General features: G+C 60.1%; 43 protein-coding genes and 8 pseudogenes (2 of these 51 only partly in view). 17 read left to right on the top strand and 34 right to left on the bottom strand.

All coding sequences use genetic code 11. The features are described from left to right. The 5 genes from OMP40_RS15940 to OMP40_RS15920 form a co-directional block, all read right to left on the bottom strand. Nucleotides 1-643: the beginning of an S-layer homology domain-containing protein gene (locus tag OMP40_RS15940; protein WP_277532676.1), read on the bottom strand. It extends 3368 nt beyond the left edge of the window; 643 of the gene's 4011 nt are visible here — the first part of the coding sequence; it begins with the start codon at nucleotides 641-643; its stop codon lies beyond the left edge, outside the window. After that, on the bottom strand, nucleotides 582-1001 hold the full coding sequence (locus tag OMP40_RS15935; RefSeq protein ID WP_277532675.1) for an S-layer homology domain-containing protein: 420 nt from the start codon (nucleotides 999-1001) through the stop codon (nucleotides 582-584). The genes OMP40_RS15940 and OMP40_RS15935 overlap by 62 nt, the downstream gene beginning before the upstream one ends. Before the next feature lie 191 nt (nucleotides 1002-1192). Further along, on the bottom strand, nucleotides 1193-1774 hold the full coding sequence (locus OMP40_RS15930; protein WP_277532673.1) for an AfsR/SARP family transcriptional regulator: 582 nt from the start codon (nucleotides 1772-1774) through the stop codon (nucleotides 1193-1195). A gap of 20 nt (nucleotides 1775-1794) precedes the next feature. Then, nucleotides 1795-2343 carry a LytR/AlgR family response regulator transcription factor gene (locus OMP40_RS15925; RefSeq protein ID WP_277532672.1) on the bottom strand — a complete coding sequence of 183 codons (549 nt, stop codon included), beginning with the start codon at nucleotides 2341-2343 and terminating at the stop codon, nucleotides 1795-1797. After that, entirely contained in the window at nucleotides 2324-4156 is a 1833-nt protein-coding gene (locus OMP40_RS15920; protein ID WP_277532671.1) for a sensor histidine kinase, read from the bottom strand. The genes OMP40_RS15925 and OMP40_RS15920 overlap by 20 nt, the downstream gene beginning before the upstream one ends. Nucleotides 4157-4538: 382 nt before the next feature. Here OMP40_RS15920 and OMP40_RS15915 point away from each other — a divergent pair, with 382 nt between their 5' ends. The 3 genes from OMP40_RS15915 (at nucleotide 4539) to OMP40_RS15905 (ending at nucleotide 10204) form a co-directional block, all read left to right on the top strand. Then, nucleotides 4539-6290: a methyl-accepting chemotaxis protein gene (locus OMP40_RS15915; protein ID WP_277532669.1), complete on the top strand. Its 1752-nt coding sequence runs from the start codon at nucleotides 4539-4541 to the stop codon at nucleotides 6288-6290. A gap of 340 nt (nucleotides 6291-6630) precedes the next feature. Next, a complete protein-coding gene (locus tag OMP40_RS15910; protein WP_277532668.1) occupies nucleotides 6631-8682 on the top strand; it encodes a non-ribosomal peptide synthetase in 2052 nt (683 codons plus the stop codon). After that, nucleotides 8615-10204 carry a thioester reductase domain-containing protein gene (locus OMP40_RS15905; RefSeq protein WP_277532667.1) on the top strand — a complete coding sequence of 530 codons (1590 nt, stop codon included), beginning with the start codon at nucleotides 8615-8617 and terminating at the stop codon, nucleotides 10202-10204. Before OMP40_RS15910 ends, OMP40_RS15905 begins: the two co-directional genes overlap by 68 nt. Before the next feature lie 246 nt (nucleotides 10205-10450). Here the strand turns inward: OMP40_RS15905 and OMP40_RS41820 are convergent. The 13 genes and pseudogenes from OMP40_RS41820 to OMP40_RS15845 form a co-directional block, all read right to left on the bottom strand. Beyond that, nucleotides 10451-10630, bottom strand: a pseudogene (locus OMP40_RS41820) (ABC transporter permease subunit); the annotation flags it as partial. Nucleotides 10631-11222: 592 nt separating this feature from the next. Then, a pseudogene (locus OMP40_RS41815) lies at nucleotides 11223-11753 on the bottom strand (carbohydrate ABC transporter permease); the annotation flags it as partial. Nucleotides 11754-12072: 319 nt separating this feature from the next. Continuing rightward, nucleotides 12073-13392 (bottom strand): extracellular solute-binding protein, encoded by a 1320-nt coding sequence (locus OMP40_RS15895; RefSeq protein WP_277532665.1) that lies wholly within the window; start codon nucleotides 13390-13392, stop codon nucleotides 12073-12075. Nucleotides 13393-13587: 195 nt separating this feature from the next. Further along, complete coding sequence (locus OMP40_RS15890; protein ID WP_277532664.1) at nucleotides 13588-14124, bottom strand: alpha-amylase family glycosyl hydrolase; 537 nt, start codon at nucleotides 14122-14124, stop codon at nucleotides 13588-13590. Further along, entirely contained in the window at nucleotides 14117-14848 is a 732-nt protein-coding gene (locus OMP40_RS15885) for an alpha-amylase family glycosyl hydrolase (protein ID WP_277532662.1), read from the bottom strand. Before OMP40_RS15885 ends, OMP40_RS15890 begins: the two co-directional genes overlap by 8 nt. A gap of 342 nt (nucleotides 14849-15190) precedes the next feature. Next, a complete protein-coding gene (locus tag OMP40_RS15880; RefSeq protein WP_277532661.1) occupies nucleotides 15191-16183 on the bottom strand; it encodes a LacI family DNA-binding transcriptional regulator in 993 nt (330 codons plus the stop codon). Nucleotides 16184-16548: 365 nt separating this feature from the next. Beyond that, the gene (locus OMP40_RS15875; protein ID WP_277532660.1) at nucleotides 16549-17358 is read right to left on the bottom strand and encodes a C40 family peptidase; all 810 of its coding nucleotides are present in this window, start codon (nucleotides 17356-17358) and stop codon (nucleotides 16549-16551) included. A gap of 1528 nt (nucleotides 17359-18886) precedes the next feature. Beyond that, a pseudogene (locus OMP40_RS15870) lies at nucleotides 18887-20906 on the bottom strand (alpha-glucuronidase). Then, a complete protein-coding gene (locus tag OMP40_RS15865) occupies nucleotides 20809-21030 on the bottom strand; it encodes an alpha-glucuronidase family glycosyl hydrolase (RefSeq protein WP_277532659.1) in 222 nt (73 codons plus the stop codon). The pseudogene OMP40_RS15870 and the gene OMP40_RS15865 overlap by 98 nt, the downstream one beginning before the upstream one ends. 127 nt (nucleotides 21031-21157) lie before the next feature. Continuing rightward, nucleotides 21158-22318 (bottom strand): glycosyl hydrolase family 8, encoded by a 1161-nt coding sequence (locus OMP40_RS15860; RefSeq protein WP_277533225.1) that lies wholly within the window; start codon nucleotides 22316-22318, stop codon nucleotides 21158-21160. A gap of 151 nt (nucleotides 22319-22469) precedes the next feature. Further along, nucleotides 22470-23403 (bottom strand): annotated as a pseudogene (locus tag OMP40_RS15855) (carbohydrate ABC transporter permease). A 19-nt stretch (nucleotides 23404-23422) separates the two neighbouring features. Further along, nucleotides 23423-24403 carry an ABC transporter permease gene (locus OMP40_RS15850; protein ID WP_420871942.1) on the bottom strand — a complete coding sequence of 327 codons (981 nt, stop codon included), beginning with the start codon at nucleotides 24401-24403 and terminating at the stop codon, nucleotides 23423-23425. Nucleotides 24404-24512: 109 nt separating this feature from the next. Then, nucleotides 24513-26240: a type 2 periplasmic-binding domain-containing protein gene (locus OMP40_RS15845; protein ID WP_277532657.1), complete on the bottom strand. Its 1728-nt coding sequence runs from the start codon at nucleotides 26238-26240 to the stop codon at nucleotides 24513-24515. Between the two features lie 265 nt (nucleotides 26241-26505). On the opposite strand from OMP40_RS15845, the gene fni reads away from it, so the two are divergent. From fni to OMP40_RS15785, 12 genes and pseudogenes are all read left to right on the top strand, one after another. Then, the gene (fni, locus tag OMP40_RS15840; protein ID WP_277532655.1) at nucleotides 26506-27564 is read left to right on the top strand and encodes a type 2 isopentenyl-diphosphate Delta-isomerase; all 1059 of its coding nucleotides are present in this window, start codon (nucleotides 26506-26508) and stop codon (nucleotides 27562-27564) included. Between the two features lie 72 nt (nucleotides 27565-27636). Next, on the top strand, nucleotides 27637-28518 hold the full coding sequence (locus tag OMP40_RS15835; protein WP_277532653.1) for a phytoene/squalene synthase family protein: 882 nt from the start codon (nucleotides 27637-27639) through the stop codon (nucleotides 28516-28518). Between the two features lie 3 nt (nucleotides 28519-28521). Then, nucleotides 28522-29601, top strand: a complete 1080-nt coding sequence (locus tag OMP40_RS15830) for a phytoene desaturase family protein (protein WP_277532652.1) — start codon at nucleotides 28522-28524, stop codon at nucleotides 29599-29601. Next, nucleotides 29534-30016 (top strand): phytoene desaturase family protein, encoded by a 483-nt coding sequence (locus OMP40_RS15825; RefSeq protein ID WP_277532649.1) that lies wholly within the window; start codon nucleotides 29534-29536, stop codon nucleotides 30014-30016. The genes OMP40_RS15830 and OMP40_RS15825 overlap by 68 nt, the downstream gene beginning before the upstream one ends. Next, nucleotides 30009-30497, top strand: a pseudogene (locus OMP40_RS15820) (aldehyde dehydrogenase family protein); the annotation flags it as partial. The gene OMP40_RS15825 and the pseudogene OMP40_RS15820, both read left to right, overlap by 8 nt. 112 nt (nucleotides 30498-30609) lie before the next feature. Then, nucleotides 30610-31407, top strand: a complete 798-nt coding sequence (locus tag OMP40_RS15815; RefSeq protein WP_277532648.1) for an aldehyde dehydrogenase family protein — start codon at nucleotides 30610-30612, stop codon at nucleotides 31405-31407. 184 nt (nucleotides 31408-31591) lie between these two features. After that, nucleotides 31592-31762, top strand: a pseudogene (locus OMP40_RS15810) (hypothetical protein); the annotation flags it as partial. Nucleotides 31763-31823: 61 nt separating this feature from the next. After that, the gene (locus tag OMP40_RS15805) at nucleotides 31824-31955 is read left to right on the top strand and encodes a glycosyl-4,4'-diaponeurosporenoate acyltransferase CrtO family protein (protein WP_277532646.1); all 132 of its coding nucleotides are present in this window, start codon (nucleotides 31824-31826) and stop codon (nucleotides 31953-31955) included. Nucleotides 31956-31970: 15 nt separating this feature from the next. After that, the gene (locus OMP40_RS15800; protein WP_277532644.1) at nucleotides 31971-33101 is read left to right on the top strand and encodes a phytoene desaturase family protein; all 1131 of its coding nucleotides are present in this window, start codon (nucleotides 31971-31973) and stop codon (nucleotides 33099-33101) included. Continuing rightward, nucleotides 33088-33489, top strand: a complete 402-nt coding sequence (locus OMP40_RS15795) for an FAD-dependent oxidoreductase (RefSeq protein WP_277532642.1) — start codon at nucleotides 33088-33090, stop codon at nucleotides 33487-33489. Before OMP40_RS15800 ends, OMP40_RS15795 begins: the two co-directional genes overlap by 14 nt. Nucleotides 33490-33505: 16 nt before the next feature. Beyond that, the gene (locus OMP40_RS15790) at nucleotides 33506-34633 is read left to right on the top strand and encodes a glycosyltransferase family A protein (protein WP_277532640.1); all 1128 of its coding nucleotides are present in this window, start codon (nucleotides 33506-33508) and stop codon (nucleotides 34631-34633) included. Between the two features lie 65 nt (nucleotides 34634-34698). Further along, nucleotides 34699-35580: a MerR family transcriptional regulator gene (locus OMP40_RS15785; protein WP_277532639.1), complete on the top strand. Its 882-nt coding sequence runs from the start codon at nucleotides 34699-34701 to the stop codon at nucleotides 35578-35580. A 39-nt stretch (nucleotides 35581-35619) separates the two neighbouring features. Here the strand turns inward: OMP40_RS15785 and OMP40_RS15780 are convergent. The 5 genes and pseudogenes from OMP40_RS15780 to OMP40_RS15760 form a co-directional block, all read right to left on the bottom strand. Next, nucleotides 35620-36514, bottom strand: a pseudogene (locus OMP40_RS15780) (cation diffusion facilitator family transporter). Nucleotides 36515-36709: 195 nt separating this feature from the next. Next, a complete protein-coding gene (locus OMP40_RS15775) occupies nucleotides 36710-38509 on the bottom strand; it encodes a sensor histidine kinase (RefSeq protein ID WP_277532638.1) in 1800 nt (599 codons plus the stop codon). 37 nt (nucleotides 38510-38546) lie between these two features. Continuing rightward, complete coding sequence (locus tag OMP40_RS15770; RefSeq protein ID WP_277532636.1) at nucleotides 38547-40130, bottom strand: response regulator transcription factor; 1584 nt, start codon at nucleotides 40128-40130, stop codon at nucleotides 38547-38549. 871 nt (nucleotides 40131-41001) lie between these two features. Further along, complete coding sequence (locus OMP40_RS15765; protein WP_277532635.1) at nucleotides 41002-41532, bottom strand: VanZ family protein; 531 nt, start codon at nucleotides 41530-41532, stop codon at nucleotides 41002-41004. Between the two features lie 103 nt (nucleotides 41533-41635). Next, nucleotides 41636-41791: pseudogene (locus OMP40_RS15760) on the bottom strand (SRPBCC family protein); the annotation flags it as partial. A 313-nt stretch (nucleotides 41792-42104) separates the two neighbouring features. On the opposite strand from OMP40_RS15760, the gene OMP40_RS15755 reads away from it, so the two are divergent. After that, nucleotides 42105-42278: a hypothetical protein gene (locus OMP40_RS15755; protein ID WP_277532633.1), complete on the top strand. Its 174-nt coding sequence runs from the start codon at nucleotides 42105-42107 to the stop codon at nucleotides 42276-42278. A gap of 72 nt (nucleotides 42279-42350) precedes the next feature. Here OMP40_RS15755 and OMP40_RS15750 read toward each other — a convergent pair whose 3' ends face one another. From OMP40_RS15750 to OMP40_RS15730, 5 genes are all read right to left on the bottom strand, one after another. Then, nucleotides 42351-44054: a S41 family peptidase gene (locus OMP40_RS15750; RefSeq protein ID WP_277532631.1), complete on the bottom strand. Its 1704-nt coding sequence runs from the start codon at nucleotides 44052-44054 to the stop codon at nucleotides 42351-42353. 90 nt (nucleotides 44055-44144) lie between these two features. Further along, on the bottom strand, nucleotides 44145-45512 hold the full coding sequence (locus OMP40_RS15745; protein ID WP_277532629.1) for a sensor histidine kinase: 1368 nt from the start codon (nucleotides 45510-45512) through the stop codon (nucleotides 44145-44147). Further along, entirely contained in the window at nucleotides 45509-46186 is a 678-nt protein-coding gene (locus OMP40_RS15740) for a response regulator transcription factor (protein ID WP_277532627.1), read from the bottom strand. Before OMP40_RS15740 ends, OMP40_RS15745 begins: the two co-directional genes overlap by 4 nt. 253 nt (nucleotides 46187-46439) lie before the next feature. Beyond that, on the bottom strand, nucleotides 46440-47828 hold the full coding sequence (locus OMP40_RS15735) for an S-layer homology domain-containing protein (RefSeq protein WP_277532626.1): 1389 nt from the start codon (nucleotides 47826-47828) through the stop codon (nucleotides 46440-46442). A 43-nt stretch (nucleotides 47829-47871) separates the two neighbouring features. Beyond that, entirely contained in the window at nucleotides 47872-49896 is a 2025-nt protein-coding gene (locus OMP40_RS15730) for a purple acid phosphatase family protein (protein WP_277532625.1), read from the bottom strand. Between the two features lie 85 nt (nucleotides 49897-49981). Here OMP40_RS15730 and OMP40_RS15725 point away from each other — a divergent pair, with 85 nt between their 5' ends. Beyond that, nucleotides 49982-50365: a hypothetical protein gene (locus tag OMP40_RS15725; protein WP_277532624.1), complete on the top strand. Its 384-nt coding sequence runs from the start codon at nucleotides 49982-49984 to the stop codon at nucleotides 50363-50365. Between the two features lie 386 nt (nucleotides 50366-50751). Here the strand turns inward: OMP40_RS15725 and OMP40_RS15720 are convergent, their stop codons facing one another. The 6 genes from OMP40_RS15720 to OMP40_RS15695 form a co-directional block, all read right to left on the bottom strand. Next, nucleotides 50752-51822, bottom strand: coding sequence for a Gfo/Idh/MocA family protein (locus tag OMP40_RS15720; RefSeq protein ID WP_277532623.1), 1071 nt, complete (start codon nucleotides 51820-51822; stop codon nucleotides 50752-50754). Then, nucleotides 51819-53021 (bottom strand): M20 family metallopeptidase, encoded by a 1203-nt coding sequence (locus OMP40_RS15715; protein ID WP_277532620.1) that lies wholly within the window; start codon nucleotides 53019-53021, stop codon nucleotides 51819-51821. Before OMP40_RS15715 ends, OMP40_RS15720 begins: the two co-directional genes overlap by 4 nt. Before the next feature lie 17 nt (nucleotides 53022-53038). Continuing rightward, nucleotides 53039-54136 carry an alanine racemase gene (locus OMP40_RS15710; protein ID WP_277532619.1) on the bottom strand — a complete coding sequence of 366 codons (1098 nt, stop codon included), beginning with the start codon at nucleotides 54134-54136 and terminating at the stop codon, nucleotides 53039-53041. Then, nucleotides 54133-54600, bottom strand: coding sequence for a RidA family protein (locus OMP40_RS15705; protein WP_277532617.1), 468 nt, complete (start codon nucleotides 54598-54600; stop codon nucleotides 54133-54135). The genes OMP40_RS15710 and OMP40_RS15705 overlap by 4 nt, the downstream gene beginning before the upstream one ends. Nucleotides 54601-55662: 1062 nt before the next feature. Continuing rightward, nucleotides 55663-57042, bottom strand: a complete 1380-nt coding sequence (locus tag OMP40_RS15700) for an alpha-L-fucosidase (protein ID WP_277532615.1) — start codon at nucleotides 57040-57042, stop codon at nucleotides 55663-55665. Between the two features lie 197 nt (nucleotides 57043-57239). After that, nucleotides 57240-57671, bottom strand: the 3' portion of a protein-coding gene (locus tag OMP40_RS15695) for an ABC transporter substrate-binding protein (protein ID WP_277532613.1). The gene runs 1257 nt beyond the window's last position; 432 of the gene's 1689 nt are visible here — the last part of the coding sequence; the start codon falls outside the window, past its right edge; its stop codon occupies nucleotides 57240-57242.

Below are 57671 nucleotides of genomic sequence, written 5' to 3'. Positions count from 1 at the left end.
CGTCCTTCTTCTCGACGACGACCGTCCCGAGCCGCGAGTCGTCGATATGTACGCTGTGCGCCCCGCCGCCCTGCAGATTCGTGCTCCCGACTACGGCGACGCCCTTCAAGTAGACATCCCCTTCGCCGACCGCCGCGCCGATCGTCAGGTTCCCGCGCACCGTCACGTTGCGCAGCGTGATGCCCGGCGCATCGATGACGACGTCCCCGCCGACCGCGGCAGTGCCTGATGCCGGCCCATATACGCCCGCCTCCGTCAAGCGCAGCGCGGCGGGCACGATGCCCCCGTTCGCGGCGACGACGGACTGCGTGCGGATCTGGTCCAGCAGCACGACGGCCTCCGCGCGCGTCAGCTTGCCTCCGGGACGGACCGTCCCGTCCGCGAAGCCTTGGACGATGCCGCCTTCGACGAGCGCGCCCAGCGAAGCCCGGGCATAAGCCGGCACATCGTCCCGGTCCCCGAACGCGCCGAGCGCATTCGCGCCGTCGCGTTCGACTGCCGGCACGAGCTTCGCGAGCATGACGGCCGCCTCCGCGCGGGTGAGCTGCCGGCTCGGCTTGAACGTCCCGTCCGGGAAGCCGTTAATATAGCCCGCCGCCACGGCCGCCTGCACCTGGGACGCGAACCAGGCATTGCCCGGCACGTCGGCGAACTGCAGGCTCGCGGTTCCCCCCGTAGGCGAACAGCCGGTTCGCCAGCGCCACGAACTCGATCCGGCTGATGACCTGATCCGGACGCAGGCTGCCGTCCGGGAAGCCGTCGATCAGCCCCAAGCGCCGCCACTCCGCCATCGTCTCGCCGGCCCAGTGTCCCGACGTGTCGGCGGAAGCGGCAGCGGCAGACAACGCCCCGATGCCGGGCGTCCCGAAGCCCGCCGCCAACGGCGCTGCGGCAGCGGCCTTGCCTCCGCTAAAGTTCGGCAAAATCAAGCTGCCCAGCATGCTTGCGACGAGCAGCCAGGCGAGCGCGACGCCGCGCCAATTCCTTCCTCTATTCCCCACAGTACGTTAACCCCTTCCCTCGCTTGCCGCCGCGCCGGATCAGGATCGTCCTGACTGCGGACGGATGGCGAGCATGCTAGGGCTAAGTCTACGGGACCCGAATAAAAGAATAATGAAAGAGTTCGTCAAAATCAGACAAAAAAACCGCTTCGCATCAAGGCTCGGCGGCGTTTGTCCCTTTCATGAAAATATTAGTTGGCGCCCTCCGAAAGCCCGCTGACGAGCGAATCGTAGAGCAGCAGCAGCTCCTTGGACGGCTTGATGCCGAGCTCGCGGCTCAGCAGCTTCACGTAGTCGGTATACTGCGCGGTCAGTCCCTTCTTGTCCCGCACCATCGCATGCTTGCGCATGAGCAGGGCGACGGCGGCCTCGTCCCATGGGTTGCGAACGTGCAGCTTGTGCAGCAGCTTGCCGGCGGCCTCCGTGTCCCCCGTCTCGAGCAGCGCGGCAGCAGCCGCCCGCACGAAGGCCGCATAGCGGTCCGCGAGCCGCTCCGTATGCCGGACCGCCCAGACGTAAGCCTTGGCGCCGAACAAGTCGCCCGCGTACAGCCGCTCGACATCCAGCGCTTCCGCCGCGTTGCCGGCATGGAGCCTGCCGAGCCTGGCCGTCTCCCGTTCGAACGTCTCGAAGTCGACGACCGCTTCGTCCAGCTCCAGGACGTACCCGTCGTTTTCCGAGCGGACCGCCTCGCGCAGGCCAAGGGGCTCCAGCGACTTGCGCAGCTGGTAGACCGCCGTGTTCAGATATTTCTCCGCGTTCAACACCGTCATGCCCGCGAAAATCTCCGCGATCAGCCTGTGGCGGGAGATTCTCTTCCCCGGCTCAGCAGGAGGTAGGCGAACAATTCGGCGCTCTTGCCCGACATCCACTTCACCCTGCCCCGTTCGCTCTGCACGGCAAAATCCCCGAGCGCCGATACGGTCACCCTGTCCCGGATCTCCGCGGGCGCGTCCGCCGTCTTTGCGGGTCCCAGCGCCTTGCGGCTCTCCAGCGCGCGGTGGACCGTCCGCTCGAGCCGCTCCTGCGTCACCGGCTTGACCAGATAATCGAGCGCGGACAGCTCGAACGCGTCCACGGCATAGTCCTTGTGCGACGTGACGAACACGATCCGCGGCGCGCCGCTTTCGCGGTCCATCTGCGCGGCGAAGGACAGGCCGCTGCCGCCGGGCATGGAGATGTCGACGAACGCCAGATCGACGTCTTCCCGCTCCTTCAGGAAGGCGGTCGCGGACGGGGCGTCCGAGAACGTGCCGACGACCTCCAGCCCGTCGTATTTCTCCAGCATTTTCCTCATGATCAGATGCATGACCGGCTCGTCGTCAACCAGCATCACTTTCATACGCGCTCACCGCCCATTCCTCTTTTTCCGTCGCGGCATCCCCGTCCGCGTAGCCCGGCAGCGTGAACCAGAATGTCGTCCCCCGCCCCGCCTCGCTCTCGAACCGGAGACCGCCGCCGTGCATCCGGAGAAATTCGCGGGTGAGCACGAGCCCGAACCGCATCTCTCCGCCATCGCCCGCGCTTGCGAAGCCCGGCTCCTTGAAGTACATCTCGTCGCGCCGGAGCAGCTTGGCCGTCTCTTCGTCGATGCCTCTTCCGTCGTCGCTCACGGATACGCTCACCTCGCCTTCCCGAAGCGACGCGCCTACCGCGATTTGCCCGCCGACGTCCGTGTACTTGATCGCGTTCGCCAGCAGGTTGCGGAAGATGAGATCGAGCATCTCCTTGTCCGCGTTCACGGTCAGCCGGTCGTCGACCCGCTCCGCGATGCGAATGTGCTTGGCGGCGGCTCTCGCGCCGGCCAGCGACAGCGCCTGCCGGACGACCTGCTGCAGATTCCACGCTTGCGGGCGGAAGGCGATCGTGCCGTTCTGGCTGCGGTACCAGTCGAGCAGGTTGTCCACGAGCTGGTAGGTGCCGCGCACCTGGCGCTTGATCTCGGGCAGCACCTCGGCCTTCGCCTGACCTTGCTCCGCCGGCTCCGCTTCCAGAATCTCCGTCAGGCTGACGAGCAGCGCGATCGGATCGCGGATGTCGTGGGCCATCACCGTGAACAGCTTATCCTTGAAGGCGTTCAGCTGCGTCAACTGCTCGGACTTTTCCCTCAGCCGCTCCTCGTTCTCGCGGAGCGCCGTGACGTCGCTCAGCATGACCATTTTCCCGATCGGGGACGTGCCGGCATCGTAGATGTGCGTGATGCTGCAAATATAGTGCCGCGTCCGTTCCCCTAGCGCGCGCGCCAGCGGGAAGCGCTCGTCCAGATGCGCCGGCGACGTCAATCTGTCCAGCAGCTCGGGGCTCTCCGCGAGCAGCGCGCGGGCCGGCATCGGCCCTTCTTTCGCCGCATGCGGCAGGCCGGGATAAGCCTCCGTCGCCGCGTCGTTGTGGCTCACGATCTGGTTGTCGTAGTCCAGCAGGATGACGCCGTCCCGGATCGTATCGAACATCTTGGCATAGGCGAGCGGCGTCAGCCGCAGCAGCCGGAAGCGGAAGATGCCCCATGCGTACACCAGTCCGGACAAAGCGAAGCCGAGCGGCGTGAAGTCGATCTCCTTGTTGAACATGTAGGCGATATTGAACAGGATCGGACCGGCCGCGCCCACGATCAGCGCGACGATCTGCTTGCGGACGATCGGAACGGCTCTGAGATACATCGGGAGGAAGAGCAGGATGCCGAACAGGAGAATCGTATAGTTGTAGATCGCGTGGACCGCGTACCAGGGACCTTTTATCGTGTTGTAGACGGGGACGAGACCTTCCGCATTCGGGACGAAGGCGCGATAGAGGAGATGGTGCCAGTCGTTGGTCAGATGCAGCAGGAAGGTGACGGTCGGGATGAGGAAGATGCCGATCGCGACCTGCCTCCGGCGCTTAGCGGCGAACCCGGTGAATTGGAACACGAGCAGCAGCCAGAAGGCCGACACGAACGGGATGCCGACGTATTCCAGCTGATACGACAGCTTCACCTCGCGCAGGCTCTCGCTCACGATCTCGAGCGTGTACCCCATCGCGTAGCATGAAGCAGTCAGCATCATCCAGACCATCGTGCGCGCCATCGGCTGCTGGCGTTTCAGGTACGAGAGACAGGCGACGAACAGCATGAGCGCCGTCGCGAGACACAGCAGCACCGACATCCATTGCCTCGTATCCACCGCGCTCGCCTCCTTCGATATCTTTATGGACACTTGGATTCGACAAAAGGATTCGACAAAAACAGGCGAATTCCTTGTCGCTGCAAATGCGGCAGGCCTGCTCCGCCGGCTATTATTGGGCGGATAGGACTTATGTAACAATTTACATAGGCTAAAGGGAGGAATATGTTGAAAAATTAAACAATTCTTTAGAAAACCTATTACTTTCGTCTTCCTAATGTTCGATATAGGAATGGTGGAAATTTTGGATAGGGAGGGAGTTTTATAAACTAGAACCAATTTTTGAAGGGCTTTCATGACCAAAGTCGCAGGTCATTAGGGAAGGCCGGTCATGCTGCAATAACCGTCTAGACTGCAAATTATACAACAGGAGCGGAGTTTAGTGAAGAAGTTGCTTAGAATGTCCTTTTTCTCCAAAAATTTAATTTTATCGTTCATCAATATTATTCTCATCGGAGCGGCGCTCATCACCTCCGCATACATCGTCGAAAAAAACATTCTGATCGACCAACTGCGCGGTCAGATCAAGGTCGTCACCGAAAACTGGGCCAAGGGCATCGAGCCCCAAAAAATCCAAAAGGCGATGGCCGAGAAAAGCTACAAGGACCCCGTACAGACGGAGCTCACGGCTTATCTGGACCAAATCAACAAAAACAATCCCAATATCGCCCAAGCGTACGTCTTCGGCACGGAGCTGACGAACGGCAACCAAACGTCGATCGCGGCGATGCCGACCAGTCTCGTGGCGGCGTTCGAAGAAGCGAAGCTGAACGTCGGCGACATGTACGAGCAGCCGAAAATCGTCGCCGACGCGCTCGCCCATATGCTGCGTACCGGCAATCCCACCTTCACCAGCATTTACTCGGACGATTTCGGCACGTGGACGACGATCGCCTACCCGATCAAAGGCGCCGACGGGAGCACGTTCGCTTATTTCGCCGTCGACGTGGATGCCAGCTCGGTATCCAAGGGCCTCGGCAAGCTGCTGACCTACGGCATCTCCATCCTGCTCATCCTGCTGGCCGTCATTCTGCTGATCCAGTTCATCGTCTCCCGCCGCATGATGAAGCCGATCAAAGAGCTGATCCGGGGCATCGAGCAAGTGAGCCAGGGCAATCTGGACGTGAAGCTGCAGACCGGCCGCAGCGATCTCGGCATGCTGAACGACAAGTTCAACGGCATGGTCGCGCGGATCAACGACACGATCGCGAAGGTTCAGCAAACCTCGCACGCGTTGACTTCCTCCGCCAGGGCGCTTCATGAAGTGTCCGAGAAGAACGACGCCAGCATGGAAACGATGACGGCCGGCATGCGCGAAATCACCGTGAGCGTCGTGACCCAGGAGCAAGCGGCAGGCGACGGCGCGAAGGCGATGGCCGAGATGGCCAACGTCATCCAGAATATCGCCGCCAACGCGTCCAAAGTCGCGGACGAAGCGACGGAGATGGAAAAGCTGTCGCTCGAGGGCAACCAGGTCGTCAGGCAGGTGTCCGACCAGATGGCGCAAATCGAGGACTTCGTGAGCCGCACCTCGAATGCGGTCCAGCTCCTGGAAGGACGCTCGCAGGAAATCGAAAATATCGTCGCCATCATCACCGGCATCTCGACCCAGACTAACCTGCTCGCCCTGAACGCGGCCATCGAGGCGGCGCGGGTCGGCGAGTACGGCGCGGGCTTCGCCGTCGTGGCGCACGAAGTGCGCAAGCTCGCCGAGATGTCGGCGCAGTCGGCCAATCAGATCACCGAGCTCATCAAGGAGATTCAGAGCGAGATCGGCATCGCGGCCCTTGCCATGGAGCAGGGGACGAACGAGGTCCGTATCGGAAAAGAGGTCGCCTCCGACGCGGAGCGGATGTTCGGCGGCATCCTGAACGCCACGAACAACGTCGCGCTCCAAATCCAGGAGGTGTCCAGCTCGACCGAGCAGATGTCGGCCGGCACCGAAGAGCTCACCGCGACCTCGGCGGAGCTGTCGGCCTCGGCGGGCAAGACCGCGGCGAGCAGCGCCAGGATCAACGAATCGATCGCGGACCAGAAGGAATCGATGCGGGCCATCGTCGAATCGTCGACCGGATTGGCGGCCATGTCCGCGGAGCTGCAGCAGTTGGTCGAACGCTTCACGGTTCAACGTTAATTCAACGTTAGTTCAACGGCGATTCAACGATAAATAAGATTTGATTTTGATTGCGAATAAACCATATCAGCACTCTCCCGGATCACCGAGACGCACTCTATTCTCTGGGATGGGGTGCGTCTCCATTCTAGCAATGGAGGCAATAACAACATGTCTTTCAATCGTACCGCTGCCGAACTGAACCACGCGCGCGGATCGCAACAGCCGGTTCTTCTGCTGCCGACGGACTATCCCCGTCATCGCCGGACTTACGCCTACGATACGATCGAATATGCGTTAAGCGAATCATTAACCCGAAAGCTCGGGGAATCGAAAAAAGGAGGGAAATCGCGATATCGCCTTGCTGGCGGCCGTCTACTTCGCATGGATCTGCCGCTTGTCGGGCGAGCGGGAGATGGCGGCCGGCATCGCCGCCGCGGCCGGCGACGCGCCCGTGTTCGTCGACGCGTCCGCGGCCAGTACGTTCGCCGACCTGCGCGATGCCGTTCATCGCGGCCTGATCGCGCCGGAGCCGCCGTTCGAGGGCGTCTGCGAGACCCGCTTCTCCGTCGGCTTCTCCCTTCGCGCGGAGCGCGAGCAGTTGAACTGGCAGCTGCGCGAGCGCGACGGCGGCTGGGCCGTCGTCGTCGAATACGATACCTCTCTTTTCCGCGAAGCGACGATCGGCCGCTACGTCCGGTACTTCGTCGCCCTGCTGGAGGCTGCGTTGGCAGACCCGTACGCGAGCTTTGGGGGAGTCGATCTGCTGACGGAAGCGGATGCCGCGGTCTATGCGGCGCTGAACGCGACGGAAGCGTCGTACGACAAGAACGCGACGATTCACGGCATGTTCGAGCGGGCGGCCGCGCTTTATCCGGACAAGACCGCGGTCTCCTCCGCCGAAGGCAAATGGACGTACCGGCAGCTGAACGAGCTGGCGAACCGGACGGCGCGGATGCTGATGGATCGCGGCCTTCGAAAGGGCGAGTTCGTCACGATCCTGATGGAGCGCAGCGCGGAGCTGATCGCGAGCCTGCTCGGCATTCTGAAGGCGGGCGGCGTATACGTTCCCGTCGACCCGGAGCATCCCGACGAGCGCAACCGTTATATCGTGGAGGATACGGGATCGGCGTTCGTCCTGACGAAAGGCAGATACATGCCCGCCGCGGAGCGACTCTGCGCGGACATCGGGACGGTTAAGGCGATCTTCGACGTCGAAGCGGGATTCCCGGCTTGCGAGGGCTTGGAAAATCCGGATGCTGGCGTATGTCCGGACGATCTCGCTTATGTCATCTATACGTCCGGCTCGACCGGCCGGCCGAAGGGCGCGCTTATCGCGCACGAAGGCGTCGTCAACCTGGGCGAATCGGTCCGCAAGGATTGCCGCATCGGGCCGGACGACGTGCTGACCCAATTCGCCACGTACAGCTTCGACGCCTCCGTGTGGGATACGATCGGCGCGTTGTTCTACGGCGCCGAGCTGTACCTGCTGTCCCCGGCCGAGCGAATGTCGGTCGAGGAATTCGCCTCGGCGGTCGAACGGACGGGAACGACGATCGTCGCTATCCTGCCGACCGTGTTTTTTAATCAACTGTCCGCGTATCTGTCGGACGAAGGCTACCGCAAGCTGTCCCGCGTCCAACTCATCACGGTGGCGGGCGAAGCGCTGTATGGCGAGCAGGTGCGCGCTTTTCAGCGCAAGTTCAAAGACGCCATCGCGATCGTGAACGTGTACGGGCCGACCGAATGCACGGTGTGCACGACGACCCATACGATCAAGGATTATATTCCGGACGATCTGGCCAACGTGCCGATCGGACGGCCGATCGGCAACTACAAAGTTTACATCGTCAACGAGGAGAACCGGCTGTGTCCGGTCAACGTCCACGGAGAAGTGCTCATCTCGACCGTGGGACTGGCCAAAGGCTATCTGAACCAGCCCGAGAAAACCAGGGACGCGTTCGTCCCGAATCCGTTCGAGCCGGGCAGCCTGATCTACAAGTCGGGAGACTTCGCCAAGCTGCTGCCGGATGGCACGATCGAGTACGTCGGCCGCCGCGACTCGCAGATCAAGATTCGCGGACACCGGATCGAGATCGGCGAGATCGAGGACGCTTTTGCCAAGATTCCCAACGTCCAGAACATCGCCGTCGTGCCGAAGAAGGAAAAGGACGGCCAGAACATGCTCGTCGGGTTCTTCACCTCCAAGGACGGCGCGCGCGTGGTCGCCGCGGACGTCAAGCGGCTGCTCGGCGCCAAGCTCCCCTCCTACTTTGTGCCGAAGCTGATCGTGCAGCTGGACGAGATGCCGCTCTCGCCGACCGGCAAGATCGACCGCAAAAAGCTTGCCGGCTACGAGCTGCGGCAGGAGGAACAGGAGCAAGACGACGACGGGTTCGAACCCCCCGGTTAACGAGACCCAGGCCGCCATAGCGGCCGCCTGGCAGGAATCGCTGGAGCTCGGCAGCATCGGCATCCGCGACGACTTCTTCGAGATCGGCGGCGATTCGCTGGCGATCATGCATGTGCTCGTCCTGCTCAAGCCGCGTTTCCCGGAAATCGGCATCAACGACTTTTTCGAATGCAGGACGATCGAAAAACTGGCGGCGCGCGCGGATCGGGCGAACGCCGGAGCCGATGCCGATGGAGGTGCCGGCCCAGGTGCCGCAGGCGCACGAAAAGCGTTCGCGGGAGGCGAGACGATCCCGCTCGACGAGCATCCCGCCTGTCTGGGACCCTCGTCCGCGGAGCGGGACGACCGGCGCCGCGAACGGCCGTCAGGCGTATTGCTGACCGGCGCGACCGGCTACCTCGGCGCCTATCTGCTCTACGAGCTGCTCGTCCAGAGCGAGGCGAAGATCCTCTGCCTCGCGCGGCCGAGCGGCGGGGACTCGGCGCCGTTCAGAATTCAAAAGACGTTGGCGCACTACTTCGGCCCGGCTTCGCTCGATCTGCTGGACGGGCGCGTCTACGTCTTCGAGGGTGACCTGTCGCAGCCGGGACTGGGATTGTCGCAAGCCGACGCGCAGTTCGTCCGGGCGCATGCGGACGCCATCCTGCATAGCGCAGCCGACGTGCGCCATTTCGGGGACGCGGAGCAATTCGCCAGGTCGAACGTCCTCGCCACCCGCCATCTGATCGAGCTCGCCGAAGGATCGGAGCGCGACGTGAGATTTCACCACATCTCCACGCTCGGCATTCCGGAAGATCTCGCGCTGAGCGGACAGTGGGAAGAGCAGCTTGCGCGCCCCGCGTTCGATCCGGACCTGCGGGTGGCCAACCTGTACACGCAGAGCAAGCTCGAAGCGGAAAAGCTGCTGTTCGCCGCCGCGAACCGCGGCCTGGCCGTCAACGTCTACCGGGCGGGCAATCTGTCCTGCCATTCGGAGAATGGGAAGTTCCAGCAGAACATCGATAACAACGCATTCTACCGGATGATCAAAGCGATGCTGCTGCTCGGCAAAGCGCCGAAAGCGAATTGGGACGTGGACTTCACCCCGATCGACTATGCCGGCCGCTCGATCGTGCACCTGGCGCTGCGGGCGGACACTTGCGGGCGAATGTTCCACATTTGCAATCCGGCGCCCGTTCGCTACGAGCGGTTGATCGAGATGGTCGTCGCGCTTGGTTATCCGGTGGAGACGCTCGATTTCTCGGATTATTCGAGCTGGCTGTTCGATTCGGCATTGCTCAAGGATCCGGAAGCGGTGAAGCTCGCGATCACCCAGCTCGAGGGCGACGGCGCGAAGGATTCGGACTATCGCTACGGCTGCCCGGCCACGTCCTCTTTCCTTGAGTCGACGGACATCCGCTGCGCGCCGGCGGACGAGCGCTATCTTCGCCAGATGATCGATTACGCCGTATCGATCGGATATTTTCCGGCGCCGAAAAGGCTGCTGCGGGCGGATCAGACGGGCGAAGCCGCGGGCGTATAAACCGGCAGCCCGAACGATAACAGGAGGGTTCCCTCGTCCGGCCATACGGCCGGCAGGGGAACCCTCTTCGTTTAAGCCGCAGAGACGCGGAGCATCATCCCTTGACCGCGCCCGACATGATGCCTTGAACGAAAAAGCGCTGAAGCAGCAAAAAAGACAACGACGATCGGCAGCACGGCAATAAGCGCCCCCCGCGAACACGACGCCCCACTGGGTCGTGTACTGACCCTGAAAGTTCGCCAGCGCGATCGGCAGCGTCCGCTTGGCGGGATCGCTGATAATCGTAAGCGCCCAAGGGAATTCCTCCCAAATCGACAGCACGTTAAATATAATCGCCGGCACGAACGCCGGTTTGGACAACGGCACGATCATTCGCCAGTACAGCGTCCAACTGGAGCCGCCGTCGATCGCGATAGATTCGTCGATCTCCCTGGAGATCGAATCGAAGAAGCCTTTCAGCAGAAACGTCGTAAACGGAATCGCGCCGGCTTGCGTAAACGGTGATAAGTCCGCCGAACGAATCGTTCAAGCCGAGCTGATGCATCATGACAAACTGCGGAATGACCAGCGTGAGCCCGGGAATGACGAGACTGCTCATAAGCAAGGCGAAGCTTAATCGCTTGCCGACGAACGCGAACCGCGAATACGCGAACGCGAGCAGCGACGACAGCAGGGCAATGACGAGCAGCGACGAAGCCGTCACGAACAAGCTGTTGAACAGGTAAAGCGAGAAATTGCGGCTCGTCCATGCGGCTTCGAAGTTGCTCCAGGTCATCGAACCCGAGAACAGTTTCGGCGGATACTCGAACACGACCGTCATCGGCTGCAGCGACGTCGAAAGCATGAACAGCAAGGGATAAAGACTGAGCAGCGCGCCGGCGATCAGCGGAACGTATACGGCGAAGCGAAGGATCCCTTTTCTCATGTCGCGCTCCTCCCCGTCAGGCGAAACCGAACCCAGGTCAGCAATCCGATCGGGATGGCGAATAAAAAAGGAAAGCGCCGATGCATAGCCCAGATCGTAATTGCCGAACGCCTGCCGATACATCCAAGTCAGCATCACCTCGGTCTGATTAAGCGGTCCGCCGTCCGTAACCAGATAAACCGAGGTGAAGACGTTAAACGCGCCGATGATGAGCATAATCTGCACGAAGCCGGTCATTTCGCGGATCGCCGGCAATGTAATGTAGCGTACGGACTGCGCCACCGTCGCACCGTCGATCGATGCGGCTTCGTACAGATCCTTCGGAACGTTTTGCAGCGCCGCCAGATACATGACCATCACCCAGCCGGCCCCCTTCCAGATCCCCAGCAGCGAAAGTACGATCATCGCGTACATCGGCGTGCCGAGCCAATTGACCGGTTCGTCGCTCAGATGAAGCACGTCCGACAGCACATAGTTCAGCAACCCGCGATCCGTAAAAATAAATTTGAAAATCAAGGACGCGACGACCCATGATGTGATGACAGGAAGAAAATAAAGCGTACGAAACAGCCGCACGCCCGCGATCCGGCGATGGAGCGCAAAAGCGACCGCAAAGCCCGCCACGATCTGGCCAGGTACCGATATCGCCCCGTAGATCAGCACATTGCGGATCGAGATCCAGAAGACAGGATCGCTCAGGACACGGCCGTAATTGTCCAGACCGACGAAGGGAGCGTCGCGGAGATCCGTCAGGCGGAAATCCGTGAAGCTGTATAACAAGTTGCGGACAAGCGGATAAAGCACAAACGACGCGAAAAATAAAAAAGGCGGGCAAAAAAAACAAGTAAGCGTCCGGTTGGAACCGTCTATGTCTCATCGTGCTTCCCTTCCGTTTCCGAAGAAGAACCCCGGGAGGCGGAGTTCTTCTTTTTTTGCGGCTCGGTTAAGCCCCGAGCAGGTCGTCGATCTGCTTGACCGCCTGGTCCAGCTCGGTTTTTACGTCCGTTTTCTTCAAAAATATTTTGGACATCGTCGTATTGATGACTTCATCGATCTGCGGCCAGGCGGCTACCGGCGGTCTGGCTTTGGCCGTCGACAGCTGCTCGAGGAACGGGGCGAAATAGTCGATAGCCTTGATCTCGGCATTGTCCATCGCGGCCAGATTAACCGGGATCTGACCGACCTTGCCCATCTCCACCTGGGCAAACTCGCCCGTCATGAACTGAAGGAACTTCCAGGACTCCGCTTCGTGCCGATCGTTCAAAATGCCGATATCCTCTCCGCCCAGCACCTGGACCGAGCCCGTCTTGCCGGCGGGAAAGCCGGTCATCCGGGCATTGAAGCCGGCGAATTGTCCCTGGAACTGCGCCACCGCCCACGGCCCTTCCGCAATCAGCGCATAGGAGCCTTTGGCATGGCCTTCGGTGACCGGCACGTCGCCCGGCTTGAAGCCCGCGATCATGCCGTCCTGATAAGCTTGCTGCAGACGGGTCAGAATCGCGACCGTGTCCGCGGAATTCAGATAGCCGTCCGCCGTGCTCATATCCGGCGCCAGCACGTCGCCGCCGTTGCTCCATATCCACGGCAGTACGTTCCAACCGTACAAGCCGGGCTCCCCGTACCCCCATGCCTTCGGCGCAGACGACTTCACGGCTTCCAGCGCGGCAAAAAACGCGTCGGTCGTCGCCGGCGGCTCGGACAAGCCGGCCTGCTTGAGCATGGCCTCGTTCCAGAACAGCACCTTCGTATTCGTGTTCAGCGGAATGCCGTAATAATGCTCGCCGACCTTGGCCGTCGACACAGGGCCCTCCAGCAGGCCGTCGACCGTCTGCTTGAAGTCCGGGAACTTCTCGTCCAACGGCAAGAGCCAGTTGCTGCGCTGCAGCTCGGGCACCCAGATAATGTCGAGACGCGCGATGTCCGGCAGCTCGTTCGTACTGCCCGCGATCTGCAGCTTCTTGTGCAGATCCTCCCATGTAAAGGCGACGGCCTCGACCTTGATTCCTGGATTTTCTTGCTCGAATTTCGGAATGAGCGTCTCCGTCAGCGTTTTCTCCTCGGGAGAAGAAGCGCTGTAGTGGTGCCAGAACGTCAGCTTCACCTGCTTGGCCGACGCCGGGGACGCTTTCGAAGAAGCGGGCGCGGCAGCCGAGGGCGAGGCGTCGCCGCCCTTGTTCCCGTTATTGCCGCCGCAAGCGGACAGCGCGAACAGCGCCAGGATCAAGCATATGGAAAGCAATAACCGGTACGGACGATTATTCATGGACGAATCCCCCCTGTATCAATGATGTCTAGCAACAGCCATGACCATGGCGGCATGGCGTCCGAAGCAAGATCCGCGCCGGCGGAGCGAATGACCGCGACGGCCTCCGGATCGACGCCGCATGCCCGCATCGTCTCTTGGGCTGAGCGGGCGGATGCGCCCGATGCATTGAAGATCAGCCGAAGCTCGCGACCCTCATGTCTTCTGACAATCGTATAAGCGCTTACATCGCTCGGCTGCAAAAAGGATCAGATCGCCGCCGAGCAGCGCCGGATGAGACTTGCGCAGCCGAATCCATTCTGCCGTCTCCTGCCAGATATCGCTGTCGGCCGGTTCCGGCTCCCATCTCATCGCGCCTCGGCAGCCGGGATCGTTGTCTCCCGCCATGCCGATCTCGTCGCCGTAGTACACCGCGGGCATGCCCGGCAGCATAAACTGCATCGCCAGCAGCAGCGACAGCTTGCGCCTGTCCGCGCCGCAGCGCGTCCAAATTCGCTCGGTGTCGTGGCTGCCGAGCAGGTTGTACAGCCCCATCGCCTCGGCCAGCGCGTATCGGTTCGCATGGCGGACAAGCCGCTCATGAAAGTCGCCGACACCGATGCTCTCGTCCGCTACGAGCGCCAGCAGCATATCGCGAAGTTCGTAATTCATGACACTGTCGACGCCTCGCCCGGTCATCATCAGCTTGGCATCGTACCAGATTTCTGCAATAATAAAAGAGTCTTTATTCAATTGCTTGACCTTGGAACTCAGTTCCCCCCAGGAACCGGGCTTCCACCTCGTCTGCGACATCGATCCGCCATCCGTCGATACCGGTCTCTTCCTGCCAGAAGGATAGGATATCGAAGATGTACCGCTGCACTTCGGGATTCGATGTCCGCAGCTTGGGCATCCACTTGTAGTAGCCGACAGAGTCGTAGTCCTCTTCCCCGAACGCGATCGGATACCGGTTGACGTAGAACCACTCTTTATAAGGCGAAGCCTCTCCCCGTTCGATCACGTCCTGAAAAAACGGATGGTAATACGAGCAATGATTGATCACCAGGTCGAGCACCAGCTTGATGTCCCGTTCATGGCAAGCGTCGGCCAGCTCCTTCAACTGTTCACGCGTGCCGAACGCGGGATCGATCTCGAAGTAGTCCTCGGTATCGTATTTGTGATTCGAACGGGAGACGAACACGGGATTTAAATAAATCGCATTAATGCCCAATCGTCCCAGATCGTCGAGCTTCGCGAGGATTCCCGCCAGATCGCCTCCGAAGAAGTTGTCCCGGCCGGGCGCCGAGTGCCACGGCACGACACCCTCGGGATCGCGGCTCGGATCGCCGTTGAAAAAGCGTTCCGGGAAGATCTGATACCATACCCGATCCGCGGTCCAGGCAGGCCGGTGCACCGTATCCCGGTCTCCCGCGTACGAGAATTGAAAGGGAATCGCCTGCGCGCCCTCTTCTGTCAAGCCTGCCGCCTGCAATACCCGGGCTTGTCCTCCCCCGCTCAAAAGTGAATATATATTGAAGATATCGAACGCGCGGTGCGTCGCTCCTCAATACGACTCTGTAAAAAGCCAGCTCCGACGTCTCCGCCCAGCGCACCGGACGCAACCTGCGCAGACCCTGCTCCTGCTTCCTGTACTTATCCCAGTACACGATCTCGACCTCGCGGGCGTCCTTCGGCAGCGCAAAACGAATCTCGAGTTCGTCTAACCGCGCCAACGTCGCATCAAGCGCCGGATCGTGGTAAAGCCTTGTCGTCGTTGCCGTCATCTAACCAATCCTTTGCCTGTTCCTTGTTCCCGCTTTTACTTGGAAGGTATTTTGATATAAGGTTGCGCCAGCTCGTTCTTGTCGATCAAGGCGAACAGCATGTCCGCCGCCTCGGTGCCCATGGCCTCAAGTTCGATCTCGATCGCCTCGACGGCGTACTTCATATGCCGGTGAAACGGGCTGCGGTCGAACGTAGCCAAACGAATCGAATGCGCCTGCGGATACGACGCCGCAGTGTCCAGCCAGTCGAACAGCAACGATTCGGTGGAAAAGATCAACGCCTGCGGTACGGTTTCGGCTTCGCCGACGAACGCTTCCTCGACTTGCGGCAGCGTGGCCTCTCTCGGCTTCAACCGCGATGCGCCCATCGCCCTTTTGTAGCCTTCGATCCGATCCAGCACGAACTTGTCCCTGACTTTGTCCGCCTCGTCGTACACGATCCGTACGTCTCCGAGCCCCTGGTCCAGCAGGCGCCGGGTCAGCTTTTCCGAGGCTTGCACGTTGTCGATGTCTACCCAATGCACGTCGGGCTGCGAGATCATCGGCTCGCCGACGACGACGAAGGGCATGCCCTCCTGCCGCAGCAGACGATGCGTCGCTTCGGTGAACAGCTGCGTGGGCACGAGCACTCCGTCAATACGACGCTCCGTCACGACCTTGGCGAACGAAGAATGCGCCAGCTGATCGCGCTGCATGCTCATCATCAGGAACAGAAAATTGCGCGCGTACACGACATCCTCGACCCCTTGCAGCACCGTCTGGAAGAAAGGGTTCGAGACCGCTTGCTTTTCCGTATAGTCGTAACAAAAGCCGACCGTGTACGTACGGTTCGAAGCCAGTCCCTTCGCCAACGCGTTGGGCACATAATTGTGCCGCTTGACGATCTCCATCACCTTGTCGCGCGTCCGCGCCGAGATGTTCGCGTTGCCGTTCAACACCCGCGAGACGGTCGCTTTGTTGACCCCGGCCAATTCCGCGATTTCTTTGATCGTTATCTTTTCAATCGAAGCTCTCTCCTTCCAATGCAACCGGTTGCATAAATATCATAACTCTTTTTTCAGCAACATACAACTCCTATTTTCGCAGATAGCAGACGCTCTCAAGTTAAGCGGATCGCTTGACGGACCCGCTCCTGGAAGGCGCCGTTCCGATGCCTCTGCCCTACTCGCATTCAACCACTGCCCGCAGTTCGCTTTTGGGCCGCCCTGCTCGCCTTCCCGCCGAGCGGGGCCCGATAAGGAAAAAAGCCGGAAGCCCTGAGCTCCCGGCAACGCCGTCGATACCGGCGGCAGTCGCAGCGCCGATATCAACCGAACGTTTTCCCGTATACATCCCGAATTCAACGTCTTCTGCAGCAAGCTTGGCGGCCGCCCATGGGCGCCTTGTCCGCTAGTTAAAGCACCCTGCGCGCGGTCACGTAGTGCGTGGACCAGTAGCCGGATGTGATCGAACTGATCTGAAGCCCGTTAACGGACGGCGTGTCGTGGATCACCTTGCCGCCTCCCATGTAGATGCCTACATGGTTGATAACGCCGTTATTGCTGCCGATCGTATCGAAAAATACGAGGTCTCCCTTGGCCAGATTGCTCTTGCTCACGTAGGAGCCTGCGGACTTCTGGTATTTCGTGCCCCACTTCAGATCGACGCCTACCTTGGCGAAGACGAATTCGGTAAAGGCCGAGCAATCGAAGATCAGCTTGGACGGATTGCGCGTGCCGTAATCGTAGCTGACGCGGCCCATATAGCTCTGGGCGATCGAGACGACCTGATCGGCCTTCGCGCCGCCGCCGGCGGAAGGAGCCGAACCGCCGCTGCTGCCGCTTCCGCCGCCGGCATAATTCGAATATTGGCTGCTGGACGAGATATAGCCGGAGTTGCCCTTTTGATCGAGCACGTGCAGCCAATAGCTGTTCGCTTGTCCGACGACATGAACCTTCTCCCCGGCATTGATCATACGGATCACGCCCGAGCTCGTCGACGCGCTGACCCGCAGATTGACGCCCTTTTTTGATGCTCGTATCGTAATAGGCGGCGGCAGACGCCTTCGGCGCAGATACGGCTTGTCCGGCCGTGACGACGCCCAGACCGATCGCGGCGCACAAACCAACGGACATGACCCGACGAAGAAATGTAGGCTTTGTTTCAGACATGTGAGTACCTCCCGTGATGTATGTATGGCTTGCCTCGATACCCACGATAGCATATTTAAAACAACCTAAATGTTCCCACCAAGAGAAAAAAACGCCGATGAATCATAAAATTTCGTTATTTATTAAAATATGTTGAGAAAATTCTCATAAAGCTGCCTGCGTATCCAAATTATTCTCATGCGAGCAAGTCATTCCTCTTTTTTGAACCGCGGCCAATGGCTTGCGAATATCTCGAGTTTGGACCCTCGCAAGTTGCTGCCGCTATCGGAATTAGCAAAAATACGGCTCACAAGTACCTTAGAGTGCTCGTCGACAAACCTTTCATCTCGCCAGTTAACGCTGACCATCAAAAAAATCCGAAAGTATGCGCTGAACCGCGATCGTGTTCTCTTTCATTTTCTCTGAACCGCTGCGCTAATTGAATGCATCTTGTTCGCGACGGCGGCGCAGGTGAAGTGGCACATACGGGAATAGCGCAATTTTGAGCTATACTGGTGCATCGGATTAGCGGCGGCGGAATGGGTGATTTGGAAAATGCGAGAATAGCTTAATTTTGCGCCATTTCCGAGCAGCAGGTTAGCGCCGGCGGCGTGGACGGTTTGGCGAGTGCGGGAATAGCGCAATTTTGCGCTATACTGGTGCATCGGATTAGCGGCGGCGGAATGGGTGGTGCGACAATGGAAACAAGCCCAAGAACCACACGCCAATGGCTTGAGGTTCTGGGGCCCCGATGATGCGAAACCGCCATGCAAGCTTTATCCGTCGACTGCGCGACGGTCTCGGTGCCACGCTTGAACCAGCCGCCCGTGCCCGTGTCGAAGCTGGCGCTCATTGCTTGCGTTTCTCCATTATGCAATTTCCGCCAGATCGGTCGTACCCGGAAAAGCAAGGTATTTCCTACAAAAAATAAAGATTCGGTCCACCGTGCGAAAAACGGGTCTCGGGCTCGCAGTTTCCCCGTCAAGTAGTCTCGCATGGGATTAAACTAACTGTTCGCAGTAGCTTCCTCTCGCAAGTAGTCCCACATAGGAACTAACCAACTGCTCGCCATAGTCTCTTCTCGCAAGGAGTCCCACATAGGAACTAACTAACTGCTCGCCATAGTCTCTTCTCGCAAGTAGTCCCACATAGGAACTAACCAACTGCTCGCCATAGTCTCCTCTCGCAAGTAGTCCCACATAGGAACTAACCAACTGCTCGCCATAGTCTCCTCTCGCAAGTAGTCCCACATAGGAACTAACTAACTGCTCGCCATAGTCTCCTCTCGCAAGTAGTCCCACATAGGAACTAACCAATTGCTCGCCATAGTCTCCTCTCGCAAGTAGTCCCAGATAGGAACTAACCAATTGCTCGCCATAGTCTCCTCTCGCAAGGAGTCTCACCCGGGAACTGATCCGCCACTCGTTACAGCTTTCACTCGCATGTAGTCCCACATAGGAACAAAACCACCTGCTCACCCTAGCACCCCACGCAGGTAGTCTCACATAGCAACTAATCCGCCACTCGCCGCAGCCTCCACGCGCTGATATTCCCGGTTAGCAACAAACTGCCGCTCGGCGCATTAGACGCGTATGGCGACGGTCAATAAATCATCCGGCCGCAGGCGTCCGGGATGCCGGATTTGCGATAGAAGTAGGTGTTGAGCTGGTCCCGCCATTCCTGCGCGTGTTCGGCCTGGTGCGCGAGCCGCTCTCGCACCGACGCGTGGACGCGCACGGGAAGACGATCGGCGATGCCGTCCCAGGCAGCGAGCAGCCCGGCGGCCCGGTCGGCGCCTTCAAAGCGCGTATCGTAAATGTGTTGAATGACGCTTTTGCCGCTCTTGAGGCGCATGCCGTAGGGGACATGGTGAAAAAAGAGCAGCAGCTCGTCCGGGCAGGTATGGGGAGACTCGTATAAGGCCGCTGCCGCGGCCGGATATTGTCCCGCGTAGCCGGTGCCGGTCGCAACGGTGCGATCGACGCCGAGGCCTTCGCGATCCGCGTAGTGATAGGTGCCCCAGGGACTGTACTCGTACCCGTCGACGTTCGGGCCATAATGATGGTGCGGGTTGACCATCCAGCCGACGCCAAGCGGAGCCGTGTACGATTCGTAAATGGCGTACGAGTCCATCAGCATCCGGATGACGGTCTCCTCGACGACCGGGTCCGGCCCCAGCGCCATCCGGATCCATTCGCGCCCGATTGCTTCCGCCGATAAAGACGGATTCCAGGCGAGTCGCCCATAGCCGTACCAGTTCGCCTGCGCGAGCAAGTGGCCCGTCCAGTTGGCGTCGGTGCCGACATTGGATACGGCGGCGAGGCCACCGCGCCGGCATTCCTTCCCAGCGGAAGGCGCGGCCTGTCCTGCGGCTTGTTCTGCCGCCACCGCGCCGCCCATCCGTCCGCCCGCCGCCGCATCCGCTACCGTGCGTCCGTCGCCGCCGTCGAAGTCCAGCGCCGTCTTCCACATCGGAAGAAGATAGCAAAGATGCCGCTGCTGTCCTGTGTACTCCTGCGTAATCTGCAGCTCCAGCGCGATCTGCGTGCGCCGGAGGCCGAGCAGCAGCGGGGATACGGGCTCGCGCACCTGAAAATCCATCGGTCCGTGCTTGATCTGGAGCACGACATTGTCGCGGAACGCGCCGTCGAGCGGCATGAAGTGATCGTAAGCGGCGCGCGCGCGATCCGTCCGCCGGTCACGCCAGTCCTGCTTGCAATCGTAAACGAAGCACCGCCAGACGACCGTGCCGCCGAACGGCGCGAGCGCGTCGGCCAGCAGGTTGGCGCCGTCCGCGTGATCCCGCCCGTAAGTGAAGGGGCCCGGCCGATGCTCCGAATCGGCCTTGACGACGAAGCCGCCGAAGCCCGGAATGTGCCGGCATACCTCGGCCGTCGTCTCGCGCCACCATGCGGCGACGGCCGGGTCCAGCGGGTCTGCCGTCGCGAGCCCGCCGAGCGCCATCGGCGCGGCGAAGTTGACGCTCAGGTACATTGCAATTCCATATTCGCGCAAAATATCGGCCACCCGCGCCACGTCGCCCAGCCGCTCCGGCGACAGGCAGCCGCGTCTCCTCGGCATGCACGTTGACGTTGTTGATGGCGACCGCGTTGATGCCGATCGAAGCGGTCAAGCGCGCATAATCGCGAATTCGCGCCGCCCGCTCGCCCAGTCGTCCGGCCTCAAAAAACAAGCTTCCGCCGGCGTAGCCGCGCTCGACGGACCCGTCCGCGTTGTCCCAATGATCGATCATCCGCAGCGAATACGCCGGCCGTTCGACGATTCGGAGATCGCTTATGTCGCTGCCCGCACACAGCAATCGAATGAAGCCGTAGGCCGCATACAGCGCGCCCTTCGCGCCGCCGCCGAGCAGATAGACGCTGCCGTCGGCACCGGATAGGATCGCGCAATCTTCCTCGCCGAGCATGCCGGCGTCGTCCGGGAGATTGATCTCCGCCGCGTCCGCCAAGCCTACAACGATCGCGGGACCTACCGTTCCTCCCTCGCCCGCGCGTGCGCCGGCCTCAACCGATTCCGCCGGGCCATCGGCAGGCGCCATGCCAAGCAAGCCCCCCGATCGCGCGGCGCAGCTCGAGACGCGCCGATGCCAGCTCGGCGCCATCGCCAACCACGACGAGCCTGCCGCATGCCGCCGCATACTTCGCGCGCAGCGTCTCGTCCCCGATCCGTCTGTAATCGAGCCACGCCTGCTCGTATGCTTCTTGTCCAGCTTGACTTCGATCCATCCCGTGCGCTCCTCTCCGTGCAAATAAAAAAGAGTCTCCCGCAACAGAGACTCCCTTCTCTTCGATAATCCCATCCCGCCCATGCCGTCAGCCGCTACTTCAGGCTTCTGGCTTCAGGCTTCAACCTTCAAGCCTCGGGCAGCCAGATCCGGTACCGTCCGGCGAGCGCCAGCAGCGCGAACAGATACAGGCAATTGTCATAGTAGCGCCGCTCGCCTTCCCGCACCGGCGTGTCCCAGAAGCGCGCGACCGCGTCCTTCGCATGCGGGCTGTCAGGCGCGGCAAGCGCGGCGCATGCGTTCGTCGCGACGAGGCCGACCGGGTGCAGCGCCGGCTCCTCGAACGGCGCGCCGTCGATCCGGTAGCGACGGTAGTCGGCCGGGTCCTTGTCCGCGAAAAAGCGCAGGATCGCCTCCGCCTCGCGCTCCATCCACGGCGTTGCGCCGAACCATGCGGCTTCCAGGCCGACATTGGCGGCGACCCGATACGAGTCGCTGTAGAAATGCCCGTAGCCGCGCTCGTCATTGGGCGTGCCGTCGTAGTGGGCGTACTCCGGCGAGAGCCCGGTCTCCGGATGGCAGGCGAGCGGCAAATATGCCCGGCTCGCGACCGCCGCCTCCCGCCAGAACGGCCGGTCCGCCTCGTCCGCCCACAGCGCGAACAGTTCATAGAAATGCGGCAGATGGTACGACGGATCGCTGTATTCGCACTCGGGCACGAACTTGATGAGCCGGTTGTCCCGGTTCCACATCGGATAGCCCGGACCCTGCTCGCCGTTGTGCAGGCAGGCCCGCAGGATGTCCCGCGCCTTGGCTGCATAGTCCAAAGGCGGCTCGCCTTCGCCCCAGCGGTGCGCCGCGAAAAACAGCGCCAGCGCGAAGTACTCCTCGCCGTCCGGCGCGGGGCCGTTCGAATTGCGCGTCCCATCCGGCGCGCACGACCAGGCGAAATACCCGGCATGCACGCCGTCCTTCATATGCATATACGTCCAGGCCCAGCGCCACAGCCGGTCGAAGAGCGACTTGTCGTCCATTTGCACGGCCATCATCATGCCGTAGGACATGCCTTCGGTCCGCACGTCGAGATTGCCGGTGTCCAGCATGTAGCCCATGTCGTCGCCGGACGGATAATAAATGCGCGTCCGATCGTCTTCGCCGAACAGCCGCCGCCACGCATCCGCCAGCCAGGCCTCGATCACCTCCGGCGCATAGCCATAGCGTTCGAGCAGATTCGGATACTGTCCGGTGACGAAGGCGCCCGTGCCATTATGCCTCGTGCCGTTATGCATCCCGCCGTTTTCCATCGTGCCGCTATCCACCCTGCCGCTATCCATCCCGCCGTTGTCTGTCGTGCCTTTATCCATCGCGCCGTCTCCGCCCGCTTCCGCAGGCTTTTTTCCCGTTTTCATCTCGCCCGTCTCCTTCCTGTCCTCCTCAGCTTCATCCCTTCACGCCGCCGACCGTCATGCCCTTCACGAAGTATTTCTGCAGGAACGGATAGATGACGATCATCGGCACGGCCGCCACGATCGTCATCGTCGCCCGGATCGACACCGGGGACACCTTGAGCGAGGAAGCCGCGGAGCCCGCGAACGCCGATGCCGCGCTGGAGGTCGTATTGGAATTTTGCAAAATCTTCTGCAGCTCGTACTGCAGCGTGCTTAGCTTGACGTTGGAGGAGTTGTACAAAAACACGTCGAACCACGAGTTCCACTGGTACACCGCCGTAAATAGAGCCACCGTCGCCAGCACGGGCAGGCACAGCGGGAACACGATGTTGAAGAACGTCCGGAAGTCCCCCGCCCCGTCGATCCGCGCGGATTCGATCACGCTCTCCGGCAGCTGCTCGATGAACGAGCGGATGATGATCAGATTGAACACGCCGATGACGCCCGGCAGGATGTACACCCAGAAGCTGTTGATCAGCCCCAGATCCCGGATGAGCAAGTAGTTCGGGATGAGGCCCCCCGTTGATGTACATCGTGATGATAAAAGCGATCGTGACGAATTTGCGCAGCACGTACTCCTGCCTGCTGATCGTGTAGGCGACCATGGCGGAGGCGAACACCGTGACGAGCGTGCCGATGACCGTGCGCAGCACCGAGATGAGCGTCGCGTTGTAGATCGTCGCCTCGCCGAACACGAACTTGTAGTTCTCGCTGGAGAACGCCCGCGGCCAGAGGTGGATGCCGCCCTTGACCGAATCGCTCGCGGCGTTCAGCGATACGGCGAGGGTGTTGAGGAACGGATACAGCGTTACGACCATCAGCAGGGTGAGAAAGACGTAATTCAAAATATCGAACGTCCGGTCTCCGACCGAAGCGTGACGGCGCGGGCTGCGGGACGGGCGCGACGCGCCTGAAGCGTTCGCCATAGGGACCGCCTCCTTTTTTTTAGAAAAGTCTGTCCTGGCCCAATCGCTTGGCGATATGGTTGGCCGAGAACAGCAGGATGAAGCTCACGACCGTCTTGAACATGCCGGCCGCCGTCGCGAGCGGGAAGTTGAACTGCTGGAGGCCGTACTTGAGCACGAATATGTCAATGTTCTCGGAATAATCGACGTTCATACCGTTGCCGAGCAGGTACTGCGGTTCGAATCCCGATTCCAGCAAGTAGCCGATGTTCATAATGAGCAGGACGATAATGACCGGCTTGATGCCCGGCAGCGTGATATACCACATTCGTCTCAAGCGGCCTGCGCCGTCCATCTCCGCCGCCTCGTACTGCGCGGGATCGATGGCGCTGATGGCGGCCAGATAGACGATCGTATTCCAGCCTACGTCCTTCCACACGGAGCTGGCGCCGAAGATGCCCCAGAACCACTCCGCCTTGCCGAGAAACAAGTATTCCTGTCCGGCTTCGATGACGCCGAACGCCTTCAATAGTTCGTTGACGATCCCTTCGGGCGCGAGCGTCGTCTGGATGATGCCGGCCGCGACGACCCAGGAGATGAAGTGCGGCAAATAGCTGACGGTCTGCACGACCCGCTTGAACGCGACCTTGCGAACCTCGTTCAGCAGCAGGGCGAGCGATACGGCCGTCACGAATCCGAGCACGAGATTGATGCCGCTCATCGCGAGCGTATTGCGCAGGGCGATCAGGAAGCGGTCCTCCGAAAACAAGGCGTGAAAGTGCTTGAAGCCGACCCAGGCCTGCGCCTTGAAGGGAAGCGAGGGCTGATAATCCTGAAAGGCGATCGTCCATCCCCATACCGGCACGTATTTGAACACGAACAGCCAGATGACAAAGGGAACGGACATCAGAACCAGCATGCGCTGCGATACGAGTCTTTTCATAAAAAGCTTCAGCCCGGCGGGCTGCGGCTTGGCTCCGAACTGCGGCGCCGGCGCGGCCGGCACGTCGTTGTTATCCATTCTGCTTGCTCCTTCCGCCTAGCTGTACGACCGAAAAGGAAAGCCGGCCTCAGCCACGCAGCTGCGCGCGAAGCCGGCTTATCCTTCCTGCGAATCGCATCGCCGCGTATTATTTAGCGACGTCTACGATCTTCTTGATCTGCTCCGTATACCATTTCTCGTAGCCCGCCGTATCCAGCTTCGCGAATTCCTTCATATAGCCGTCCCAGGCGCTGTCGAAGTCGGCCGGCTTCGCCAGCGCGATCTTGGCATAGTACTTCTTCTGAAGATCGTCCTTCTTCGTCTCCCAGATCTGCTGCGGCGAGCCCTGCTCCTTCGGAATGCTCCACGCCGGGAACCACGGGCGGTCTTCAGGCGTGTCGAACATTTCCGCGTACGTCTTGACCCCGTATTTGTCGAGGATCGTCTTGTCGCCTTCGGTCAGGCCCACCTGGAATACTTCGGGCTGGTAGCCGGGCGCTACCGCATTGCCGTCCGCCAGCGTGGAGGACGTGCCGTACTGCGGCCAATCCCAGTCGAACGTCTTGAAGCCGAACTTCTCGTTAAACGCGTCGTCGAGCTTGTCGATCTGCTCGACCGTCCGGTAGAAGCGTCCCTTGTCGTCGACCTCGTAGGTCTCGCCCTTGATGCCCCAGCTCTTGAGAACCTGATTTTCTTCCTTGAGCAGATTGTCCCAGAACTGGATGATGCGTGCCGGGTCCTTGGCGCTCTTCGTGATGCCGATGCCGCGGTTGCTCGTCCAGCCCGGCGGATCCAGGTACTGGTCGTGGGTGCCGTCGAACGTGACCGGCAGCGGGAAGTAGACGAAGTCGTCCTGGGACTGGTCCTTCCGGGCGGCGTCCTTCAGCACGTTCTGCGCGTTGGCCATCTGCCAGCCGTAGTCGAAGAAGCCAACGACCTTGTGCGAAGTCAGCTTCGCGATATATTGATCGTAGTTGTCGACGAACGAAGACTTGTCGAGCAGCCCCTTGGCGTTCAGGTCGTTAAGCGTTTTAAGCCAGCGCTTTTCGTTTTCGGAGCCTGCGTACGTTTTCGCCTCGTTCGTCGCGATGTCGACCATGACGTTGCCGTCGTTCGGATAGCCGGCCAGATGCATCGGCGGATTGGAGGTCGCGAAAAACCGCCAGTCGTTCGTCAGCGTGAGCATGCCGGTCAGCTTCTCCTCCGGATGCTTGGCGACGAAGTCTTCGACCAGCTTGACGTAGTCGTCCAGCTTCTTGATCTTCGGATAGCCGGCTTCCTTCAGCACGCGGCGCTGTACCCAGAAGGCGCCCTGGTTGATGTTCGGGTCCGCCGAAAATTCGCCGACCTGCGGACCGAGCGGCAGGAAATAGATTTTGCCGCCATAGTCCGCACGCATGCGTTCGAAGTAAGGGCCGTAGACGCGTTTGATATTCGGGCCGTATTGCTCGATCAGATCGTCGATCGGGATGAAGGCGCCGGCCTTGAGCACTTCCTCGATCGCGGCGTCGGGGATGAGGACGTCCGGATACTGATTGGAGGCGATCATCGTGCCGATCTTCGTGTTCAGGTCGCCGACCAGATGCTCGATCTTGAAGTTGACGCCCGTCTGGTCCTCGAGCGCTTTGCCGATCGTCGTCTCGTTGGTGTTCAGATCCTTCTCGCCGGCTACGCCGCTGAAGAAAGAAAAGGTGACTTTGTCGAGCGGCTTCTCCGATGCCGTTGCCGTAGCCGATGCCGAGCCGCTCGCAGGTGCCGACGAACCGCCGCTTGACTCGGCGGGGGACGCGTTGCCTCCGTTGTTGCCGCTTGAGCACGCAGCCATCGATACGGCCAGAGCGGCAGCCATGCCGGCTGTCCACAGTTTTTTCGCCACTGCTTTCGAACCCCTTCCCACGCGATACATGGTTTTTGTAAGCACTTTCATTATAAAAGCAATCGGCTAGTTTGTTTACTGGATAAACTAAAGATCCTACTTAGGATATTTAGGATGGGCACTTTGGGCAACAATGCTAGGGAGCGGCCCTTAGAAAGCGTATTCGGCCAAGCGGTAGACAACCTATACAAAATCGGCTATTATCTAATCAATAGCTATACAAAATCTATACATAAAGGAATCGGCGGAAGGAGGTTCTCGCAGGGTGACAAGCGATTGGGTCAACGACGCGCCGCGCGCGGAGACGCTCAGACGAAAGGATGAACATCTGGATCTTTGCCTGCATGAAGAAGTTCGGGGACGGGATATCGGAACGGGACTTGACGATTACCGTTTCCGCCACAATGCCCTGCCCGAGCTCGACTTTTCAATGATCGATACCTCCGCGCGTTTTCTGGGCCGTCGGCTGAAAACGCCGTTTATGGTCAGCTCCATGACCGGCGGAACGCCGCGAGCCGGCGAGATCAACCGCCGGCTCGCGGCGGCCGCCCAGGCAAGGGGCTGGGCCATGGGGCTCGGCTCGCTGAGAGCGGCCATCGAAAATGCCGACGCAGCCGCGACCTTTCGCGTTCGGACGCTGGCGCCCGACATTCCCCTCGTGGCCAACATCGGCGCCGTTCAGCTCAATTATGGCTTCGATGCCGAGAAATGCAGCCAAGCGATCGACATCGCGGAGGCGGACGGCCTCGTCCTTCATCTCAATTCGCTGCAAGAAGCGATCCAGACCGGCGGCAATACGGATTTTAGCGGACTGCTGCGGCAGATCGAGAAGGTGTGCCGTTCGCTGGCCGTCCCGGTCGGAGTCAAAGAGGTCGGCTGGGGCATCGACGGGACGACCGCTCGGCGGTTGTACGACGCGGGCGTTCAGTTTATCGACGTCGCAGGCGCGGGCGGAACGTCCTGGAGCCAGGTCGAAAAGCTGCGTTCCAACGATCCGGTCAAAAAAGCGGCGGCGGAACGGTTCGCGCAGTGGGGCATTCCGACGGCCGAATGCATTCAGGAGGTAAGAGCCGCATTGCCCGACGTCGTCTTAATCGGAAGCGGAGGCCTATCCGACGGGCATCAGGCGTCCAAAGCATTGGCGCTCGGCGCGAACCTTGCCGGATTCGGACGCAGCTTGCTGGAGGCCGCCCACGATTCCGAGGATAAGCTGCAGCGCGTGCTCGAACAAGCCGAACTGGAGCTGCGGATCGCCATGTTCGGCATCGGCGCGGCCGATATCCGGGCGCTTCGGGAGACCGATCGCCTTGTCGCCGCCAAGTGAAGCCGCTTGCGATAGGCCGTCATTTACAGACCGCAAACCGCCGGATCATCGCCCAGTCCGAAGGAGGCCATTATGGACAACGTGCAGCTGCAAGCGGATTTCGCTTACTGCGAAGCCATTATCAAGAAGCATTCCAAAAGCTTTTATTACGCCTTCTCGCAGCTTCCGCCGGAAAAAGCGAACGCCGTCTACGCCATTTACGCGTTCTGCAGAACGGCGGACGATTGCGCCGATTCGAACGGACTGCCCGAGCATAAGCGCGCGTCGTTGCAGCGTTTAAAAAGCGAGCTCGATTTGTTCAGGGAACGCTCGGAAGCGGATCATCCCCTGTGGCGCGCGCTCCGTCACGTTTTCACGGAATACGATATGGACATTCGGCCCTTTTACGACCAACTGGCCGGGCAATTCATGGATTTGGATTTTTCCAGTCCGAACGACATGCATGCGCTCGAAACCTACAGCTACCATGTCGCAGGCTCGGTCGGCCTCATGCTGCTGCCCGTGCTCGCCTCGAAGGCTGAAGCCGATCTGCGCCCGTCGGCCGTCAAGCTGGGCATTGCCATGCAAATCACGAACATTTTGCGCGACGTCGGCGAAGATCTTCATCAGAAGCAACGGATCTATTTGCCCGAGGAAGAAATGGAGCGCTTCCGATATACGCGGGTCGACTTGCAGCAAGGCTTGATCAACGAGCGCTTCGTCGATTTATGGGAGCGTCTCGCCAGGCATGCGGAATCGCTATACGACGGTTTTTATGGCAGTATCGGCCATTTCGACGCGGACAGCCGGCTGCCTCTCGCCTTGTCGGTCGGCCTGTACAGAGCGATATTGGATGCCGTAAGAAACAACGGATACGACTGCTTCTCGACGCGCTGTTATGTGAACAAGGAAGAAGCGGCCAAGATCGGCGCCGCGATCGCAGGCGGCTTCTCAATCGCTGAAAGGTGTGTGTGAAGGTTGAAAAATAAAAGCGTACTCGTGATCGGCGGCGGACTTGGCGGCCTATCCGCGGCGATATCTTTGAGACAGAGCGGCTATGACGTTTCTTTATACGAGCAGAACGAGCATATCGGCGGAAAATTGAACCGGCTCGAGCAGGACGGCTTCGGCTTCGACCTCGGCCCCTCCATTCTGACGATGCCGCATATTTTCGAAAAAATGTTTGCCGCGAGCGGCAAACGGATGATGGATTACGTGCCCACCGTCAAGCTGAATCATCAGTGGCGGTCCTTTTTCCCGAACGGCAATCGAATCGATCTCTACGAAAATCTGGAAGACATGAAATCGAAAAATCCAGCGCTGAACGAGCGGGATATGCGGGAGTACGAAAACCTGCTCCGATATGCCAAAAAGCTGTACGCGCTGACGGAGCAAGGCTATTTTAAGCATGGCGCCGACAATACGAAGGATATCGCGAGGTATAACGGCGTTTTCAACGCGTTGACGGGCTTCGATCTGTTCTCCACCGTTTACAGGTCCATCGCCAAGCGAATCAGCAACCCGGATCTGCGCGACATGCTCTCTTACTTCATTAAATATGTCGGCTCCTCTCCTTATGACGCGCCGGCCGTCCTGAACATGATGATCTATATGCAGCACGAGCAGGGTCTCTGGTACGTACCGGGCGGCATGCACCTGCTCGCGGGCGGATTGGTGCGACTGGCGGAGGAAGCGGGCGTCTCCATCCATACCGGCAAGCGCATCGTCCGGCTTCACAAACAGGATGGCCGAATCGCCGGGGCGTCGCTGGAGGACGGAACCGAACTTAAGGCCGACTATTACATTTCCAATATGGAAGTCATCCCGTTCTACGAGAAGCTGATGCAAGAAGAAAAGCCTTTCATTCAGGAGATGAAAAAAGAAATACGAACCCGCAAGCTCGGGGCTTGTCATGCATCTTGGCGTGAAGAAGTCGTACCCGCAGCTCGCCCATCACAATTTTTTCTTCGCGGAAAACATGAAGCGGCAAATGGATCGCATCTTCCACACCCACGAGCTGCCCGACGATCCGGTCATTTATTTGGTGAACGCCAATAAGACCGATCCTGCGCAGACGCGCGAAGGCTGCGAGAATTTAAAAGTGTTGCCTCATATCCCGCATATCCAGGAGAAGCCTTTTACGCAGCAGGACTACGAACGGTTCGCCGAACGGGTGCTGATCAAACTGGAAAAAATGGGGCTGGAGGATCTGCGCAGCCATATCGTGACCAAAGACGTATGGACGCCTGAAGACATCAAGCGAGTCTACGGCTCGGATCGCGGGGCGATCTACGGCACCTTGTCGGACCGCAAAAAAAACAAAGGGTTCAAGCATCCGAAGCAGAGCACGCGGTACGACAATCTGTACTTCGTCGGCGGCACGGTCAATCCGGGCGCCGGCATGCCGATGGTCACGTTAAGCGGACAGCTGGTCCGGGATAAGATCGTGCAAAGGGACGGGAGCGATGGATAGTCAACGGCGCGACGCGCTGCAGGCGATACTGGAAAAACAGCAGGCAGCTGCGCGCTCGGGCCCCGTTCCTACGGTGGAAGCGCGCAAAGACGCGCTCCTGCGGCTCAAGCGGATGCTGCTGGACCATGAAGCGGCCTTCATCGCGGCGCTCGTCTCCGATATGCGCAGACCCGCCTTCGAAGCGTATTCGTTTGAAATCGCGCTGCTGCTGAACGAGATCGAATACGTCTGCAAGTCGTTAACCAAATGGGCCAGGCCGAAGCGTTCCCGCCCGTTCAAATTCGGCTATAGGGAAGCGATCCGCACCGCGAGACATCCGTACGGCAGCGTGCTTGTCATCAGCCCGTGGAACTATCCGCTGCAGCTCGCCTTGATGCCGGCGATCGGCGCGATCGCGGCCGGCAATCGCTGCGTGATCAAACCGTCCGAATACGCGCCGGCCACGAGCGCGCTGCTGCAACGGACGATCGAACGGACGTTTCCGCCCGAAATGCTGACCGTCGTGACGGGTGATGCCGAGACGTCCAGGCTGTTGACCTCCCTCCCCCTTCGATCTCCTTTTTTTCACGGGGAGCGAGCGGACGGGGAAGGCCGTGTCGCAGCAGGCGGCGGCGCAGCTGACGCCCGTCATCCTCGAGCTCGGCGGGAAAAACGCCTGCATCCTGGATGCGTCGGGCTTTTCTCCCGCGGCCGTTCGCGAGATCGTCTGGGGCAAGTTCCTCAACGCCGGCCAGACCTGCATCGCGCCGGACACGCTGTTCGTACATGAATCGGTCTATGAGCGTACGCTGGCGGAAATGCGATCGGCGCTGCTCGAATTTTACGGGGAAAAACCCGAGTCGAGCGAAGATTACGCCCGCATTTGCCATGCCGCGCATTTTCAAAAGCTGCAGCGTTTGATCGAGCAAGGCCGCATTAGGTTTGGCGGCGCCAGCGACGCGGACCAGCTGTTTATCGCGCCGACGATATTAACCGATATCCCGCCGGGGAGTTCGATCCTGCAGGAGGAGATTTTCGGGCCGATTCTCCCGGTCATTCCCTATCGCGACCTGGATGCCTTGCTTGCGGGGCAGACGATTCAGCGCGATGCCCTGGCCGCTTATGTATTCAGCAGAGACAAGCGGCAGATCAGGCGGGTTCAAGCCTATATGCGATCGACGACCGTCAGCGTCAATCAGGTCATCCATCACGGCGCCAACCCCCGCGTCGCCTTTGGCGGGGTCGGGCGAAGCGGGCACGGCAGCTATCACGGCGAAGCCGGTTTTCAAGCCTTCAGCTATCCGAAGACCGACTACCGCGCCTATCGCTACTGGCATGTATCCGATAAATATCCGCCTTATACGGCCATGGACATGAAGATCGTCCGAAAGTTCAGAAAGTGGCTGTTGTAGCGTCCGTTGCGAAGGAAAACAGAACGCTTGAGGAGGACTGCCGTGCCGCTCGTAACGTTATCTAACTTTTGGATCGTCGCGATCGATATATTCGCCTGGGCCTTTTTCCATATCGCCATCTCCGTCCTTTGCCTGAAGCTTCCCCGATCCTATTTTTTGAAGGACGGCGCCTGGTTTCGGCTGGGTGCCTGGGAGCGATCGGGCAAGCGTTGGCAGCAGCTTTTTCGTCAAGCGGTGGAAGGGCCGAATCATCGACGGAACTGCGATATTAAGAAAAGGCTACGGCAAAAAGAAGCTGCGCGGCACCCGCGTCGGCGAATTGAAAGTTTTCGCCGCGGAGACCAAACGGGCGGAGCTGACCCACTGGCTGTCCATCCTGCCGGCTCCCCCTGTTCTTTCTCTGGAACCCCGTATGGGTGGGCTGGATCATGGTCCTGTACGCCGTGTCGTTCAACTTGCCGATCATCGTCGTGCAGCGCTACAATCGCGGACGCATCGATGCCATCGTATCCGCGTCGAATAAAACGGGAACGGGGTCATTCACATGAAAAAAGAAGGTTATCGTGATCGGCGCCGGCGTGGCCGGACTGGCCAGCGCGATCAGGCTGCAGCAAGCCGGATACCAGGTCGAAATCTACGAAAAAGAAGCGTTGCCGGGCGGGAAAATGCACCGGATCGAAAGGGACGGCTATTCGTTCGATTTGGGGCCGACGATCGTCATGATGCCCGAGCTGTACAGGGAGATCTTCGAGCTGTGCGGCCGCAATCCGGACGACTACATCCCCATGGAGCGCTTGGATCCGATGTACCGGGTGTACTACAACGACAAGCCGAACGAGCCCTTCGACATCTCCTCCGATCTGACGCAATTGACGAAGACGATCGAAGGCGTCAGCGAAGCGGACATGGAGGGATTTTTCCTTTATCTCCACGAAATCTATAAACGCTTTATCGTCGCCAAGCACAACATCATTCAAAGGCCCTTCCGCAAAGCCCGCGATTTTTATAACTTCTCCATGCTGAAAAAGGCGATGAAGCTGAAGACGCTGGATACGGCCGACCGATTCATGAGCAAATATATCCGCAACGAACGGCTCAAGCAGCTGATCAGCTTCCAGACGCTGTACATCGGCATATCGCCTTTTCGCAGCCCTTCGTTCTATACGATGATACCGATGATTCAATTCATGTACGGCGTATGGTTCATCAAAGGCGGCATGTATACGATGGCGCTGGCGATGGAGCGGCTCTTTAAAGAATTGGGCGGGACCGTCCACTATAACCGCAGCGTGCAGGAGATCAGCATTCATGGCCGCAAGGCGACCGGGATCGTCGCAGACGGGCAGCAGGTGCCGGCGGACTTCGTCCTATGCAATGCGGACTTTCCGTACGCCATGAAAAATCTCGTGAAGGACCGGGCGGCGAAAGGGAAATACACCGATAAGAAGATCGATAAATTGAAATATTCCTGCTCCTGTTTCCTTCTCTATTTGGGCATGAACCGCAAATACGAGGAAATCGAGCACGTCCACAACTTTATATTTAATGAAGACCTGAAAAAAAAATCTGGACGACATCTTTGCCGGAAACAAACTGACGAACGGATCGTTCTACGTATACGTCGCATCCAAAGCGGACGAATCCCTCGCGCCGGAAGGAAAAGACGGCCTGTACATTCTGATGCCGGTGTCTAATCTGGCGGCGGCTAACTACGAGTGGAACGAGACGACGATCCGGGAATACCGCGCTTATATACTCGACACGTTAAAGAAAATACGCGGTCTTGAAAACATCGAGCAAGAGATCGTGACGGAAACCTGCATCACCCCGCGCGACTTCGAGTCGCGGTTCAATGCGTACAACGGCGCCACCTTCGGCCTGATGCCCGTCCTGTCCCAAAGCAACCATATGCGTCCGCAGAGCAAAGCCAAGCACTGCGACAATATGTACTTCACGGGCAGCAGCACGCATCCGGGCGCGGGCGTGCCCATCGTCCTGCTGTCCGCCCGCATCGCGTCGCAGGAGCTGATCCAGGACGATCAAGGCATTCGATTCGACTATTCCGGCACGTCCGGCACGTGAACGAGGAGGGAATGCATTGACCGTCTTGGAAGGCGTTCAACTGGGGATCGGCTTGCTGGCGCTTCTGGCCGGCTTCGTCATGTTCGGCGCGCTGCCGACGCTGAAGACGAACGGCAAGCCTATCCTAATGCCTGTACCGCTGCCGTCGCTGACCGTCATTATTCCCGCCAGAAACGAAGCGGGCCGGATCGCGCCGCTGCTGCGTTCGCTGCGGGAGCAGCGCTATCCGTCGTTCGAGGTGCTGGTCGTGGACGACGATTCGACCGACGAGACGGCGACGATCGCCAGCGGGTTCGGCGCCACGGTGCTGCGCAACGATACGGTCGAAGCGGGATCGGGCAAATCCGCGGCCTGCTGGCACGGCGCGCGTCACGCGAAGGGAAAATGGCTCCTGTTCCTCGATGCGGATACCGCGCTCGCGGATGCCGACAGCCTCACGAAGCTGGTCGGCTCCTATGCGCAAAAAGGCGCCAGAGGGATCTTGTCCCTGCAGCCCTACCATACCGTGCAGCGCTTGTATGAAAACTTGTCGGCTGTATTTAACGTGATCGTCATCGTCGGCATGAACGTCTTCACCCTATGGGGGACGCGCTTTAAAACCGCGGGCTCCTTCGGACCGTGCATCTTGTGCAACAAAGACGATTATTTCGCGGTCGGCGGCCATCGCAAAATCCAGGGCGCCGTACTCGACGACCTGGCGCTGGGACAGGCGTTTCTGGACCGGGATCTCCCCGTCCATTGCGTGGGCGGGGGCGGCGTCATCTCTTTTCGCATGTATCCGGAAGGCTTCGGCACCCTTGTGGAGGGCTGGTGCAAAAGCTTTGCCGTCGGTTCGAAATCCACCCATCCGGTCGTCATGTCGCTGACCATTCTTTGGATTACCGGCGGGTTCATGAGCGCGGCCGCCCTGATCTCTTCGATCGCGGCGTGGAATCCCGCGGCAATGGCGCTCGCCGTCTTCTTGTACGCGGCTTATGCCGTCCAAACGTTGCGGTTCGCCCGCAGATGCGGCAATTTCAACAAGGGATTGTTTTTGATTTACCCTTTATTGTTTATGTTTTTCGCGGCATTGCACATCTACTCCCTTTTCAGGGCGCGCGTATTGCATTCCGTGAAGTGGAAGGGACGAAAAATCGAAGTCTGAATCCGTTCCTGACCATCCTCATCCTTGTATCGATTTTGTATAATTACAATGAGGAGGAACGTTACATGTACAGCATGAAGAGGGCGTCCGAGCTGCTGGGCATCCCGGTAGTCACGATCCGCGCCTGGGAAAACCGGTACGGCATCATCTCCCCGGGCCGCAGCAGCGGCGGACACCGCCTGCTAAGCGACGAGGATCTGGCAAGGCTTGGCTTTCTTAAAGAACAGATCGATAAAAACGGCCTGAAAATCAGCGAAGCGGTGGAAAAGCTGAAGCAAAGCGATTCCGTACCTGCGGCGCACGCAGCGAGCCCGCCCGCACATGGCCAAATGTACGCCAGTCTGGTCGATAAGCTTTACGCCGAATTGATTCAATTCGATTCCGCGCAGGCGGATCAAACGATCGATTTGGCTTTTGCCCTGTACGACGTCGAGGACACGCTGCGGTACATTTTCGTTCCTGTTCTCTATCGGGTGGGCACGGAGTGGGAGTCGGGGAAAATCAAAGTGGTCCAGGAGCATTTCGCTTCGGAAACGATCATGCGCAGACTGTCGGCTTTGTTCCGGGTGTTCCCCATCAATCCGGGCCTGCCGATCGTGTTGGCTTTTTGCCCCGAAGGCGAGCGCCACCATCTCGGACTATTGTCGTTCAGCCTGTTTTTGCGCAAAAGAGGCGTCAATGTCCTGTACGCGGGTCCCGACACGCCGCTCAAGGAACTGGACGGGATTATCGAAAGTCAGAATATCTCGTTCGTCGCGGCTTCCGTCACGGACCCCCGCAATACGGACAAGCTGTTGACGTGGATCGAGGCAACCGCCTTGAAGTATCCGAATTTGCGGTTCTTGTTGGGCGGAGCCGCTTTTGACAGCCCCGCGTCAAGACGCATGGTTCAAGCGAACGTGCGCTATCTGTCGGCCGATCAATGGGAGGACTGGTGCCAGGCCTGAAGCGGGACAAGCCGCCAGAAGGCGTGCGGCGGGATGCCGCTAGGACAGCATGTCGGAGACGTCCACCGGCTCGTAATGAACGTGGACCTCGTACACCTCCGACGTCTTCTTCAATTTGTTTTCCACGCTCGTCGCGATCTCGTGCGCTTCGGCGAAGTCCAGCTCCATGTTCACGAGCACGACGACGTCGACGATCGCGCTGCTGCCGTAATTTCTCGCTTTGATATCTTTGACGGCCTCGACGCCTTCGACCTCGAGGATCGCTTCCTTGAACGATTCGATCGTCGACTCGTCGAACCCGTCGGACAGATGGTGGGAGGCGTCGCGGAAAATATCCCAGGCCGTCTTGCAGATGAGGACGCCGACCGCTACGGCGGTGACGGGATCTAGCCACGGCAGGCCGAATTGCGAACCGACGATGCCGACGACGGCGCCGATGCTCACGAGCGCGTCCGAGATGTTGTCCTTGGCCGCGGCCATGACCGCCTGGCTGTTGATTCGAATGGCAAGTCTCCGGTTGTAGCGATACACGATATACATAACGGCCGCGCAGAACAGGCCCGTCCAGACCGAGATCGGGTCCGGCGCCTTCTCGCTCCCGCCGAACACCGAAGATACGGCGGCGAACAGCACCTGCAGGCCGACCGCCGCCATAATGAAGGACGAGACGAGCGATGCGATCGTCTCCGACTTCCAATGGCCGTACCGATGGTTGTGATCCGCCGGCTTCTGCGCGAGGCGCAGTCCGATCAGGACGGCGACGGACGCGACGATGTCGGTCGCGTTGTTCAGGCCGTCGGCCTTCAACGCTTCCGATCCCGCTGCATAGCCGACGATTAATTTTAACGCCGAGAGGACGATATAGGCGACGATGCTGACGATCGCGCCCCGTTCCCCCCAGCTTCAGATTGTCGTATCGCTCCTGTTGATCCATTTCCCGAAGTACCTCGCTCCCTATCCAGTACCATCCATACTAGCAAGCGAATTCGGAGTGGGTCTAGAGAAACGTTTTTTCGCCGGGGCTACAAACGTGTCGGTTCACAACAATCGTGTCGGTTCACAACAATCGTGTCGGTTCGCAACAAAGTTGCGCGGCGTAAAAAAAAGCTTTTGACGGCACCCTCCGTATTCAGCCAACGCCGCCGCCGATCGCGTCCTGCCCGATGCCCGCCTTCACGCAGATGCGGAATGTCGTCCCTTCGCCCTCCTTGCTCGATATCTCGAAGCCGACGTTTTCCTTGTAATAAAGCTTTAGCCGGTAATAAACGTTCTTGATGCCGACGCTCTCGCCGATATCCTCCCCTCGCTCCAGCTCGCTTAAGATCGATGCCAGCCTGTCCGGCGGGATGCCCGCCCCGTTGTCGCTCACGGTGCAGACGAGTCCCTCCGCCGTCTTGACGACCGCGACGCGGATGAGACCGCCCTCCTTCAGCTTCTCGATGCCGTGGATGCTGGCGTTCTCGACGAGCGGCTGCAGCGTCATCTTCGGGATCATGAGGCCCAGCACCGACTCGTCGGCTTCGATCCGGTAGTCGAGCTTGTCCCCGAACCGGTACTTCTGGATGTCGAGGAAGCACGCGACGAGATCGAGTTCGTCACGAATCGTCACCCAGTCCTTGCCCCAGGCGAGCGACTTGCGGAAAATTTTAGCCATGCTGTGAATGATGCGCGCCGTCTCCTCTTCCTTTTTCATCAGGCTGCGCATACGGATCGTCTCGAGCGAATTGAACAGAAAATGCGGATTGATCTGGCTCTGCAGCGCGTGCAGCTGGGACTGGTTGCGCTTGATGAGCAGCTCCTTCTTCTGGATGTCCGCGATGTAGACGTCGTGGATAAGACGCTTGATCTGCAGCGTCATCCGGTTGAACTCGGCGGTCAGCTGTCCGATCTCGTCCTCGGCGTCCTGCCTGGCGATGATCTCGAACGAATGGTTTTTCACCTTTTTCATATGCTTCAGAATGCGCACGAGCCGGGCGTTAAGCGACCGGGAAAACCAGATGATGATGAGCGTCGGCAGCAGCACGTTCGGAATGGCCAGATACAGCACGAAATTTTTGGACTTGCGCACCTCCTCCAGCACCGCCGATTCCTTGAAGACGCCCGCGATGCGCCAGTCCGACAGGTAAGGGACGTCCCCGAAGTCCTCGTCTATGACGATCGTGTCTCTGGACGCCGGGGACGCGGCAGTGCCGGCCGTCTGCGCGAGGTCAAAGCCCGCTTTGGTCGAATACTGAATCGCGTCGCCTTGCAGCAGGTACAGATCGCCTTCCAGGGTCACGTTGTGGAAAATCTCCCGGATCGCTTCGGGATGGAGATCGATCTTCATGTACTTTTCCCAGGGCTCCGCGGCTTCGGCATTGCCGATCTTGCGGACGACGCTCAGCATATCGCCGGTCGCGCCCGGATAATCTGACGCCGTGCGCAGCACGATCGGGGCGGACAGCGCCGAATCGCGGACGAGCCGGTACCACGGCTGCTCGCTCGTACTTGCCGTGACGCGCTCGACCTGTCCGCCGTAGATAAGCGTGTCGTTGTCCGAATACAGCGTGATTCGCTGAATCGACTCGTACACGGGGCTGTATTTGTTCAGCATGCTGATAATGTAAGTTTGGTAATTGTATACGTAGTCCGACGGCACGTCGTAATTTTTGTCCATGTATTCGATCAGCAGCGCGTCGTTGTAGATGACCGCGGAGATGCCGACGGCCACGTTCACCTGCGTCATGAAGTCGTTGCGGATCTGCTCGATGGCGAGCGAGATGTCCCGCATCTTCTGCTTTTTGACGTTGTTGGTCGTGATGTTGTAGAAAATGACGTTCGTCAGCACGACGGGAACGAACACGGACAAAAAGTAAACGATCAGCATTTTGTTGCGCAGCCTGACATTGTTCAGACTGAAGGACCGCTTCCGGATCCATCGCATCCCCATTCGCATTTCCCGCACCGCCGATGCTCAAATCTTTTCGCTAATGGCATTTTTGTAAGCGGTCGGCGTCTTCCGCTCGACCTTCTCGAACTGGGTGACGAAGTAGTCGGCATTGCAGAAGCCCACGCTCGCCGCGATCTCGTACACCTTTTTTGTCCGTCTGCCGGAGCTGCCGCTTCGCCTCATGAATGCGCAGCTGCAGCACGTAGTCGTTGAAGTAGACGCCGTACGTTTTCTTGAACAGCTGTCCGAGATAGACCGCGTTCATGTAATAGCGCCGCGAGATGCTCTTCAGGCTGATATTCTCGTGAAAATGCCGGTCGATGTACGCCTTGATCTTGGCGATGTCGCCCTTCCCGATCGATTCGCGCAGCGACGCGATATAACCGGCGCATTCGGCGAGGAAGGCCAGCAGCAGCGCCCGCAGACCGGCGAGCGAAAGCGGCGCTTCCTGCCAGCCGAGCGCCCTGTTCATCGTCTCGAGCTTGCGGTCGTCGCCCTGCATCGTGCGGACGATCGCCGCCGCGCCGTAGACGACGCGGGATACGGCGGCGGCGACGGCGTCCGGCGCGAAGCGCTGCTCGCCGAATGCGGCGAACATCCGGTCGAGGGCGTCCGTCATCGCGGCCGCGTCGTTCTCCTCCAGCGCCTCGAGCAGCGCGGCGTATACCGCGGGCTCGATCTCGCGGCAGGCCCCGGGCCCGGCATCGCGGACGTCTTCGAAGAGAAGGACGGTGTCATCGGCCTTCGCGAACTTGGCCTTGCGCGTCTCCTGCGCGGTCAAAAAGGAGTGTCCGGCCAGCAGGAGCCCGGAAGCGGGCTCGCCGATATAGATGCGAGGCGCGATGCCGTCGCAGCAGCCGGCCGCCCGGGCCAGGCGCTCGCCGAGCGCCTTCGCCTCGCGCGGCTCGCTCGCGCCCGGTACGAGCAGGCCCAGCTCGTATCGGTCGCGGAAGTGAACGTAAGGCTCGCCGGCGCAGGGCGGCACGAGGCCCGCTTCCGCTGCGGCGCTTGCGGCGCGGGCGAGCGCGCGTGCCGCGTCGCCGGCGCGGCGCAGCGCCGCCTCCGCGTCCTCCGCCGGCGCGTCGTTCAGCTCGACCGCGTAATAGCGGTACGGCAAGTCCGCCGGCCATCCCAGCGTATGGCGGTCCGCGTCCAGCTCGCGCTCCGCCGCGCGTCCGGATACGAGCGCCTCGAACAGCGACGGACGCCGCAGCGCGTCCTCCGCTTCGGTTCGCGCCTGCTCCCGCTTCAGCTGTTCGCCGATTCGGACGAGGGCGGCGATAAGCTCGTACTCGTCGATCGGCTTCAGCAGATAGTCCTGCACGCCGAAGCGCACGGCCTGCTGCGCGTACTTGAAGTCGCCGAAGCCGCTGATGATGATAAAATGCGTGCCGCGATAGCCGCGCTCCTGCGCTTCTCGTATCATCCCGAGTCCGTCCAGCACGGGCATCCGGATATCGGTGACGACGACGTCCGGCGACAAGCGCCCGATCAGCGCAAGCGCTTCTTCCCCGTCCTCCGCCTCGCCGACCACTTCGTAGCCGTATTGCTCCCACGGGATCAGGCCCGCCAGCCCTTTGCGCGCGAACATCTCGTCGTCCACCAGAATGACCTTTCTCACGGCAGCCTCCCGTCCGGCGCGTTCGCCATCGTTTTTGTGTAATCGCTTTCATTTATTATGCCGGGCACGGCGCGGATTTTAGTCGGTTCATGGCTTCTATTGTAGCGCATCGCGGTCCTGGCCGCACTTTCAAAACTTAGGAACTTTCTTCGTAAATTTAACAATTCCGGCCGAAATGAGGATGGAGCGGGGAGTGGGGGAGTGGGGGAGTGGGGGAGTGGGGGGAGTGGGGGGAGTGGGGGGAGTGGGGGAGTGGGGGGAGTGGGGGGAGTGGGGGAGTGGGGGGAGTGGCGGAGTGGCAGGTCGGCGGAGCGGCGAGTCGATAGCCCCCCGGAACGAGAGCCTCCTGGACTGGACCGACACGCCGCGTTCCGCTGGCGAGGCTAGGTTTGTTTCCGGTTAGAACCACTTGCGCATGAGTAAGCGGCGGCGAGGCCCGGTTTGTTTCCGGTTAGAACTTCATGCGCATGAGGAACCGCGCGGAGGCTCGGTTTGTTTCCAGTTAGAACGTCTTGCGCACAGGAAGCGGCGGCGAAAGCCCGGTTTGTTTCCAGTTAGAACTTCTCTCGCATGAGGAACCGCGCGGAGGCTCGATTTGTTTCCAGTTAGAACTTCCCGCGCATGAGGAACCACGCGGAGGCTCGGTTTGTTTCCAGTTAGAACTTCATGCGCATGAGGAACCACGGACAGGCTCGATTTGTTTCCAGTTAGAACTTCCCGCGCATGAGGAACCGCGCGGAGGCTCGATTTGTTTCCGGTTAGAACTTCATGCGCATGAGGAACCGCGCGGCGACTCGGTTTGTTTCCGGCAGCCCTCTTGCTCATGAGAAACTGCGGCGAGCCGTCCCAGCTGGGACGGCCATTCGACCATTCAATTCATGCCTTTTGAAGATCCGCCTGCCCCGCTCGACCTGCCCCGCGCAATTCCCGAGCCGGCGAACAGGCCATAGCCGATCGCGCCGCCGAGGGTGTTCAGGATCAGGTCGTCTACGTCGAAGCTGCCCATGGCGGAGATCAGCTGCGCAGTCTCGAGCGCGAGGCTGACGACGAGCGCATAAAAGAGCACGGCGGGCAGTCGGCAGCCGACGAACAAACCGAGGAACAGTCCGAGCGGCACGAACAACGCGATGTTGCCGAACAGGTTGACCGTGTCGTGCATATGCGGCAGTCCCGCTATGTTTTCCCGGATCGATACGAGCGGCGTCAGGTTGGCGGAGTGCCAGCGATAGACGATGTTGCTCGGCTGCTCGGCCGTCTCCAGCATCAGGCGTCCGAGCAAGGAGACGTTCACGTCGCCGAACTTGAACAGGATGATCTTGATCAATACGTAAAGGTAGCCGGCAAACAAGGCGGCGGCGCCTAGCTTCAGCCATAGGACAGGAGAAAAGTATTTTACGTTCATTCGTTCCACGCTCCTCTGCAGCTCTTAGGTGCATTTTAGCGCGCAATGTTAAATTTTTTTCCGGGCTAACTTTTAATTTTTTCTTAAGAAGACGCGCAGCTGGCATTATCTTGTCCAGCTCGCCGCACCACTTGGTCCAGCCGTAACGCGCGCCTTCGAGTCCGTGTAAGTTGGAGAAGCCGGTCTGCTCGAGATGCAGGGCGAGCACTTCGCCGTCGATGATGCCGTCCCAATATTCCGAAGGCTCCGTGTGTAACTTTCCGCAGGCCTGAAGTGTCTATTTATAGAAGGGGGATGACGAATGATGAAAAGAAACACGAAAGTCGCGATCGTCGCGATCGCCCTGCCTGCAGCCGTAGCCGTCCTGTTGATGTCCCTCTTCGTGCTGTGGAAGACGAACGACGAACTGTTCCAGCGTTTCCGAAGCTTCTCCGTAACCGTGGTCAATCAGTCCGATTACGACCTAATCTCCGTAGAGACGGGCATTCTGGACGGCGGCGGATCCGGCCAAGCGGTCAAGCGCAACGCGAAACACACCTTCGCAAAAACGATCAAGGCGGGAGACAAAAAAGGTGATCAGTCCCAAGCTGCGCATGAACGGCGAAGGCGGCATCTATGTCAAGTACACGAATTCGCGCGGAGACACGGTTCAGAAAACGGTATGCTCGTACACGGAGAGCGCGTCCGGCTATTCCACGATCACGATTCAGAACGACCGGGTCGAAGTGAAGGAAAATTGCAGCTAGGCTTCGGCGGCATCGCCAAGCGCAGCAAAGACAAACAAGCAGACGCCGCGCGTCTGCTTGTCGCCCCACCTGCTATCTCTCCATCGCGTCGGTCGCATACTTCAGCTCGACATCCTGCCCTTCCATTACGCTTTCTTTAAACGTTGCTTCGTTGAGGGGAATTTGGATGTCGGGAACCGCGCCTCCCACGCCGGATGCGTCGGCGTCGCCCTGGACCGTTTTATCCTGGTTGAGCGACCTTCCATCGGGGAAATGGATGACGTAGCCTTCCGGCATCTTGATCTCGATCGGGCTGCTCACGAGGCCGAACGACCCGGCCGTGGAGGTAAATCCTACGATTTTGACATTCGGCATCCCTTTTAGAACAAGCGGTATTCCTTCTCCCGAGCTGCCGGTTCTGCTATTGATCAAGATCGCTACCTTGCCGTCATAGTAAGGCTTTGAAGGCTTGACCTTGACGACCTCATTCCGGTTCAGTTCAAACTTGCCCGTATATCTGTTGTAATAGCTGACGTATTCATAGATTTTCTCCTTTTTGACGAAGAAGCCGGCCAGATTGGCGGCAAGCTGATCTTCTCCGCCGGGATTATCCCGCAGATCGATGATCAGGCCTTTCGCGTTTTTCGCATTAAACATCCTCAACAGGTCCGCCAGTTTTTTTTCGGGCGAAGCGACATTCGACTTGGGAAGAAAATGCTTGATTTTCACATAGCCGTAGCCGTTGTCAAGCATTTCGCCTTCAATGGGAGATGCCTCCAGGTCGGCCGGGGTCAGCTTGTTCTTCGTTTTCTTCAACGTCTCGAATTGATCGTCATACGCCGTTAGCTTCGTTCGTTCCGTCTCGGACGACCCCCAATTGCGATATTCGACCTGTACTTCCTTGCCGATCGGCGCCCGCACCATGAACCGTCCCTGATTGAACCTTTTCCCCTCATCCGTAGCCGTTCCGTTCTCGCTCCAGCTCGTTCGTTCGAAGGCTTCCGCTCCCGTCATTCCGTCCCATGCGACGATTTCCGCGCCCAGCTTGATTCCGCTCCTGGCGGCGGGGCTGTTCTCCAGGACCAGACTCACGAGAACTTTGCCGTTATCCAACTGTACGGCGCTTAGCCCGAAGCCGCCGCCGACTTCCTTTTTAAACACCGTATTCCCATCGTACACGTTATCGTTCACGATTTTGATATGCCCGTCGTTCAGGGAGAACAGGTATTCTCTTAACGTTGTATAGTACAAATCGAAGTTTTTGTCGTTCTCCGCCTGTTCGAATAGCGGCTCGTACTTGCTTCGGAGCGCCTCCCAGTCGATGCGCTTCCATTCGCCGAACGGATACTCCCGCGACAAGCGCTCGTTCATTTTCACAAAAGCTTCGGCGTAGCTCAATCCGCTAAGATCGCTAACCGGGTTGTACCGCATGACTCCCGCATACGCCAACGCGAGTATGATGGGGACAACGCCGCATACGCAGATGACGCTCCTTACGATTCGGAATACCTTCCTCTTCGGAGCGGCCCAAGCCTTAGGCTTATACAGTCTCCTCGCGGTGCATAAAAACACGGCCAACGTCAGCGAATCGACGATCAGCGCCAGCAGGGTCGCGTCCCCGGACAGAAGGCTTGCGATCGCCGCAAGCATCCCTGCGCCGGGTAAAAAATCAAACCATCTGTAATGCTTCTTGGCAGGCACGGCGTAAAGCGTCAACACGAATAAATCGATGACGCACATCGCCAGCTCATAAACCGTCAGCCATTTTACCGAATCGATCGTCCCGATCACGCTCATGTTCCAACACCTTCCATTCATTTATTCCCTAGCCCCCATGCGATACATACGGAAGAGTAGGAAAGAAATATGAACGGAGCGTGAACCGGTTTACGCTTTGACAGGCGGAGCGGCAGGCAGCTCGACGATGACCTTCGTGCCCAGTCCGACTTTGCTTTCTATGCGAATGTCGCCGCGATGAAGCTCGACGATTTTTTGGACGATGGACAGACCAAGACCGCTGCCTTCGCTGTCGCTTCTGGACCGATCCGTCTTGTAAAAACGCTCGAAAACCCGGCCAAGTTGTTCAGGCGCAATGCCGATGCCCGAATCGGATAAGGTCAAGAGATAGGCGTCCGTGCGAGCGGTTATTTGCACATGGATGCGTCCGCCTTCGGGCGTAAACTTGATGCTGTTGACGAGGAGGTTCATCCATACTTGGTTGAGTTGATCCTTATCGGCCGTTATTACGGCAGCCTGGGGCAGATCCAGATGCACATCGATGTTTTTCGCCGACCAGAGCGGTTCGCAGCTCACGACGACTTGCCTGATCTGTTCGTCAAGCCGGAACGTGACATCGTCCATCGGTTGCCGATTGAAATCGAGCGAGGCGAGCTTGAGCAAATTGTCGCTGAGCCTGGATAATCGGCCGCTCTCCGTCAGGATGATATCCAGATACTGAATGCGCTCCTCTTCGGGGATGGCGTTCATATCCTTGAGCGCTTTCGCAAATCCGGATATGGATGTCAACGGTGACTGAATCTCGTGCGACACATTCGAGACGAAGTCCTGGCGCATCCGCTCCAATTGTTTGAGCCCGACCGCCATCTCGTTAAAGCGCCGAGCCAAGGTGCCCAGTTCGTCCTTGCGCTTCACGCCCAGCTTCACGTCGAAGTCGCCCTTCGCCAGTCGTCGGGTAGCGGCGGTTAGCGCCTTGATCGGTTTGACCACATAGATGGCGGCGATGAGAATGCAGATGCTTCCCGTAATCAAAACGAACAAGAGGATGGTCAGCATCAAGCGAATGAGCGTCGGTTCGTTTTTGGAGGAGGGCAGCAAAAATAAAGCTTGCCGCTCGCTTCCGATTTGGAACGGCAGCCCGATAAACGTCGCCTTGTCCTTGCGGGTCGATCGGTAGATCGTCCCCTCCTTTACTTGACGAACGGCTTCCTGCGAGATCGCAAGCTCGTCCGCGTCGGCGCTGTACTTGAACGATCTCATGACGCCTGCGTCGGCGTACAGTTGAACGGAGTAGGAACTTAGCTTCACCATGCTTTGCATGAACGTCTCCATATCGGCCGGGTGCGTCTGCGCATAGACGCGAACGATCTCTTCGCCCGCTGCGATCAGATCATTCTGCCCGATCCGGTCTATTTTTGCCTCGAATAGCGCAAGCGCGGCAAGAACGGAGACTAGCAGACCGATGAGCATGGCCGCCAAAAACGTGAAGACGACGCGGACGTACAAGGACCTCGTCATCTATTCACCTCGAGCCTGTATCCGAGACTGCGGACCGTCTCGATTCGGAAATGCCCGGCATCTTCGGCGAAGCGCTCCCTTATCCGTTTGATATGAACATCGACGGTTCGGTCGTCGCCCTCATAATCCATCCCCCAAATTTGAACGATGAGCTGTTCTCTGGTCAGGATCTGCCCCGGGTGCGAAGCCAGCTTGAATAATAGTTCAAACTCTTTTAACGGCAACAGAAGCGCTTCGCCTTCGCGGACGACCTTATGGGCTCGCCGGTCCAACACGATTCCGCCTAGTTGAACGATCTGGGAGGCCGCGATTCGATAACGCTTCAACAGCGCCTTTACTCTCATGACAAGCTCAACGGGATCGAACGGCTTGGTCACATAATCGTCCGTACCGAGCTGGAATCCCTTCACCTTCTGACCGGCTTCTCCGATGGCCGTGACCATGAGCAGCGGCATGTCCGCGTACAGTCGCCGGATTTCCCTGCACAATTCCCAGCCGTCCATATGCGGCATCATAATATCGATAATCGCCATATCGACGGCCGAGCGCTCCAGGACAGAGAGGGCTTCGACGCCGTCCTTCGCTTCGAAGACGTCAAATCCTTCGTTTCGCAAATACAAAGCGATAAGCTTGCGAATATGCGCGTCATCGTCCGCGACAAGAATGTTGGCCATTTCCCGATTATCCCCTTTAATTCGCTGGGCTGTATTCCATATCCAAGGGATTCGACGCCCCCCTTCGAAACTCCTTGAGCCGGCATCCATACGAAACGGGCGGACGTCGACATCAAATGCGCGCCAAATGCGGGAGCGGCCAAAACAGTAGCGATAGGCCAAAAACGCAAACGGGACGAAGCAGAAAATTTCTCTGCTCCGTCCCGTTCGACGATGTCAGCTTCGATTCGGCTTTGTGCTTCAACCTGAGCGATTATTGGAACAAGAGCATCGAGATCACTTTGGCGGTCTCCGCGCGGCTGGCCGGGTCAAGCGGCTTGAAGCTGCCCGTTGCATCGCCCTCCATGAGGCCAAGCTTGCGCAATGCTTGAGCCGCGTCGCGCGCCCAATCCGCGAGATCGGCCTGATCCGAAAAGCTCGCGCCGCCGCCTTCTTGAGGAACGGCAACCTTGCGATATTCCAGGGCCCGTTGGAGCATGACGGCCATTTCCTGCCGCGAGATGTCCGCGTTCGGGTTGAAGCGGCCGCCGCGGTCGCCCGTCACGATGCCGTTCTCTGCCGCCGCGGCGACAGCCGCGCCGTACCAGGCATTTCCTTTCACGTCCGCGAATGCAGCCGCGCCCGATGCCTTCAGCCCAAGCGCTCTGGCGATCATCGCCGTGAATTCCGCCCTCGTCACTTTCTTGTCCGCGCTTACCTGCCCGTTGCCGGTACCTTGCATCACGCCGATGCCGGACAGCATCTGGACGTACGGATAAGACCAATGGGACGCCGCAAGATCCGAATAATCGTGCTTCACTTCAATCGCCGCGTACGTCGCGCCCGAGGACAAAGACGCCGCCTGCTTTTGATTAACGATGCTGAAGGCCGCGAGTTCAAGCGCGCCTTCCTCGGTCATCTTGTACAGGTTCGTATAAGGCGTAAGGGACATCCCGCTCCAGTCCAGCGTATACGCGAACGCCTTGCCGTTCGAAGCCACGCTGAAGGCCATGCGGCCGGACGCTGCCGCGTTCGGGGCCGGCGCGACTTGCTTTAAGGCGCCTGCATTCGCGAAAGGTTCCCTTTTCCACGTCAGTACGAGATCCGAGCCGTCGGCCGGCGCGCTCAGTTGAGCGGCGTCGATCCGAATGGCCGGCTGGTTGTCGCTTTGGATAACCAGGGAACCGACTTTATTGGCGGCCAGCTTGGACAGAACGCCGGCGCCGATCTTCAGTTGCCGCACCGCCTCCGACACCTTCACCGTCAGTTCGCCGTTCGGCTGAACCGACTGCAGCTCCTTTTCCGTCAACTCGCGCGCCGTTTGGTTCGTCTCGCCCGAGCCGGTCTGATTGTTCGGCGCGCTCGGGCCAGTCGTGCCCGGTTCCGTCGTCCCGCTCGTCTTGGCAATGGAAAACGAATCGACGAGGTCGCCGGTCAACGTTCTGGCTTCGACCTCGATCGCGTCGTCCGCGACGCGGACGTGCGAATAGACGGGCACGTCGTCATCGTACATGAAACTCAAATAATCGTATTTTTGCCCATCGTAGAACTTCCAGCCGGACGAGCCGCCGTCCAGGTACACGGTACCGGCGCCGCTGGCGGCGATCTTGCCGCCCGCCATCGGATACGTCCGCGCGTACACATGATCGTGACCGACCAGCACCAGATCGACCTTGTGGCTCTCGAGGATATCGGCAAAATAAACCTTAACGTCCTCTACGAGATCCCCCCCGTCCGGCTTCCGTATGGTAGACGGGACGATGGAACATCGCGATGGTCCATTTTTTGTCGTTGCCGTCCAGATCCTTGCGCAGCCATTCCGCCTGTAGCGCCATCTGCGCCTTCGTTCCCTCGGAGTTCAAGACGACGAAGTGCGCGTCATCCACGTCGTACGAATACGCGTATTCCTTGTACGCGTCAGGTCCGTTGTCCGGCAGGCTCGCTCCCTTGACGAAGACTTCCTTGCCCTCCGCCTTCACGTCATGGTTGCCGAGCGTCGCCGCCGTAGGAAGGAAAGTCGCGTAGCTTGAGGCAGCCTCCCAGAGCCGCTTCCATTCCGCGAACGCGCCGCCCACATCCACCGCGTCGCCGCCATGCATCAGGAATTGGGTGTCGGGATACGTATCGAGCGCGTTCCGGATCAAGGACTGGTAAGTCTCCTTGCCGTTGTCGGCCTTGACGTGGGAATCCGTGACGAACACGAACGATACCGGCGTGGACGTCTTCGCGTCCGCCGTCGCGTAGTCGTACCAATCGCTCCATGCGCCTTCGCTGCCTACCCGATACTTGTAGGCCGTCGACTCGCTTAAGCCGCCGATCAGCGCCGTGTTGAACCGGATTTCTCCCTTCGGTCCGTTCTCCAGCTCGCTGAGCACTTGCGTGGCGCTCTCCGCTTCGACCGTCGTGACCTTCGAGGCGTCAGGACCGGACGCTCCCTTCGCCCAGTCGGCTGCCTTCGCATATTGAATATAGTTCGTCGCGGCCATCGGACTCGTCGTCCATCCCACGCTCAATTGAGAAGACAGATCCTTGGTCACGTACGTCTGTACGTACTCCGGATTCCTATTGCCGTAGGGCTCGACGACCTCGAAGCTCATCGCCGCGCTGTTCTTGCTGCCGACGACCGCTTGCGCCTTGTAGGTGCCGAGCGCCAAAGTCGTCAGGTTCGTCTTCAGCTCGCCCTTCTCGTCCGTCTGGCCCAAGGACAAGTTCAAAGGGACGATCGATGCGGCGTCCACGCTCGTCTCTTCCACGTATCCGGTCGTCGCGCCGTCGGGCAGCATTACTTCAAACCAGCCGTCGTCCGCTTCCGGCGTTCCGTACAGGCGCGTGCCTGCGGGAAGCGTCGCCACGACGGGCTCCGACGTATCGTCGTCTTCATACACCGACGCTTGCGCGCTTAACTTCACGACGGCCATCTGCTCGAGCACGCCGCGCAGGTAGATGTCCGCACCGGCAAACGGCGCGCCGTCTCGGCTCGTCACCTTGAAGGTCGACGTCGAATTCAGCCCGACGCCCTCGACCGCAAGCAGGTATGGAAAAGCGATCGTATAACGGATCGGCTGGGCCAAGGAAGAGCGAGTAGCGGCATCCGAAGCGAGCGTGCCCGCGCGCATCTTCACAAGCTTGAAGCTTTCTCCGCGGCCCAGCACCGCATCGGGACTGACGCGGAACTGCACCGTGGCCAGCTCGCCCGAAGCCTGAATGCCGTTCACGTCGAATTGGAGTACGCCGTCCGCATCGGACGTCCCGGTTGCCGTCGTTCCGTTTTTGGAGACGATCCGCTCGACCGCTAGCGTGCCCGGATCGTATTGGAGCGAGATCTTCGAAGATTGGCTCGTCCGGTCGCCGGCAAGGGATACGGTCACTTCGTACAGCTCGTTGCTGACCGCCTCGGCCGGCGCCGACATGACGAGACGTTCGCCGGCGTCCTCCGTGAAGGCGTAGCTCAGCCGGGCCGGATTGCCCGCCTTGTCCTTGGCCGTCACGACGACCTCGTGGTAGCCGCTCGAGATGAGCGAAGCCGGCAGCGTCAGCAGCTTCGTTTCCTCCGAATACGCCGCCTGCGCCGTCAGATCCTGCCCGTCTACGAGCAGCGCGATCGCGTCCGGGTCGATGCCGGACATGGCATCCGTGCCCGCGGGCGCGTCCGCGATGCGCACCTCGAACTTGTCCAGCTCGCTTGTCAGTACGGCATCCGGCGCCGGAGAGACGGCTTCGATCCCGGGCACCTCCCGGTCGATTCCCGTATCCTCGTAGATCAGCTGAACGTCGTCGATCCAGATGGCGCCTTTGTTCTTTTTTGGACATGTCGGATTGCTTCAGCTGGAAGTAGAGCTCCAGCTTGCTGCCTTCGACTTTATCCTGGGGAATGTCGACCTCTATGTACTTCCAGCCCGTCCAGTTCACGCCCACGGACGCGTCCGAGTAATATTCGGGCGTAAACGAAGAGCCCTTGCCGTCGCGGAACTTCGTCGTCAACAGATGACCGTCGTCGCTGCCGTATACCCACATGCCGACCTTGATCGGCTTGCCTTGAACGGCGATGCTGCCCGCGCCCGGCGCCAGCTCCAGCTGGGACGGATTATCGACGACGTCGATCATGTCGTAGTCGATTCTGAGCGATCGGCTGCCGTTCCTCACGTGCTGCGGATCGCTCTCGATCGACGCGCTCGCCGATACGACGCGCTTCGGATTTAATTTAACGACTCCGGGATCGCCGGCCTCGAAGTCTTCCAGCATCAATACGCCGCTGTCGTCGGCGACGCTGGCCGGCGCCGCGAACGCGGCATGCTTGACGCCCCCCGGCATGACGAATGGTACGGCCAACAGCGCCGCCATCGATCCGACGATGATTCGGGCAAGCCCCTTCTTGCTTTTTCTCAACGTTAGGCACATCCTCTCTCTTATGCGTCTTGCCAATAAAAGAGATTATAGATGGCCGATGTCAACTCCAATGCGATAAAGTGTCATCTGGCCGTGAAGTCTCGCGATTGCCTTGCGATGATCGCCCGATACAAACTGTATGTGCTGACGCCCAACTTCAAGCGGGTCCGCTCTCCTCTTGATTTCCGGGCCGACCGCGGTTACGACAGCCGGATCTCCTCGCCTTTCTCCGCCGACTCGTATATGCCGCACAGCATCTTCATGACCGCGACGCCGTCGGACACCGGGCTGATCGGCTCGCTGCCGGTCCGGACGCAGTCGACGAAATGGTCGATTTCGTTTTGAAACGCGCTCTCCAGGTGGAAGCCCGCGTGGTCCGTCTGCGGCGTCACGTTCAGGATCGTGTCGTGCTTCTCCGTCACGATGGCGAGCGCCGGATCGATCTCGACGCCGCCCTTGTCGCCGAACAGCGAGATCGTCGTCTTGTTCTCTTTGGCGTGCAGCGTAAAGCTCGCTTCCAACAGCAGGGACGCGCCGCCCTCGAAGCGGATGATCGCGTTCGCCATGTCCTCGACCGTGTTGCGCGAGGCGTCGTAATCGGCCGCCTTGTAGGAGGTCATATGCTTGACGTTGGCGCGGTTGCCCAACTTGCGGTACGTATTCGCGGAAACCGACACCGGCTTGGGACGCCCCATCAGATACCAGCAGAGATCGACGACGTGCACGCCGATATCGATGACCGGACCGCCGCCGGAGCGTTCCTTGTCCGCGAACCAGCCGCCCGGGTTGCCCACCCGGCGGATGCTCGAAGCCTTTGCGTAATAAAACTCGCCGAACTCCCCGGCGTCCGCGAACTGCTTCACGAGCTGCGCATTGTTGTCGTAGCGCCGGACGTAGCCGACCTGCAGCTTGCGTCCCGTCGCGCGGACGGCTTCCTCGATGCGAAGCGCGGCTTCCACCGTCGTGCTGAGCGGCTTTTCCAGCAGCACGTGAAGTCCCGCTTGAAGCGCCGCGACCGCGATCGGCTCGTGCGTGTTGTTCCAGGTGCAGATGCTGACTCCGTCCAGCCCGGCTTCGGCGAACAGGCGATTATAATCGGAAAACGCCTGCGGCGCGCCGTACTTGGCGGCAGTCGCCTTCGCCCGCTCTTCGTTCAGGTCGCAGATCGCCTCGATGCGGACGTTCGGGTTGTTCTTGTAGGCGTTCAGGTGCAGCTCCGAAATGGTTCCGACGCCGACGACGCCGATTTTCACGATATCCGTGGTGGTCATGCCGTTTGTTCCTCTCCCTCTTCGTTTCCGTAATTCGCGATCAGCGCCGCAAGCGCGTCCGCGGCCGCGCACACCTCGGCCAGCTCCACCCATTCGTCGTCCGTATGTGCCTGGCGGATGTCGCCCGGTCCGAAGACGATGGACGGTACGCCGACTCTGGCTAGCTTGCTCGCATCCGTCCCGTAGGCGGCGCCGTGCTCGGCTGTTCCGCTTTTCACGCGGTCCACTGCGTGAGCGAGCTTGCCGACGACAGGCTCGTCGGTACTGATTTCCATGGCATAATCGACGATAAAGGGCTCGTGCACCATGAGCGTCAGGCCCGGCGTCTCGTCCGCGAACCGCTCAAGGTCCGCCTTCATCCGCGCCCAGACGTCGAGCGGGTCCTCGCCCGGCACGGTCCTGCGGTCGATCGTCAGCTTGCAGGCGCCGGGAATCGTGTTGGGCGCTTCCCCGCCCTCGATCTGCGCGATGCAATGCGTCGGCGGCCCGACGAGCGGATGCCGCAGCGCCTCATAGCCGGGCTCCACGACTTCGCGCAGGTAGCGCACGATCTCCATCGCTTGCTCGATCGCGTTGACGCCCTTGCCCGGATCGGAGCTGTGGCCGGCGACGCCGCGCGCCTCGATGCGGAAGCGGACGCAGCCTTTGTGCGCCACCACCCGGCTGAGCCCCGTCGGCTCGCCGACGATCGCGGCCTCGTAGCAGAGCTCGCCTGCCTCGATCGCCTGGGCCAGCTTCGCCACGCCGGCATAGCGGTATTCTTCGTCGACGACCGCCGCGAGGTGCACGCCGACCGGCGGCCTGCGTCCGCTGCGCGCGAGCGTGCCGAGCGCGACCAGCATCGCGGCCAGCGACGCCTTCGTATCGCAAGCGCCCCTGCCGTAAAGACGGCCCGACGCCGTCTTCGCCCCGAAGGGCTCGATCGTCATGCCGGTCGTCTGCACCGTGTCCATATGCGCCTCAAGCAAGAGCGTTCTGTCGGCGCGCATGCCTGACAGCATGCCGATGACGTTGCTTCTGCCTTCCGAGACCGTCTGGACGATATAGGGGATGCCGTTGCTTTCCAGATAATTCTCGACGTAACATGCGACATCCGCCTCTCCCGTTCCGCCCAGAAAAGCCGGATTCACGCTCGGGATGGCTACCAGGTCCCGGAGTACCCGCCAGATCTCTTCGCGATCGACGTTCGGAACGGTCATCTTCCTCCCCCTCTTCTTTAGTAGCAGCATCCGCGGGCGTCGATCCGGATCCACGCGTCCAGTTGTCCGCCGCGCACGCCGGCCACCCGATCGCACAGGTTCGGGAGCACGCAGGAATGATTCGGGACCAGCTCCAGCCGATCGCCGACCTCGATTCGCTCTCCCTCCGGATCGAATTCGAGAAAGCCGTGCTCCTCGTTCAAGCCCGTCACCCGGATGCCCGGCCGGCCGACGACGATGCCGAAGCCTTCGCGGCCGTGCGCCCGGTCCCCGGTCAGCGTCTTCGTGCCGGCGTCGATCGTCGCGCGGCCCGGCAGCGGCACGCTGACGACGGTGACGACGACGCGCAGCGCGCAGTCGTCCTCGCGGGCGATGCCGAGGCCGACGCCGGACGCATCGAAGAACACATAGTTGCCGGCTCTTACTTCGGTGACGCCCCGGAGCTCATGGCTGTAAATCGCCGCGGGCGAAGCGCCCGTGCTCACGATGCCGATCGGGATGCCTTCGCCGCGCAGCAGCTCCGCCGTGGCGCTCATCTCGGCCACCTCGCCGCGAATCGCCGCCGCGAAGCCCGCTTCGTCCCGCTGCGCGTAGATCTTGCCGTAATAGCCCATGAGGCCCGCGATCTCGATGCCCGGCAGCTCGCGCAGCGCTCGCGCGAATGCCAGCGTATCCTCGCCCGGCTGGCGTCCGCCGCGATGGAGGCCCCCGTCGATCTCGATCAGCACCTTGACCGGCTTGCCGGCGCGGGTGCCGACGGCGGACAGCCCCTTCGCGACCGGCATGCTGTCCGCCGTCGCGATCAGGCTCGCGCGGCGATGCAGCGCCTCGAGACGCCGCAGCTTGTCCTCGCCGACGATCGAATAGGCGATCAGAATGTCCGCGATGCCGGCGTCCGCGAACGCCTCCGCCTCCGACAGCTTGGCCACCGTGATGCCGACGGCGCCTGCCGCCAGCTGGCGTCGGGCGATCGCGGCCGACTTGTGCGATTTGATATGCGGCCGGTGGGCGACGCCGCTTCGCCGCAGCCGCTCCGCCATCGCAGAAATGTTGCGCTCGGCGATGTCCAGATCGACGATGACGGCCGGCGTCGTCAATTCCGCATAGAGGCTCACGCCTCCTCGACCTCTACGATCAGCTCGATCTCGACCGGCGTATCGAACGGCAGCTCGTTGGCCGAAATAGCCGAACGGGCATGTCTTCCCTTTTCGCCCAGCACCTCCACGAGCAGATCCGAAGCGCCGTTAATGACAAACGGCTGGTGGGTGAACCCGTCGGCCGAATTGACGAACGCCAACATTTTGACCACCTGCTTGATCCGATCCAGCTCGCCCAGATGCGCCTTGAGCACGGCAAGCAGGTTGATCGCCACCTGCCGCGCGACCGCATAGCCCTCCTCCACCGTCAAGTCCTTGCCGACCTTGCCCGTCGCCATCAGCACGCCGTCGATGCGGCAGTCGTTGCCCGACGTGTAGACGACATTTCCGACCTGCTTGGCCGGCACATAAGACGCCACCGGAGTCGGCACCTCGCCCAACTTGATTCCGAGCCGCTCCAGCGCTTGTTCGGCCTGTCCCATCGCGAATTCCTCCTGTTGGGTTTTAAGTAACTAGATTTCTATTGCGCCGCGAACCGACGGTTCCGCTGGCATAAGACACTCGCACATCGCTATCACGCCGCAAACCGACGGCTCCGCTGGCATAAGACGCTCGCACATCGCTATCACGCCGCAAACCGACGGTTCCGCTGGCATAAGACGTTCACACATCGCTATCACGCCGCAAACCGACGGTTCTGCTGGCATAAGACGCTCGCACATCGCTATCACGCCGCAAACCGACGGTTCCGCTGGCATAAGACGCTCACACATCGCTATCACGCCGCAAACCGACGGTTCCGCTGGTATAAGACGCTCACACATCGCTATCACGCCGCAAACCGACGATTCCGCTGGCATAAGACGCTCACACATCGCTATCCCACCGCAAACCGACGATTCGCTGGCATAAGACGCTCACACATCGCTATCCCACCGCAAACCGACGATTCGCTGGCATAAGACGCTCGCACATCGCTATCACGCCGCAAACCGACGGTTCCGCTGGCATAAGACGTTCACACATCGCTATCACGCCGCAAACCGACGGTTCTGCTGGCATAAGACGCTCGCACATCGCTATCACGCCGCAAACCGACGGTTCCGCTGGCATAGGACGCTCACACATCGCTATCCCGCCGCGAACCGACGGTTCCGCTGGCATAAGACGCTCACACATCGATATCCCGCCGCGAACCGACGATTCGCTGGCATAAGACGCTCGCACATCGCTATCCTGCTTTGGCCCCGCAAATAGCGGCACAGCATGCCGCTATCGACGCCGCCAGACACTTTCGCCCTGCCATAACGGCACAACATGCCGCTATCGCCACCACCACACACATTCGCACCGCCATAGCGGCACAGCATGCCGCTACCGCCGCAACCAGGCGCCTTGGCCCTCACAATAGCGGCACAGCATGCTGCTATCGACGCCGCCAGGCGCCCTGGCCCTCATCTTAGCGGCACGGCATGCCGCTAGCCTCAGTCTCTCCTTTGGTTACTCCAACACCTTACCGCTCTTGCCCGTCCCGCTAGACCACCTTACCGCTCTTGCCCATCCCGATACACCGAGGTGCCGCGCTGCGCCCGCGCCCATTCGGCGACGCGATGGGGATCGCCCTCCCACAGGCGCTGCTTGCCCCAGGCGTTGGCTTCCGGCGGTCCCTCGCACTCGACGCGGATGACCGGGAACAGGCGCGACGGCGCCTCTTGCGGCAGTCCGTCGATGACCAGCTCGTCGCCTTGCTGGGCGAAGCCGAGCGTCTGGCCGGTCGTCAGCAGGGTGACGCCCTTGACGCGGGTCGCCAGGTCCGCGAGCCGAAGCGTCGGGCGTCCGTCCCAGAAGCGGATGATGAGATACAGGTTGTTGCCGCGGGTCGTCTGGCGCCCGCGCGTGATGAACTCCGTGATCGCGCCGCCGTCCGAGCCGTAGATCGCTTCCCCGTGCACGTCGAGCCAGCGGCCGATCGCTTCGGCGCGTTCGACAAATTCGGGCGGAAACTGCCCGTCGGCCGTCGGTCCCACGTTCAGGAGCAGGTTGCCCCCGTGGGCGCCGCCCTTCTCCGCGCATTCGACCAGCATGTCGAGCAGGTAGTCGGCCGGGCGCCAACGTTCGCCGAACACGTGGCTCCACAGGCGCCACGTCGTGACCTGGCACGACTCCCACAGCCGCTTGCGGTCGACGACGATCAGATGCTCCGGCGTACCGAAGTCGCCGAGCGTATCCGAATCTCCCGCCCCGATGCCGCCGTCGGCGCGGTATCCGTCGTGCTGCTCGGAGTAGCCCAGCCGATTGTTGATCAGGATGTTAGGCTGAAGCTTCCGCATTTCTTCCAAGAGTTCCACGCTGCCGAGATCGTCCGCGTTGCGCGGCCATACGCCGTCGAAGAAGAAGTGGTCGATCTGCCCGTAGTTGGTGAGCAGTTCCTTCACCTGGTTGTGCAGGTATTCCTTTGCCTTGGCCCAGCCTTCCGGGTCCTTCTCCGGCCCGTCGAAGTAGGCCGGCAATCGCCAGTCGATCCACGAATAGTACAATCCGACGCGAAGTCCCGCCTTGCGAAAAGCCTCGATATACTCGCGGACGAAATCGCGCTTCGGCGCCTGCTTCGCGCTCGAATAGTCGGTGTACGCGCTGTCCCACATGCAGTAACCGTCGTGGTGCCGGGTCGTGAAGCAGGCGTACTTGAAGCCCGCCTTGCGCGCGGTGTCCGCCCACAGCTCCGGATCGAAGCGCTCCGGGTTCCAGGCGCTTGCAGCGTCCGCGTATTCCGCCTGGTTCATATGCTCGCGGAACAGCACCTGCTCTCCTCTCCCGAATTGGGCGTAAGGTCCCCAGTGAATGAACAAGCCGTACCGGCTCTCGGTAAACCACTGCCACTTGTCGGGCACCGAGAAGGTTTGTGCAGGAGCCTGCGTCGTCATCGAATCCGCTTCCCTTCCGAGCGCGCGGAAGCAAGACGCCGGCCCGGCGGCTTGCGGCTCTGCCGATTACCGCCGTGCCGGCGCCTCCCTTATCGCCGCTATTTCAATTTGTGCGTTCTGCTTGCCTCATGCTTTTGCCTTGCCTCAAGCCTTGTGTCTTGCCCCAAGCCTCAGCCCTCAACCTTTGCCTGTAAAACTTACTGCGCAGCCGCCGCCTTGCGCGCCTCGTAAGCCGTCTGATAAATCTCGAGGTAGCGGTTCAGGTTCATGCCGTCCAGCGTCTTCAAATACTTGTCCCACTCGGCGTCGACGTCGGCGTCTCCGATAATAAAGCGCGCCATCATCTCGCTCGTATAGTCGTAGATCGTCTTGGACAGGTCGGCGATCTCCTGGGACTGGTCCACCGTCAGGTTGAGTGGAGGCAGCACCGACTTGACGTCGACGCGGTAAGGTTCGTACTTGTCCTTCGTCTCTTTGTACAAGATCGACTCCAGCGGGTTGTCCTCGCTGGCGACCGCGCCGAGGCGAAGCGAGTTCGGCCGGTAGGCGATGCCGCTCTGCGACCAGTGCTTGTTCTGCGTCACGCCGAACGACGACATGTCCTTATAGACGGCCGGTTGGCCGTTCAG

It is taken from the genome of Cohnella rhizosphaerae (assembly GCF_029525575.1).
GTDB classification, from domain to species: Bacteria; Bacillota; Bacilli; order Paenibacillales; family Paenibacillaceae; genus Cohnella; species Cohnella rhizosphaerae.
This window is presented reverse-complemented; position numbering and strand designations above follow the sequence as displayed.

Excerpts from the sequence above, each read along its gene's own strand:
- OMP40_RS15860 (WP_277533225.1), bottom strand. The coding sequence starts at position 22,318 with ATGCATAACGGCACGAGGCATAATGGCACGGGCGCCTTCGTCACCGGA.
- OMP40_RS15750 (WP_277532631.1), bottom strand. The coding sequence starts at position 44,054 with ATGAGCGTGATCGGGACGATCGATTCGGTAAAATGGCTGACGGTTTAT.
- OMP40_RS15745 (WP_277532629.1), bottom strand. The coding sequence starts at position 45,512 with ATGACGAGGTCCTTGTACGTCCGCGTCGTCTTCACGTTTTTGGCGGCC.
- OMP40_RS15925 (WP_277532672.1), bottom strand. The coding sequence starts at position 2,343 with ATGAAAGTGATGCTGGTTGACGACGAGCCGGTCATGCATCTGATCATG.
- OMP40_RS15720 (WP_277532623.1), bottom strand. The coding sequence starts at position 51,822 with ATGACCACCACGGATATCGTGAAAATCGGCGTCGTCGGCGTCGGAACC.
- OMP40_RS15775 (WP_277532638.1), bottom strand. The coding sequence starts at position 38,509 with ATGGGGATGCGATGGATCCGGAAGCGGTCCTTCAGTCTGAACAATGTC.
- OMP40_RS15715 (WP_277532620.1), bottom strand. The coding sequence starts at position 53,021 with ATGACCGTTCCGAACGTCGATCGCGAAGAGATCTGGCGGGTACTCCGG.
- OMP40_RS15875 (WP_277532660.1), bottom strand. The coding sequence starts at position 17,358 with ATGCTATCGTGGGTATCGAGGCAAGCCATACATACATCACGGGAGGTA.
- OMP40_RS15895 (WP_277532665.1), bottom strand. The coding sequence starts at position 13,392 with ATGAATAATCGTCCGTACCGGTTATTGCTTTCCATATGCTTGATCCTG.
- OMP40_RS15785 (WP_277532639.1), top strand. The coding sequence starts at position 34,699 with ATGTACAGCATGAAGAGGGCGTCCGAGCTGCTGGGCATCCCGGTAGTC.
- OMP40_RS15865 (WP_277532659.1), bottom strand. The coding sequence starts at position 21,030 with ATGGATCGAAGTCAAGCTGGACAAGAAGCATACGAGCAGGCGTGGCTC.
- OMP40_RS15795 (WP_277532642.1), top strand. The coding sequence starts at position 33,088 with ATGCCGGTGTCTAATCTGGCGGCGGCTAACTACGAGTGGAACGAGACG.
- OMP40_RS15930 (WP_277532673.1), bottom strand. The coding sequence starts at position 1,774 with ATGACGGTGTTGAACGCGGAGAAATATCTGAACACGGCGGTCTACCAG.
- OMP40_RS15765 (WP_277532635.1), bottom strand. The coding sequence starts at position 41,532 with ATGAACGTAAAATACTTTTCTCCTGTCCTATGGCTGAAGCTAGGCGCC.
- OMP40_RS15700 (WP_277532615.1), bottom strand. The coding sequence starts at position 57,042 with ATGACGACGCAGGCTCCTGCACAAACCTTCTCGGTGCCCGACAAGTGG.
- OMP40_RS15705 (WP_277532617.1), bottom strand. The coding sequence starts at position 54,600 with ATGGGACAGGCCGAACAAGCGCTGGAGCGGCTCGGAATCAAGTTGGGC.
- OMP40_RS15835 (WP_277532653.1), top strand. The coding sequence starts at position 27,637 with ATGGACAACGTGCAGCTGCAAGCGGATTTCGCTTACTGCGAAGCCATT.
- OMP40_RS15740 (WP_277532627.1), bottom strand. The coding sequence starts at position 46,186 with ATGGCCAACATTCTTGTCGCGGACGATGACGCGCATATTCGCAAGCTT.
- OMP40_RS15850 (WP_420871942.1), bottom strand. The coding sequence starts at position 24,403 with ATGGATAACAACGACGTGCCGGCCGCGCCGGCGCCGCAGTTCGGAGCC.
- OMP40_RS15825 (WP_277532649.1), top strand. The coding sequence starts at position 29,534 with ATGGATCGCATCTTCCACACCCACGAGCTGCCCGACGATCCGGTCATT.